Origin of the sequence: Hymenobacter setariae (assembly GCF_007713685.1) — a bacterium.
GTDB classification, from domain to species: domain Bacteria; phylum Bacteroidota; class Bacteroidia; order Cytophagales; family Hymenobacteraceae; genus Hymenobacter; species Hymenobacter setariae.
The window spans coordinates 115,344-170,311 of the sequence record NZ_VMRJ01000008.1 but is presented as its reverse complement, the minus strand read 5'-3'; the positions used below and the strand labels follow the sequence as shown (position 1 = coordinate 170,311).

Genomic DNA, 54,968 nt, shown 5'->3' with positions numbered 1-54,968 from the left:
TAAAAAGCGCACCGCCACCACGCCCGCAAACGTGGCCCCCAGCCCCAGCAGCACGCTGCCGGCCACGTAGAGCGCCCCGTAGGCGTATTCGCCGTCGGTGAGCAGGGCGATGGTTTCGTAGGAGAAGGTCGAAAACGTGGTGAAGCCCCCGCAAAAGCCCGTGGTGAGCAACAGTCGCAGCTCGGGCGAGCCGATGGTGCCCCGCTCGGCCGCCGCGTAGAAGAAGCCGATGAGCAGGCAGCCCAGCACGTTGACCAGTAGCGTGCCCAGCGGAAAAGGGTGCACGAAGTGCCGCGCCACCAGCAGCTGCAACAAATAGCGGCCCACGCTGCCCAGGGCCCCGCCCACGGCGATGATGGCTAGCAATCGAGACATAAGGTGCACGTGAGAAGTCAGCCCCGGCGGACTACTGGCGCCAGTAGCCCACCGAGGCGACCGCCGTCATTTATTGATTCTTAAAGGCCTTGATGCCCGCAAAGCGCCCCGCGCCGCCCAGCTCGCGCTCGATGCGCAGCAGCTGGTTGAACTTGGCGATGCGCTCGGAGCGCGAGCCGCTGCCGGTTTTGAGGTGGCCCGCGCCGGTGGCTACCGTCAGGTCGGCCACGAAGGTGTCCTCGGTTTCGCCCGAGCGGTGCGAGACGAACTGGTTGTAGCCGTTGGCCTGCGCCAGGCGCACGGTGGCGAGCGTTTCGGTGACGGTGCCGATTTGGTTGAGCTTGATGAGCACCGAGTTGGCGATGTGCTGGTCAATACCGGCTTGCAGGATGGCGGGGTTAGTGCAGAAAATATCGTCGCCCACCAGCTCGATTTTACTCCCTAGGGCCTGGGTGTGCAGCTGCCAGCCGGCCCAGTCGTCCTCGCCCATGCCGTCTTCGAGCAGGATGATGGGGTACTGGCTTACCCAGCTCACCCACAGGTCGTTGAACTGCGCGGAAGTGAAGGTTTGTTGGGTCGATTTGAACAAGCGGTACTGGCCCGGCTGGCCATCCTTGCCCTTCTCCCACAGCTCGCTCGACGCGGGGTCGAGGCAGAGCGAGATGTCGGTGCCCGGCCGGTAGCCAGCCTTCGTGATGGCTTCGAGCAGCAGCTCCACGGCCTCCTCGTTCGACTTCAGGTTGGGCGCGAAGCCGCCCTCGTCGCCTACCCCCGTGTAGTAGCCCTTCTGCTTAAGCAGGGCTTTGAGGGCGTGAAACGTCTCCACGCTCATGCGAATCGACTCGGCAAAGGTGGGGGCGTTGTGCGAGGCAATCATGAATTCCTGAAAATCCACGTTGTTGTCGGCGTGGCGGCCGCCGTTGAGCACGTTCAGGCAGGGCACGGGCAGCACGTAGCTGGCCTGGTCGGCCAGCTGGCGGTACAGCGGTTTGCCGTTGGCGGCGGCCAGGGCGCGGGCGTAGGCCATCGACACGGCCAGGAGGGCGTTGGCCCCGAGACGGCTTTTGTTGGGGGTGCCGTCGAGGGCGATGAGGCGGTGGTCGAGGTCGGCCTGGTCGGCCAGCTCCTGATTGAGAATAGCCTGGCTGATTTCGCCCTGCACGTTGGCCACGGCCTTTTGCACGCCCAGGCCGCCGTAGCGCTGGGGGTCGCGGTCACGCAGCTCCACGGCTTCTTTCTCGCCGGTGCTGGCCCCGGCGGGCACCAGGGCGCGGCCGGTGGCGCCGCCTTCGAGGGTAATGTCGGCTTCGACGGTGGGGTTGCCACGCGAGTCGAGCACTTCGAGGGCGGTTAGGGAGGTGATTTTCATGGGGGTTTGAAAAAATGAAGTGGGATAAAATGGCCGGCCAACCTGGTCAGGGGTGGGCAGGGGGCGAATCGGGGGCGTTGGCTTGCGCCAGCAGCTGGTTGGCTAACTCGGTGAGGCGCAGCACGCGGGCATCCCAGTCGGGGGCCAGGGCCGGGGGTAGGGCCCCGTAGCCGCTGAACTTGGCGGCCGGCGCGTCGCCCAGGATTTCCCAGAGCTGGGCGGCGCGGAAGGCTACCTCGTGGCGGGGCGAGCGGGTCTGCGTGTCGAGGCGGTAGGCGGCGTGCAGGGCGGCCAGCTCGGCGTGAAACGCCTCGGCCGTGGCGGCCAGGGCAGCGCGGTCGGCCTCGGGCAAGTCGGCGGCCCACTGCTGGGCGATGCCGGGCGCGTGTGGCCCTAGCACCGCCCGCAGGCTGGCCAGGCGGTCTTCGAGCAGCAGCACCAGCGAGCTGAGCACCCGCTGGTGGGTGGCCGAGAGCGGAAATCCGGCCGGCGAGGCGGGCAACGGGCTAGTCATCAGACAATTGTTGAGGTAGAAGTGGAGGAAAGCGGCACATAGCGCGCGATAATCCAGGTATAGAGCCAACTCACGCCGTAGGCCAGGGGCAGGCTCAGTAGCGCGGGCACCAGCACGTCGGAAGGGTAGTGCACACCCAGGTACACCCGGCTGTAGGCCACCAGCGCCGCCCAGGGGAATAGCACCCAGGCCAGCTCCGGCAGCCGGTGCCGGGCCGTGAAAAACAAGTAAAACGCCAGCGCAAATACATTGCCGGCGTGCGACGACACGAAGCCGTAGGGGCCGCCCCGGTAGCCGTGCAGCAGGTGCAGCTGCCCCACCAGACCGGGCTCGTGGCTGGGCCGCAGCCGGTGCGCCCAGGGCTTGAGCAGCCCGGATGCCAGCTGGTCGCTGGCCAGAATTAGCACCGCAATCAGCGGCACCAGCACCCAGGCCCGCCGGCCGAAGCTGCCCACCAGCACGGCCAGCAGCGCGGCGTAGAACGGCACCCAGGTAAACGTCTGGCTCGCCCACCACAGCAGGCCGTCCCAAAAGGGCGCGTGGTGGCCATTAACCAGCAGTAGCAGGCGCGTGTCTAGGGTTTGCAGCTGGTCGAGCATGGCGAGGAAAAGGAGGGTGGTGAAGAAAAAGGCCGCGGCCTGCCCTAGGGCCGCCGGTCGGCCGGCTGGTGCAGCGCCCCCAGGCGGCGGCCCCGGTGGCGGCCCAACAGCGGGTGCTTAGGCTGGCCCACCTGCTGAGAGGAGTAGATGCCGCTGTGGCCCGAAAACAGGTAGGCCACCACGCAGCTCAGCCCCAGGTAGATGCCCGCGTGGGTACCAAATAGCTCCAGGCCCATGAACAGGCAGGCCAGTGGCGTATTGGCCGCACCCGCAAACACGCCCACGAAACCCATCGCCGCCAGCAGCGCCACCGGCAGCGGCAGCACTACGGCCAGCGCCGAGCCCAGCGCCGCCCCGATGAAAAACAGCGGCGTGACCTCCCCGCCCTTGAAGCCCGCCCCCAGCGTGAGGGCCGTCAGGGCCAGCTTCCAGGCAAAATCCTGGGGCGGCAGCGGGTGCTGAAACGCCTCCACGATGACCGGCACGCCCAGGCCAGCGTAGCGCATGGTGCCCAGCGCCCACATGATGCCCGCTACCAGCACGCCGCCCACCACCGGCCGCAGCGGCGCGTAGGCGATGCGGGCAAACTGCTTACTTATCCAGTGGGTGAGGGTAGCGAAGCTGCGGGCCGTGAGGCCAAACAAGGCCCCCACCAGCAGGGTGCAGCCCAGTCCTGGGGCCGTGAGCGGCAGGGCCGCTAGCGCGGGGTAGGCGGTGTGGCCCACGCCCCAGGCCCGCGTGACGGCATCGGCCACCATAGCGGCCAAAAAGCTGGGCAAAATGGCCTCGTAGCGCATCGAGCCGAGCAGAAACACCTCCAGCCCGAACACGGCCCCGGCTAGCGGCGTGCCAAACACGGAGGCGAAGCCCGCGCTCATGCCCGCGATGAGTAGCAGCTGCCGCTCGCGCCGGGGCAGCCAGCGCGAAAGCTGGTCGGCCAGCGCCCCGCCCATCTGCACGGCCGTGCCCTCGCGGCCCGCCGAGCCGCCAAACAGGTGCGTGAGCAGCGTGCCGCCCAGCACCAGCGGCACCAGCCGCAGCGGAATTACTTCGCTCGGGGCGTGGATTTCGTCCAAAATCAAGTTGTTGCCCTTCACCACCCGGTTGCCAAAGCGGTGGTAGGCCAGCCCCACCAGCAGGCCGCCCACCGGCAGCAGCGCCAGGGCCCAGGGGTGGGTTTCGCGCCAGCGCGTCACCCATTCCAAACTCACTAAGAAGCCGGCCGAGGCAGTGCCGGCCAGCGCGCCGACCAAGCTGGAGAGCAGCAGCCAGCGCCCCACAAACCAAGCCGTGGGGGTAGGCGAGAGGGCCCGTAAACGGGCGGGTACTAAGCGGGAGTAAAGGGGGTGATAAGCCACGGGAGCGAACGCTAAGATGAACTACTCGGCGTAGCCACCAGGGCCAGCCGTCTCGTAGGAATCATCAGCGCAGCGCACCAGGCGCCGGCGGTTCGCGGTGGAAATCCATCACCGTACTGCGCCCTTATACGAGGCGACGACGGGCGGGTTGTGATAATTGGGCAGCCTGCCGGCTATTATTGCTAAAAACCTGTGGCGGGCCCGGCCGTTAAGGAGGCTTCTTTGCCTGCTGCCATGACCAGTTTCCCTTTCTTGTCTGCGGCCCGGCGGTGGCGTGCGGCGGCCGGGGCCGGCTTTGCCCTGCTGGCCTGGCTGAGCGGCTGCGTGGTAGCGCAGGTAGGCGCTTCGCGGGCGCTGGACGCGCCGGCGGCTGCCGTGGCGTGTGCCCCCGCCGAGCTGCCTTACGCGCTCCCCGGCCCGGTGCTGACGGCCCCGCAGCTAGCGGCCGATACCCTGCTGCGCCGCCACTTCACGGCCCCCACGCTGGCCGCTGCCAACCGCTACGGCCTGGCGCCGGCCCTGCATCAGCTGGTGGCGGCCCCACTTGGCTCGCTGGCCCGCCTGAGCGCCCGGCAGCGCGTGGGCGAGCAGCTGGCGGCCCTGGCCCTGCTGGTGGGCAGCACCACCGCCGAGCTGGACTGCGAGGAGGAGCGCGCCGACCAGGTGGCCGATTACCTGCTCGACCAGGCCGCTCGCCGCATCCGGCGCTACACGCTGCTGGCCATCGTGCTCGGGGCCCTGGGCACGGTCGTCACCGGCGGGCTGGCGCTGCTGGAAGTGCGCAAATCAATTTACCGCCCGGTTGGCATCGCGTTTGGCCTGGCCGGGGCGGCGCTGGGGTTGCTCAGTCTCTACGCCCCCGATGCGCGCATTTCCTACGCACACCGCCGCAACGCGCTGGCCAACATTGGCTTAGTGGACCTAGGGCCGGTGACTACGCAGCCGCGCACCCTGGCCGCGCCGGTGTGGGCCTACCTCACGGCCCCCGCTGGCGCGACGGGCGCGCTTTCGCGGCGCGAAGCCCTGCTGCACCGCTGGCAAACCACCGGCGAGCTAGGGGCTAGAAGTTCCGCTGACCGGCAGCGCCTGCTGCACCTGCTCTTCGGCCGCGGCGGCACCTACGCGGCCAGCGAGCTGCAAATGCGGGCCAACTTCTACGACCAGCTCGAATCCAGCGTGGCGCTGCTGAAGCAGGAGCTAACCCAGCTGGCCGCGCAGGTGGCGGCGCTGCCGTAGCCCTATTCCGTTAGCAAATAATGGTTTACCCGCTCCAGGTTGTCATTGAGCTGGTACACCATCGGCACGCCGGTTACGATGTCGAGCTGGGTCACCTGCTCGTCGGTGAGCTTGTCGATGTACTGCACTAGGGCCCGCAGGCTGTTACCGTGGGCGCAGACGATAACTTTTTGCCGCTGGCGCAGGGCGGGCATTACCGTCTCGGTCCAGAAGGGCAGGACGCGGGCCAGCGTTTCGCTCAGGTTCTCGGTCAGGGGCAGCTCGCGGTCGGTGAGGTGCTGGTAGCGCGGGTCGTGGCCGGGGTAGCGCGGGTCGGCGGGCGTGATGGCAGGCGGGTGCGCGTAGGGGTCGCGCCGCCACAGCAGTACCTGCCCGGCCCCGTACTGGGCTTCGGCGGCGGCCTTGTTCTGGCCCTGCAGCGCCCCGTAGAAGCGCTCATTGAGCCGCCAGGTCTTCTGCACCGGAATCCAGAGCAGGTCCAGCTCTTCCAGCACGATGTCCATCGTTTTGATGGTGCGCTTGAGGTAGGAAGTGTAGCCCACGTCGAAGCGGAAACCGTGCTTGTGCAGCAGCTGGCCGGCGCGGTGGGCCTCGGCCACGCCCTGGGGCGTGAGGTCCACGTCGGTCCAGCCGGTGAAGACGTTGGCCAAATTGGTGGTGCTCTCGCCGTGGCGAAGCAAAACGATGTCGGGCATGGGGTAGGGAAAAGTAGTAGGGTTGTTAGTGACTGATAGCCAGCAGCCCCAGCATACCCAGCGCATATAGCGCGAGCACTGCCAGCGAGTCGAGGCCCATGCGGGCCACCTGCCGCTGCGGCCGGAAAACCAGCCCATAGACGTACACGCAGGTGAGCAGCATGCCCAGGCCTGTGAGGTAGAGGTCAGCCTTGCCGGCGTGGGGCAGCGCGGCCTGGCCCGAGAGCGCGCTGGCCACCACAAACAGCACCGGCAAAAAGGCGTTGCCCCCAAAAATATCGCTGACGGCCAGCTCATACGCGCCCGCTTTCATCGAGGCCAGGCCAGTCGATACCTCGGGCAGCGAGGTAGCCGCCGCCAGCACCGTGGCCCCAAACAGCAGGCCGCTCAAACCCCAGTGGGTGGCCAAGGCGTCGCCGCTGCGCTCCAGCACCACGCCGGCCACCAGTGTCACCACGGCCGAAGCCAGGAATACGAGCCCCGTGCGCCCGGTGCTGGCCGGGGGCTGTGGTTGGGCCGGGGCCGGGGGCTTAGGCGGCGGGCTGCCAGTTGGGGCCGCGTCGTGCGCCTGCCAGGGCAAGCCTTTTTGCGCTTTCCCAATCAGCCACAGGCCCACCACCCAGAGCCCTAGGATGAGCAGGCCCGCCGGGGTCGCGCGGGCCACGATAACGGCGGCCGGCAGTTGGCTGCCCACCAGCACGGCCGCCAGCACGGCCAGCACCAGCACGCCTTCCAGCGCCAGCGCCAGCGAGGCGGCCCGGTAAGTGAGGGCCGCTTTTTTGCCCAGGCCAAATACGTCGAGCACCACCAGCACCAGCGTCTGCATCGCAATGCCGCCCAGGATGTTGCCGATGGCCAGCTCCAGGTGCTGGCTCAGGGCGGCGCTGACCGTGATGGCCAGCTCGGGCAGGTTGGTGACCACGGCTAGCAGCAGCAGGCCGCCCAGCGCCTGGCCCAGCCCGAAGCGCTTGGCCAGCACCGAGGTGGCATTGGCCAGGTAAATGCCGGCCACCCAGACGGCCGCCCCGGCCGCCGCAAAGGCCAGCAGCAACAGGGGAATAGATAAGTGTGCGAACATGCGGGAGCAGGTAAAGTAGGAGGCCCATACGGCCCGCCCGCCCTTTTTGCCGGAAAATCCGCGCTACGGCCCCGACCTTCGCGCCCATGTCCGATTTTCGCTTGCGCGTATTCGCCGCCGTGGCGCGGCACCTGAGCTTTACCAAGGCCGGCCAGGAGCTGTTCGTGAGTCAGCCAGCCGTCACCAAGCACATTCGGGAGCTGGAGGCCCAGTACGGCCAGCGCCTGCTGGAGCGGCGCGGCAACCGCGTAAGCCTCACCGAGGCCGGCCGCCTGCTGCACGCCCACGCCGAGGCCGTGGCCGCCTCGGCCCAACAGCTCGACGAGCAGCTGGCCGGCTTGCGCGACCCCGAAGAAGCCGCCGGCCGCCTGCGCCTGGGGGCCAGCACCACCCTGAGCCAGTACGTGCTGCCGGGCTGGCTACCGGCCTTTCAGGCCCGCTACCCGCAGGTGCAGCTTACCTTACTTAATGCTAATTCCGAGCGCATTGCCGACGCGCTACTGCGCGGCGAGCTGGATTTGGGCTTCGTGGAGGGCCGCACCAAAAGCCGCGACCTGCACTACGAGCTGCTGCTGCCCGACGAGCTGGTGGCCGTGCGCCGGGCCACGCCCGCTGGGCCGCCCGCCAAAGCCCTGCCCCTGGCCGAAGCCCTGGCGAGCCCGCTGGTGCTGCGCGAGCGCGGCTCGGGCACGCTGGAAGTGCTGGAAATGGCCCTGCGCGAGCGCAAAATCAAGCTCTCCGACCTGACAGTAGCTATTTACCTAGACAGTACGGAGGCCATCAAAAGCTACCTCGAAGCCGCCCCGGCGGCCCTGGGCTTCGTGTCGCGGCAGGCGCTGACGCGCGAGCTAGCGGCGGGCCTGCTCGAAGTGGTGCCCATTGCCGGGCTGGCGCTGCCCCGGCAGTTTGAGGCGGTATGGGTGCAGGGCCAGCCGCTGCCCCGCCCGGCCCAGCGGTTCTGGCTCTTTGCGCAGGCCCAGGGTAGCGTTTCCATAACCAAAGGGAATAAGCGATAACTAATCAACTGAACGCCGGGCGAACAACCGGCGTAGGTGGAAGGGTTACGTAGCAGCTACTTATCAGCGGCAAAGCCCGCTATTTCCCCTTTCACCATGCAAAACCACCCTGCCCCCGACGCCGAACAGCCCACGCCGGAAACCGCCCAGCCTGCCGCCGACAGTGCCCACGCCGGCACCCCGCACTACGGTACCTTTGGCGACCCGGCCACCGTGCCCGCTACCCCGGAGCACCACCCTAACCGCCAATACGTGGGCGGCTACATGGACCCCGAAGGCACCCACGGCGGCTGCGAAACCGGCCCCTACGACCCTGCCCAGCAGCGCGGCCACGCCGACCAGAACCGGGCTACCGACGCCGTGCTGGCCGCCCAGGGCAAGGACGAAGATGTGGAGCGCGCCGCCTTTGCCGAGGACGACCCGCGCTATGCGGGCGGCGACAAATTCGATTTAAAAGACGAGCAGACGGGCTTTTAGGACAAGCCTATGCTACGCCTAGACACTAGCCGTCCCCCGTTTCCCGTCTGCCTACGCGCAGAACCGGAGGCGGGTGACGACTGGTTTCTGGGCGCTGAGCTGTCAAGAGGCTGCTCAAAATGGTTATTCGCAATAACTATTTTGAATAACCTGACCACGTAGTTCGTCCGCTACTTTTGAGTTCGTCAGCCCCTGTCAGTGCCCGCTGGGCGATTCGGCGGCGCGGCTACAACGTGGCTACTCACTTCTTCCAATCACCTCTTTTTCTCTTTTCACGCATGAGCCAGCACCCCGAAAACCCCGCTACCCCCGCCGACGAAGCTCACGCCGGCACGCCCCACTATGGCGACTTCGGCCACCCCGCCGACCCCCACGCGCCCCGCACCTACCGCGAAACCAGCTACGACGGCTCCAACGATAACCCCGACGAGTTCAGCGCGTTTCGGGGCAAGCACGCGGCGGCTACCGAGCACTACTGCATGAGCGATGCCCAGGCCGACCCCGCCCAGCAGCGCGGCCACGTGGCGCAAAACCAGGCTACCGCCGCCATCATCGCCGCCCACGGGGCCGATGACGACATGGAGCGCGCCGCCTACGCCCTCGACGACCCCCGCTACGCCGGCGGCGACGTGTACGACCTGAAAAACGAGCAGACGAGCTTGTAGCGCCCGGCTGGCCGCGTGCCCTAGGCCCCTGCCCGGTTGCCGCTGGTTTGGCCAGCTGGCAGCCGGGCAGGCGGCATTTAGGGACTGGGAGCGAGCGGCTGGCATGCGCCTCTTCATAATTTCTGGTTATGCTGAATAAGCATTTGGAATACACAAGGTGCGGGGTAGCCAGGTAATTTTGACGCACAATCAGCGCCGGTCGCCTGGTACTAGCGGGCTAGTTGGCAGTTGATTGGCCGGGGCAGAACAGGCCGCCCGGCTACTTTTTACCACCCGCCCCGATGTCATCCGATTCCCTAGTGCTGCGCCTGGGCGCCAGCGCCACGCTGAGCGGCTACGTGCTGCCCGTTTTGCTGGCCAGCCTGCAACGGCATTTGCCCGGCCTGCAGGTGCAGCTGCGTCACCTGCCCACCGGCCAGGTGGCCGACTGCCTGCGCCGGGGCGAGCTGGATTTGGGCTTTGTGGAAGGCCTGGAGCGCTGCCCCCGCCTGCACTACGAGCACCTGCTGCACGACGAGCTGGTGGCCGTGCGCCAGGCTACCCCGGGCGGCCCCCCGCCGCGCCCGTTGCCGCTGGCCCAGGTGCTGGCCGGGCCGCTGGCGCTGCGCGAGCCGGGGTCGGGTACGCTGGCCTGCATCGAGCAGCACTTGCGGCAGGCGCACGGCGTGGAGCTGGCCGCGCTGCCGCAGGTGCGCTACCTGCCGCAGCTGGCGGCCATCAAGGAGCGCCTGTTGGCCGCGCCGGGTACCATCGGGCTGCTGCCGCGCCGGGCGGTGGCCCGCGAGCTGCTGGCCGGCGCACTGGAAGAAGTGTGGGTGCTGGGGCTGCGCCTGACGCGCCCGCTGGTGAGCGTGCGCCGCCCCGACCAGCCGCTGCCCCCGGCCGCCGCGCGGCTGCTTACCCTGTGCCGGGAACGCTACGGCTCCCTGTCATAACCAATGGTTATTACGCATAACATTTTAAGATAAACTAGCAAGGGGCAAGCGCCGTAAATTTGCTCCAGATAACAACCACTTCCCCATGAGCCACCTCACCACTCCCGCGCCCCCCACACCGCAGCCCGAGCACAGCGCCGAGCCGATGCTCTTCGCCTCGCCGGCCGAGCAGGACCACGCCGCCGCCGCCCTTGATGAAGGGGTAAATACCACCGGCATCTTCCGGCACCTGCACACGCCCCGCGTGGCTTTTGGGCAGGATTTTACCTTGCGGCAGGTGGTGTTCGGGCTGTTTCTGGTGTTTTGCCTCACGCCCTGGGCCTCGCCGCCCATCGCGCTGGCCCTAGGGCTGGTGCTGGCCCAAACGGTGGGCAACCCCTTCACCAGCCACACCAAAGCCTTTACGCACAAGCTGCTGCAATTCTCGGTGATTGGCCTGGGCTTTGGCATGAACGCCCACGCGGCGGTGCAGGCCGGCAAGGAAGGTATCCTGTTCACGGTCGTCTCCATCTTCGGCACGCTGTTTCTAGGCTACTTCGTCGGGAAGTGGCTGGGTCTGGGTAAGCACGTGGTGCACCTGATTTCGTGCGGCACTGCTATCTGCGGCGGCTCGGCCATCGCGGCCATCGGGCCGGTGCTGCGGGCCAAAGACGAGGAGATGTCGGTGGGTCTGGGCACGGTGTTCGTGCTCAATGCCATTGCGCTGTTCGCCTTCCCGCCCATCGGCCACGCCCTGCACATGAGCCAGAACCAGTTTGGCCTGTGGTGCGCCATCGCCATCCACGATACCAGCTCGGTGGTGGGCGCGGCGGCCGCTTACGGCAACCAGGCCCTGGAAGTAGCCACTACGGTGAAGCTGGCGCGAGCGCTCTGGATTATCCCGGTGGCCATCGGCACGGCCATGATTTTCAAGCAGAAGGGCGTTAAAATCAAGATTCCCTACTTCATTTTCGGCTTCATCCTGGCCATGCTGGTCAACACGTTCGTGCCCGCCGCCAAGCCCCTGGGGCCGGTGATGGTGAACCTGGCCAAAATCGGCCTCACGGTCACGCTGTTCTTCATCGGCGCGGGGCTGTCGGCTAAGGTCGTAAAGTCGGTAGGCATCAAGCCCTACGTGCTGGGCGTGCTGCTGTGGGTAGTGATTTCGACCGCCTCGCTCTACGTCATTCTGCACGCCGTCTAGGCTGGTGCGCCGGGCCGGTGGCAAATGCTGCCGGCTCGGCCAATACGGGTGCCAGCCCGCTGATAAACAGGCTCTTTTAGCAATCCTCTCCGCCATGGCCACGCCTCCTGACCCTACTCCCCGTCTGCAACCCGAAGACAAGCAGGTGTTTGTGAAAGTGGCCGGCCTGCTGACCTGGCTCACCGGCCTGCTGGTGCTGGTAGTGGCCGTGACGGCCTACCTGCTGGTGTTTCCGCCCCGGCCCGCCGCGCCGCTGGCCGCTACGACGGCCGCGCCGGTTGCGGGGGCTGGCTCGGCCCCGAAGCAGTCCGCCAATTTCTTCGCCCCGGCCCGGTTCCTGCTCGACAGCGTAAAACACAACCCCGAGGGCGAGCTGATTCGCTACGGCCACGAGCTGATTGCCCACACCCCGCAGTACCTGGGGCCCCAGGTAAAAGACCCGCTGCTGCGCCTGGCGGGCAGCAACCTGGCCTGCCAGAACTGCCACCTGCAAGCCGGCCAAAAGGCCTTTTCGGCCCCCTATGTGGGCATCTGGGGTATTTACCCCACCTACAAAGGCCGCGAGAATGCCATTAGCACCCTCGAAGACCGCATCAACGGCTGCATGACCCGCAGCCTCAACGGCCGCCCGCTGCCCCTCGACGGCAAGGAGATGAAGGCCCTGGTGACCTACATGAAGTGGCTGGGCCGCCAGGTGCCGGTAGGGGAAAAAGTGAAGGGCCAGAGCTTCGTAAAAGTCACGTTTCCGAACCGGGCGGCCGACCTGGGCCAGGGCAAAGTACTGTATGCCCAGCAGTGCGCCAGCTGCCACGGGGCGGGCGGTCAGGGCCAGCGCGCCAGCTCCGACGCGCAGTACCAGTACCCGCCCTTGTGGGGCCCCGACAGCTACAACGACGGGGCCGGCATGCACCGCCTGCAAACGGCGGCCCGCTTTATCAAGGCCAACATGCCCTTCGGGGCCACCGCCGAGCACACCATTCTCTCCGATGCCGATGCCTACGACATCGCGGCCTACATCAACTCGATGCCCCGGCCCCGCATGGCCCACCTCGAAAAGGACTACCCTGACCTAAGTAAGAAGCCCGTCGACTGCCCCTACCCCCCTTACGCCGACCAGTTTACCCAGCACCAGCACCAGTTCGGGCCCTACGCGGCTATGAGCCAGGGCAAAAAGGGTGCGGAGTAACCGCGTCGTAGCAAACATTTTAGCACAAATTCCTGCCCATGAAAACCCTGCTGCTGACCGCCGCGCTCGCCGCCGGCCTCGCCTTTTCCAGCCACGCCCAAACTCCCGCTGCCATGCACGACGCCGAAGCCTTTCAGAAAGGCACCTTCGCCGGGGCCACCGCCGACCTGGCGCACTATAACGCCATCTACCAGCTCGACAGCGACGACCCCAAGCTGATTCAGCAGACGCTGCGCAACATCAGCAACGCGCTGGCCGACACCCGCTTGAAGGGCAAGGTGACCATCGAGCTGATTGCCTTTGGCAACGGCACCACGCTCTACCGCAAGGACCAGCCCTACGAGGCGCAGCTCACGGCCCTCAAGCAGCAGGGCGTTATCCTGGCGCAATGCCTGAATACGCTCAAGGAGAAGAAGATAAGCAAGGACGAGCTGCTGTCGCTCATTGCCTACGTGCCCAGCGGCAACGGGGAGTTGATAATCCGGCAGGCCCAGGGCTGGTCGCTGGTGCACCCCTAAAGCGCTCATTCGCCCCTAGCCACGCCCATGAAACGCCTCCTTCACCTGCTCGCCCTGGCCGCGCTCGCGCTGGCCCCGGCCGCCGCGTTCGCCCAAGCCATGCCCATTCAAAAGCCTGCCCCGCCCGATGCCGCCCACCGCTTCGACCCGCCCTGGAACGCGCCGTTTCAGACCGGCGAAGCCTTCACGGTGCCCGGCATCGACAACGTGCCCGACCTCTACGGCGACGTGGTGGACCCGCAGCTGGTGGTGTTTTTCGGCGGCAACCAGTTTATGGTGCTCGATGACTTGCTGCGCGAATTTCGTAAGGCCTACCCCCAGTACCAGCGCATTTTCGTCGAAACCCTGCCCCCCGGCATCCTGGCCAAGCAGATTGCGCAGGGCGGGGCGCTGGTGGTGGGCAACCTGCGCATCGCCCTGAAGCCCGACGTGTACGCGGCCGGTAAAAGCCGGATGGACATGACCCCCGAGTGGTTTGCCCGCACCAGCAGCTACGCTCAAAACCGGCTGGCCATCCTGGTGCGCCAGGGCAACCCCAAAAAAGTACAGAGCCTGCGCGACCTGGGCCGCCCCGAGGTGCGGGTAAGCATGCCCAACCCCGAGTGGGAAGGCATCGGCAAGCGCATCGAGGAATCGTACGAGAAGGCCGGCGGTGCGGCGCTGAAAACGGCCGTGATGACCACCAAGGTAAAAGCCGGCAGCACGTTCCTGACCCAGATTCACCACCGGCAGTCGCCCATGCGCGTGCTCTATGACCAGTCGGATGCCGCCCCGGTGTGGTACACGGAGGCGTTTTACCAGAAAATGCTGGGCCACCCGGTGGAGAACATCGAGATTCCGGCTAAGGAAAACATCACGGCCAACTACGTGGCCGGGGTGATGAAAGCCGCGCCCCACGCTCAGGCCGCCGAGGACTTCGTGGCCTTCCTCACCAGCCCCGCCGGGCAGGCCGTGTACCGCAAGTACGGCTTCCTGCCCCCGGCCAACTAACCGCTTTTTTCGTCATGCAAACCCTGTTTCGCCCCCGGCTCGGCCGGGTAGCCCGCTGCCTTATGCTCACTACGTTATTAGCCGCGCCGGCCCTGGCCCAGTCGGCCCCGCCGCTTTCGGCTCCCCCGCTGCGCGTGTACGGCCCCGGCGGCCCGGCCACGGCCATGAAGGAGTGCGCCGCCGCTTTCACCAAGCAAACCGGCATCGCGGTGGAAGTAACCGCCGGCCCCGAGCCGCAGTGGCTACCCCAGGCCGCGCAGGATGCCGACCTGGTGTACGGCGGGGCCGAGTACATGCTCACCCAGACCGCGCTGGCCCACCCCGGCCTGGTGGACGAGGCCAGCCGCACCAGCCTCTACGCCCGCGAGTCGGCGGTGCTGGTGCGCACGGGCAACCCCCTGCACATCAAGCGCCTCGAAGACCTGACCAAGGAGGGCGTGCGCCTGCTCGACGTGAACGGGGCCGGCCAGATGGGCATGACCGAGGACATGGCCCGCACCCCGGCCCTCATCGCCAATCTCCAGCACAACACCCGCACCTCCGTCAAGACCAGCGCCGAGGCCGTGGCCCTCTGGCAGCAGCAGCCCCAGGGCTACGATGCCTGGATAACCTACGCCTCGTGGCAGCCGCGCCTGCCCGGCTCGGCCCTGGTGCGCCTGCCCCGCGCCCAGCGCGTGAGCCGGGGCACGCCCATCGCTCTCACCCAGCGCACCACCCAGGCGGCCACGGCCCGGCAGTTCGTGGCCTTTCTGAAGTCGGCCGAGGGCCACGCCATTTTTCGGCGCAATGGGTGGGAATAGGGGTGAGGACCTGGTCTGTGCGCCTCACCCCCTAGCCCCCTCTCCGAAAAGGAGAGGGGGAACTAGTTCTAGTTTTAGCTCTACTTCTAGTTATAAGAATCTGTTTTACAAAATTTTAAAGCTAAAAACTAAAGCTAGTCCCCCCTCTCCTTTTCGGAGAGGGGGCTAGGGGGTGAGGCGCACGCGCAAGGCGACACTACCCCTCAACAGCATATTTCTTTCTTCCCACTCACCCATTCACTCCTTTCCTAACATGACTATTCTCTCCACCTCTACCCGCGCCCCGCGCCGGCTGGCCCTGAGGCTGGCCACGGCCCTGCTGGGCGGCGCTACCCTGCTGGCTGGGTGCAAAAAAGACGATACCCAGGCCGCCGATACCTCGCCGCTGTTGCACATCGTGTCGCCCGTGGCAAGTGCCGTGGTAGCCCCCGGCGTGGGCCGCACCGGCGCGGGCAGCTTCGATGGGGCGGGTTTCCTAGTGAACCTGGAAATCGTGACTCAGGACACGGTGACCATCCCCACCAAGGAAGGCCTCAACATCCGCAACGCCGCCGCCGTGGGCAGCCCCAACGTGAACCTGCCCGGCTTGACGGTGAGCCTCGACGTGGACCTGACCAACCCGGCGGGCGTGGTCATCGCCAAGGGCACCAACCTGGCCTCGCTCTTTAACATCGCCGGCACCGACGACACGCCCGGCCCCGGCGTCACGACCTGGGTGAGCTGGCACGTGCTGGAGTCGCTGCCCGCCGGCACCACCAGCTTCAACCTCACGGCCGCCATCAAGGACCGCGCGGGGCGCGTCACCACGACCACCCAAAAAGTAAGCGTGGGCACCGGCCCCGGTGGGGTGGCCAGCGGCCAGGCCCTCACGCCGGCCCCCCTCACCACCGCCCTCACGCCCGGTGCCGACGACCCGGCTGGCCCCACCGTGACGCTGCTGGCCCCGCGCGCGGGCAGCAGCATCAGCCCCGGCATCCAGACGGCGGGCGTGCTGCCCACGCCGCCCAGCCAGGGGGCGCTGTTCTTCGTGCAGGTGTCGGCCCTCGACAAGTCGAAGAACGGCATCGGGGTGAACGAGAACGCCCTGGGCAAGGCCGATGCCGACCGCGGCACCATCGTGGACGGCACCCAGTCGTCGAAGGGGCCGAACCGCTACGCGCCGGGCCTAGTGGTGACCTTCGACGTGCCACTGCTGCAACCCAACGGCAACGTCATCGCGGCCGGCGGCAATCTGGCCCCGGTATTTAACACGGCCGGCAGCGAGGTGGACCCCAGCGGCTTCGTGCGCACCACCTTCGGCTGGACGGTGGGCGGCACCCTGCAGCTGCCAGCCGGCAAAACCAGCGTCACGGTAAAAGCCGCCGTGGTGGACAACGCGGGCAAGACCGGCAGCGCCACCCAGGTACTGCAAATCAGCCCCGTGGCCAACGGCCAGCTGCTGACGCCCGCCCCCTAGGGGGTAGGCCCTGGCGCGCTATTCCACTAACTCCCCTCCCCATGAACCCCACGACCCTTCCCTTTCTCGACTGGCGGGTGTGCCCCACTGGGCGGCCCGACGAGCCGCTGCGGATGCAGCGCCTCGAAGCCTTGGCGGCCCGGGCACCGGGCGTGGCCCACGCCCACCGCTTCTGGCTGCTGCTGCACGTGGCGCGGGGCGCGGGCGTGCTGCACCTGCCGGGGCAGGCGCTGGCGCTGCAACCGGGGCAGTTGGTGCTGCTGCCGCCGGGGCCGGTGCTGGGCTGGGCGCTGGCGGCGGGCTGCCGGGGCGAGGTGGTGTGCTTTCTGGCCGACTACTACCTGGCCAGCTTTCCCGCGCCGGGGCTGCCGGTCGGGCCGGGGCCGTGGGCGCAGGTATTGCCCCCAGCCGAGCGGGCCGAAGTGCCGGCCCTGCTGCGCGGCCTGGCCCGCACCCTGGCCGAGCCGGCCGCCGACCCCGCCCAGGCCCGCGCCTACCTGCACCTGCTGCTGGCGCTGGCTTTTCCGGCCGCGCCGGCCCCGCAGGGGGGTAGGGGGGCGGCGGTGGCCCGGCAGTTTGCGCAGCTGCTGGAAGCGCACTTTCGCACCCTACACGCGGTGCGCGACTACGCTGCCCGCCTGCACCTGAGCCCCGACCACCTCTGCGCCTGCTGCCGCCAACACCTGGGCCGCCCCGCCCGCCAGCTTATTGGGGCGCGGGTGTTGGCCGAGGCCCGGCACCTGCTGGGCACCACGGGCCTGTCGGTGGCCGAGGTGGGCTATGCCCTAGGCTTCGAGGATGCCTCGCACTTCGGGCGCTTCTTCCGCCAGCACGCGGGCTGCTCGCCCCGGGCCTACCGCCAAAACCCGGCTTTGTACCAGAAAAACCTGGAAAACGACCAGTTGCCTGGTAGACTGGGCGGGTAAGTTTGCCTTGGGCCAGTTGCTGTAGCGTGGGCTTGGTAGTCCGAGTGCTCGCGTAGCGAGCATCTGGCATCGGAAATCGTTCGCCCGCAACTGCCCGCAACTGCTCGCTGCGCGAGCGCTCGGACTACCAAGCCCACGCTACCCCTCCCTAGGGCGCCCTTTTCTTTCCACTCCCTGGCGCGGGCCGCTGGCCGGCCGGGGGCAATTTGCACTACGCTATGGCTACTGAGTTCACGGCCTCCTCGCAGGCGCAGGGGGGCATCGGCACGGCCGCCGCCCCGGCCACTACCCACGCCGACCACCTGGCCGGGCCCGACCACCACGAGGCGCAGCACTGGCTGTTCAAGTACGTGTTCAGCCAGGACCACAAGATGATTGCCCGGCAGTTTTTGCTCACGGGCATGTTTTGGGCGCTGGTGGGCGGGGTGCTCTCCACGCTTTTCCGGCTGCAATTGGGCTGGCCCGAGGCCACGCTGGAGTGGCTCAAGCCGCTGCTGGGCAAGTGGATAGAGGGCGGCAAGCTCAACCCCGAGTTTTACCTAGCCCTGGTGACGATGCACGGCACCATCATGCTGTTTTTCGTGCTCACGGCGGGCCTCAGCGGCACGTTTGCCAACCTGCTCATTCCCTTGCAGATTGGGGCCCGCGACATGGCGTCGGGCTTCATGAACATGCTCTCGTACTGGTTCTTTTTCCTGTCAGGGGTCGTCATGTTTACCTCGCTCTTTATCGAAACCGGCCCCGCCGCCTCGGGCTGGACGGTGTACCCGCCGCTCTCGGCCCTGCCGCAGGCCATCGACGGCTCGGGCCTGGGCATGACCCTGTGGCTGGTGAGCATGGTGCTGTTCGTGGTGAGCACGCTGCTGGGCGGCGTCAACTACGTGACCACCGTGCTCAACCTGCGCACCAGAGGCATGAGCATGACCAAGCTGCCGCTCACGGTGTGGGCGCTCTTTATCACGGCTATTCTGGGCATTCTCACGTTTCCGGTGCTGTTTGCGGGTCTGCTGCTGCTGGTGTTCGACCGCTCGTTTGGCACCTCGTTCTACCTCTCTGATATCTACATTGCCGGGCAGGCGCTGCACAACCAGGGCGGCTCGCCCGTGCTGTTTCAGCACTTGTTCTGGTTCTTGGGCCACCCCGAGGTCTACATCGTCATCATGCCGGGCATGGGCATCGTGTCCGAAATCCTGGCTACCAATGCCCGCAAGCCCATTTTCGGCTACCGGGCCATGATTGGCTCGCTCTTCGCCATCCTCATTTTGTCGTTCGCGGTGTGGGGCCACCACATGTTCGTGACGGGCATGAATCCCTTCCTGGGGTCGGTGTTCATGTTTCTGACCCTGATTATCGCCGTGCCCTCGGCCGTGAAAAGCTTCAACTGGATTGCGACGCTCTGGCGGGGCAACATCCGGTTTACGACGGCCATGCTCTTTAGCATCGGGTTCGTGTCGCTCTTCATCGCGGGCGGCCTCACGGGCATCGTGCTGGGCAACGCGGCGCTCGATATTCAGCTGCACAACACGTACTTCGTCATTGCCCACTTTCACCTGGTGATGGGCTCGGCAGCCTTCTTCGGAATGTTTGCCGGGGTGTACCACTGGTTTCCGAAGCTGTTTGGGCGGATGATGGACGAGAAGCTGGGCTACGTGCACTTCTGGCTCACCTTCGTGGGCGTCTACCTCATTTTCATGCCCATGCACTACCTGGGCATTGCCGGCTTCCCGCGCCGCTACTACTCCTGGACGGGCTTCGACGCTTTTTCGCAGTTTGCTGACCTCAACCGGATGATTTCGCTGGCGGCCATCGCCGTGTTCTTCGCGCAGTTTGTTTTCCTGTTCAATTTCTTTTACAGCATGTGGCGGGGCCGCCGCGCCACCCAAAACCCCTGGAATTCCAACACGCTGGAGTGGACCACGCCCATCGACGTGCCGCACGGCAACTGGCCCGGCGAGGTGCCCACCGTGTACCGCTGGCCCTACGACTACAGCAAGCCCGGTGCCGATGCCGACTTCATTCCCCAAACCGTGCCCTACTCCGCCACGCCCGAGTCGAACCTGCTTGGGGAGGAGGTGCAACAGGCCCAGGCCAGCGGCGAGTAGACGCGCCCCAACCCAGTGGCCCGCCCCTGCCGTACACGGCGGGGGCGGGCCCTTTTTTACGCTCTTTCTTACGCTTATGACTTTTTTTCGTCCCCTGGCTGCTGCGGTAGCCCTTGCCGCCCTTAGCCTGCCAGCCGCCGCCCAAAACACGCCCCGCGGCGTGCAGAAGCAGGAGCGGGCCGACCGCAAAATGGACCGCGCCCACACCATCCGGCACGGCGAAAGCCTCAGCAAAGAGCCGAAGCTGGTGCGCCGGGAAGACCGCCGTGACCACCGCCGGGCCAAGCCCCGCCGCTAGCCCGTGGCCCGGCTGCACACCCCGCCCGTGGCCTACACCACCGTGGCGGGCCAGAACCTGCGCCGCATCGAGTCGCTGAGCGACGGCGTGTTCTCCATCGCCATGACCCTGCTCGTGCTCAACCTGCGGGTGCCGGCCGCCGCCCTCGTGCGCACCGAGGCCGACGTGGGGCCGGCCCTGCTGGGGCTGCTGCCCAGCATCGGGGGCTACGTGCTGGGGTTTCTGTCGCTGGGCATCTTCTGGGTGTGCCAGAGCACGCAGTTCACGTACCTGGAGCACAGCGACCGGCGGCTGGCCTGGTGGCACATTGCCTTTCTGCTGGTGGTGGGCCTGCTGCCGTTTTCGACGGCCTTTCTGACCACGCATTTCCCGCTGCGCGGGGCGGTGCTGGTGTACTGGGCCAACCTGCTGCTGGTGGGCGCGGCCCTGCTGGGCAGCTACCGCTACGCCCAGCGCCACAGTCTGCTGCGGGCCGTGGATGCGGCCGTGAGCCAGGCGTTGGTACGGCGCATCGTGCTCATGCAGGTGCTCTACGCGGCGGCGGCGGGATTGTGCTTCGTAAGCGTGTACGCCGGGGCCATCCTGCTGCTGCTGGTGCAGCTCAACTACGCCCTGGGCCTGGTGGCCGACCGCTGGCTGGGCGACTGAACTTACTGGCATTACCCAGCATACCAGGCATTTTTATCCCTACCCCCATGCGCATTACCAAGTACATCCACTCCTGCCTGCTGTTTGAGCTAAACGGCCAGCAACTGCTGTTCGACCCCGGCAAGTTTTCCTTCAACGAGGGGCTGGTGCAGCCCGACGTGTTCAAGGACGTAGCCACGGTCATCATCACCCACGACCACCCCGACCACCTCGACGTGGATGCCCTCCAGCGCATCGTCGAGCTAAGTGGGGCCACCCTTATTTCCAATGGCGAAGTGGCCGCCAAGCTGAAAAAGCAGGGGCTGGCCGTGCAAATCCACGAGGAAGGTCCGCTCGACCTGGGCGCGTTTCAGCTGCAAGCCCTGCCGGTGCGGCACGAGGCCATTCTCGACAGCCCCTTGCCCCAAATGACGGCTTGGCTGGTCAACGGCCGGGTGCTGAACGTGGCCGACTCCTTCGCCGAGAACCTGCTCCAGTTTGCGGGGGTAGAGCTGCTGATACTGCCCGTCACTGCGCCTTTCCTCACGGAACTGGTAGTAGCCGACTTTGCCCTGAAGATGCGGCCCAGGCAGATTTTGCCGGTGCACGACGGGTATATCAAGCCTTTCTTTGTGCAGCAGCGCTACGACAACTACGGACCGTATTTTGAGAAACACGGCATCAAGTTTCTGCGCTTGGCCGAGCCGGGTGCGGCCGTGACGCTGGCGTAGCCACCACCCGCCGGCGAGGCTGTTAGGAGAGCTAACCGCTTGTAAATAGCCGCGCCGCCAGAAAAGCCGCCCCAGCGGCAGCGGCCCCGGTACCGGCCATTTTCAGGGCGCCCGCCACGGGTGGCTGACCGGTGAGGCGGCTGCGGAAGTAGCCAAACGCCAGCAGGCAGCCCAGCGTAATCAGGGCCGACCACAGCAGCCCGTGCTGCGGGGTCGCGGTGAAGAAGTAGGCGCTGAGCGGAATCAGCCCGCCCACGGCGTAGGCCCCGGCAATGGTGAGCGCACTCTTGGGGGCCTGGCGCGGGTCGGGCTCTTCCAGGCCCAGCTCGTACTTCATCATGAAGCGCACCCACTGGGCGGGGTCCTGCACCAGCTCGTCGGTGGCCTGGGCGGCGGTGGCCGCCGAGAGGCCCATACCCACCAGCAGCTCCTGCACCTCCTGGCGCTCGGTGGCGGGCACGGTGCGCACTTCGGCCTGCTCGCGGGCCTGCTCGGCGGCGTAGTGCTCCACCTCGGTGCGGCCGGCCAGGTAGCCGCCCAGGCCCATGGCAATGGAGCCGGCCACGATTTCGGACAGGCCCGCCGTAATAACCAGCCCCGACGACTGCACCGCCCCGCTCAGGCCGGCGGCCAGGGCAAAGGGCACGGTCAGCCCGTCGGAAAGGCCGATAACAATGTCTTGCAGCACGGCCGAGCTGGTCAGGTGCTGCTCGCGGTGAAGGGGGAGGGGCATGGCGGGTGGCAGGGTTAAACAGTGGCAAGCTCGCGCCCAAATTTGAGGGAATCCTGAGGAAATACCAGCGGCGGACACCCCACCTGCCGCCCAGCATAAGCCTGCTACTTTGACCTACTGCGGTTAGCCTCCGTTTCAAAGTCATTTTCTGCCTTCCTTATGCCCGCTTCCACCCCCAAGCCTGCCCTACCACTGTCCGACCGGCTGGCCCTGCAACGCACGCGCCTGGCCAACGAGCGCACCCTGTTTACCTACGTGCGCACCAGCCTAGCGCTGGTGGGCTTTGGCCTGGCGCTGTTGCAGCTGCACCCCGAGCGGGGCGGGCGGCTGGGCTACACGGCGCTGGCCGTAGCGGCCGTGGTGCTGGCGCTGGGCGGGTGGCGCTTTCGGGTGCACCGCCGCCAGCTATTAGCCAGCGAAGCGGCTGGCTAATAGCTGTCTGCTAGCTGCGTGGCGGCCAGGACGCGGACTTGGCAGCCGCAAAAAGGCCCCTGGCGCAGGGTGCGGCAGGGGCCTTCGGCAGGAGTGGCGGCGCGGGCTTTAGGATACGATTACCTCCACGGCCCCGATTTTATTGACCATGTAGGTGCGGCGGTCGGGGTCGTGCGCGGTGGGCTGGGTGTGGCCGGCGCGGTCGGTGGCGCGGGCCTGCAAAGTGTAGCGGCCCGGCGCGGCAGGCGGCGTCCAGCTGAACTCCCAGAAGCGCCAGGCGAAGGGCACGGCGGCTTCGAGGAGCTGGGCGGGCTGCCAGCTGCCGCCGTTGTCGGTGCTGACTTCCACGCGGGTGACCTCGCTCTCGCCGGTCCAGGCCGCGCCGTACACGCGGTAGGGCTGGCCGGCGGGCACTTCTTCGTGCAAGGCGGGGCGGGCTATTTCGGCTTTTACCAGCATTTCCGTCACGGGCGTGAGGGTGGGCAGGCCGCGCTCGCGCTTCCAGTAGGCGTATTCCAGGGTTTGCCAGTAGCCGTCGTAGGGCACGGCGCTGACCATGATTTTGCTGAGCCATTTCACCGAGGCCATGCCGTACCAGCCGGGTACCACCAGCCGCACCGGGAAGCCGTGCTCGGGGGGTAGGGGCTGGCCGTTCATGAGGTAGGCCACCAGCACCTCGGGCTGCCGGGCCTTGGCCAGCGGCAGGCTACGGGCAAAGTGGATGGCGCCCGGCGACTTGGGTTCTTCGGTGACTTCGCCCTGGTCGGTACCTTCGAAGATGATTTCCACGGCCCCCGGCTTCACCCCGGCCCGCTCCAGCAGCGCCGAGAGGGGTACGCCCGTCCAAGTGGCGTTGCCCACGCCGCCCTGCTCCCAAAGCAGGCCCTTGACCTTTGGGGCGAGCCGGGCACGGCCGTTGCCGGCGCATTCCAGGGTAGCCGTCACGGTTTTAGAGGGCATCTTGCGCAGCTCGTCGTAGCTGATTTTTAATAAATTGCGCACCTCGCCCTCGACGCTGAGCTGCCAGCTTGCCGCCGCTATCGTGGGAATGTGGAAGTGGCTGCGCACGTAGAAACGGTTATTGGACACCAGCCGGTCTTCCAGCGTGGGGAAGGGCAATTCCAGGTTCAGCGGCTCTTTCTCGCGGGTGATGAGGCCCGGGAACGTGCCGCGGCCCAGGGCGGCCGGGGGGCTGGCAACAGGCGCGGCGCTGGCCCAGGCCGACGAAGTACCGGCCACGGCCAGGGCCGGTACCAAGCCACTCAAAACGGCCCGGCGGCTCAGACCCTGGCCCGGGGTATGCGTAGTCTTTTCCATAAAGCAGTTCGTAAACAATCCGTAATAGCGCACCACGCGCATCCCGAACGGGAGGCATCGCCTACTAGTACTTCAACGGGGCACGGGCGTCAGCAGTTGGCCGCGGGGCTGATTGGCACCACTTGGGTAGCGCGGCCGGTTTTGCTTGCGTTGTCCACCACGGCAGCCTGGAGGATAAAAGTCCGCATTATGGCCTGAAAAACCCGTCTACTCGCTCACCAGCGCCGGTGGGCCGTCGGTTGCTTTCGGGGCCACCACCACTCGCGTAAATGCCTTGCCGGCCGGGTGCAAATCGCCGCTGGCGATGCGCTGCACGGGGCCGAGCGCCTGGCCCATGGCGCCGCCCTTGGCATCGGTGTGCACGGTGGTGAGGGGATAGTCGCGGGCGTAGGGGGCCTGGGCGGAGTTGGTGAGGAAGATGTCGTAATCGGTATTCGGGGCCAGGGCGCGCAGGTTGAAGGTGGCCAGGTCCACGAGGCCTTCCGAGCGCAGGTTCATGGTGCCGGCGGCAGGGCCGGGGGTAGGGGGGCGCAGGTTGCGGATGACGGTGGGCTGGTCGATGAGCTGCTGGCCGAGGTTGGCCGCGCTGGCCACGCCCGAGGGCACGGCATCGGGCACGTACATCAGGGCCATGGGGGCCTGGCCGACCTTGATTTTGCCCAGCACCCGGTTGGTGGCCGTGCTCACGGCCACGGCCGAATCGCCGTTTTCGAGGCCCACGTACACCCGGCTGCCATCGCCCGCGGGCCAGATGCCGTGCGGATTGGCCCCCACCGCAATGGTCGCCAGCTGCTTGAAGCCCGGCTCGCGGCTGTACACTTTCACCACGTCTTCGCCGCCCACCGTCACGTAGGCCAGCTTGCCGGTGGGCAGGTCCACGGTGGTCACGTGGTTGGTGATGGGGCCGGTAGTTAGTACCCCGCTGATGGTCAGTGTTTTGGTATCGAGCACCGACACCTTGCCCACGTCCTTGTGCGTAAACCAGATTTGCTGGCCGTCCTTGCTGGGGAAGATGTTGGGCGAGAACGGGCTGACGACGGGTATTTTCTTGATAACCTGGTAGGTAGCCACGTCAATCACCGCCAGCTCGGGCGAGAAGCTGGAGCACACGAAGGCCCGCTTGCCATCGGGGCTGAATGCGATTTGGCCCGGCCCGTTGGGCACCTGCACGCGGCGGGTTTCGCGCAGCGTGGCGGCATCAATCACGGAGAGGTAGTCCTCGCCGCGCACCGTCACCCACACTTCCTTGCCATCGGGCCGGAAGGTGGGCTCGTGCGGGGCGCGGCCCACGTACACGCTGCCCTTGATGGCGTTGGTGGCCGTTTCGATAAACGTGACGTTGTTGGAGCCCACCGACACCACGGCCAGCAGCCGATGGTCGGGCGAGGCGCCCAGGCCGTGCACCAGCGCCTGCCCCCGGTAGAGGGCCGACGTTAAATCGGGCTGCGGCTTGCCCAGTATCACCTGGCCCAGCAGCTTATTATCGGCCGGGTCAATGACGGACACCGTGTTGGAAATCTGGTCGGCGGTGTACACCCGGTCGCGGTGGCTCACGGCCTGGGCGCGGGCGGCGGTGCCGGCCAGCAGCAGGGCGGGCAGGAGAAGATATTTCATGGACAATAAGAATGTAGCGTGGACTCTGCAAGTCCGCGCGTAGGGTAATCGGGCAACGCGCGGACTCACAGCGTCCGCGCTACACTCCACCTAGGGCTTGGCCGGGTGCTGCTTGAGCCAGGCCTGCATCTGCTGAATCTCGACCTGCTGCTCGGCGATGATACTCTGGGCCAGGCGGCGCAGGGCCGGGTCCTTGCCGTAGAGTAGCTGCAGGCGGGCCATATCCACGGCCCCTTGGTGGTGCGGTACCATCATGGCCGCAAAGCTGGCGTCGATGTCGGCGGGGCTAGCCCCGTCCATGCGGCGCATGCCTTCGTCCATCACCACCATCACCGAGTCCATGCCGTGCTGGAAGGCGGCCACCGGGCTGCCGGGTTTGGCGGCGGGCATCGCCATGCCGGTCATGCCGGCGTGGCTCATGCCGGCCATGTGGTGCTGGGCCTGAACGGCGGAGGTAGCCCCGAGCAGGAGGCCGAAAAACAGGAGGATATTTTTCACGGGGGTTGGTAGCGTTTGCGTGGTCAAACCTACGGGCTACGTGGCGCGGGCGGTGGGGAGGCGGGGTGGGATGGCCTTATTGGAGGCCGAGTTGGCTTTTTTGGTCCCCGGTAGCTAAGCAAAACGCTTTAAGAACTGCTGAATAGCCGCGTTGTAGCTGCGTGAGGACGTGACGTGCAGCCCATTGGCCATTCGAAACACATACTCGCCGTGCGCCCACGGCTTAAACTCCACAATGTGCTCGGTGTGAATGATAACCGAGCGGTGGATGCGCAGGAAATGGGCCGGGTCGAGGCGCTCGGCCAGCTGGGCCAGGGTGGCCCGCAGGGGGTGGGCGGTCCCGGTCAGGTGCAGCAGCACGCCGCTGCTGGTGGCTTCGAGGTAGCACACGTCGGCGGCGGGCACGAAAAACTGCCGCTCCGGCTGCTTCACCAGGAAGCGGTCCTGGTAGGCGGGCGGCGGGGTAGGGGCGGCCGGGGGCCAGGCGCGGAGCAGGGCCGCCAGGTCGGCCCCGGCGGCGTGGCTGTCGCGCTGGGCTAGCTGCTGCTGCACCCGGCGCACGCAGTCGGCAAAGCGGTCGGGGTCGAGGGGCTTGAGCAGGTAATCGACCGCGTGCAGGCCGAAGGCGGCCACGGCGTACTGGTCGTAGGCGGTCACGAACACCACCAGCGGCAGGGGCTGGCCAGCGGCCCGCAGCTGTTGCAGCACCTGCACCCCGTCGAGGCCGGGCATCTGCACGTCCAGAAACACCACGTCGTAGCCACCGGCTTGTAGGGCAGCCAGGGCCTCGGGGCCGTTGGCACACTCGCCGGCCACGACCAGGGCGGGAAAGTCGGCCAGTAGCTCGCCCAACAAGTGGCGGGCCAGCGGCTCATCATCGACCAGCAGGGTGCGGATGCTCGGGCTCATGCAGGTACGCTAGGTTGGGCGGCCGGCGCGGCGGCCACGAAGGGCAGCGACAGCCGCAGGCAGTAGCCCTGTCCGGGGGCCGTGTCCACGGTCACGGCGTAGTCGGGGCCGTAGCGGGTGGCCAGGCGGCTTTCGAGGTTGCGCAGGCCCAGGCCGCGGGCGGCGGTGTCGGCGGTGCCCCGACCGTTGTCCCGCACCTGCACCAGCAGGCGGGTGCCGGCCCGCCGGGCACTGATGGCCAGCTCGCCCGCCCCCGCTTGCGGGGCCAGGCCGTGGCGCACGGCGTTTTCCACCACCGGCTGCAAGAGCAGGGCGGGCAGCAGCGCGCCCTCGGTGCCGGGGTCGATGTCGTACGCCACGGCCAAGCGGTCGGGGAAGCGGGTTTGCTCGATTGTGAGGTAGAGGCGCGTGAGGTGCAGCTCCTGGGCCAGGGTCACCTCGTGGGCATCGGCGCCGTCGAGCACCAGTCGCAGAAACTGGCTGAGCTGGGCCAGCATCCGGCGGGCCGCCTTCACGTCGGCGCTCATCAAAGCGGATACGGCGTTGAGCGAGTTGAACAGGAAATGGGGCTGAAGCTGCATTTTCAGCGCCTGCAGCTGGGCCTGCACCAGCTGGGTTTCAAGCTGGGCCGCTCGCAGCTGGCCCTCCCGAAACCGCTCGCGGTACTGCACCGCATAGGCAATGCAGAGCAGCATCCAGTAAATGGGCACCCAGTTATTAGCATTGGCCACCACGCTGGCCAGCGAAAAGCCGCCCGGCAGGGCTCCGGCTGCGTCCATCGCCCCGGCATACACGAGGCGATAGGTCAGGGTGAGCCCGTAGCTGGCCGCCGCGTGCGCCAGCAGCTTGGGCAGCCACCGCCGCCGCTCGGTGAGGTCGAAGCGGGCCGCCAGCGCAAACACCACCGGCGTGAGCAGTCCCCAAATCAGCCCGTGCAGCAAGCGCCCGCCCAGCGCCTCACCCCAGTTGGTAGGCGTGCCGGCCGAGAGGTTTTGTACGAAAATCAGCAGCACCATAAAGCCGCTGAACAGCAGCCAGGCCAGCGCAATCACCGGCCCCGCCACCAGGGGCCGGTCGGATTGGTTTGCTGAAAAAGGCCGCTCTGTGCGCATGGGCCAAAGGTAGGGCCAGGGCTAGGGCAACCGGAGAAAGGCCGACCGGAGAAGGATTTTTTGGTAGCCCAAACGGCCTTTTTCGCGTTTGCTACGCGAACAGCTAACTGGTTAAACAGGCTTGCTCAACGTAGTTGCCGGTGCGCCGCGCCAATTTCAGCCACCCGCCCTTCGGCTACGCCGGCAGCGGCGGCAAACGCCGGCCAGTGGGCTACCTGCGCCAGTATCTCATCCACCAGTTCATCTGCCCGGCGCACGTTCATCTCCTTGGCTACTTGGCGCAAATCCGCCCGCGTGAAGTGGTCGCGCTTGCCGTTGACCGATAGCTGGTGCTGCATCAGCCAGCGGTTGCCGGGCTTGTAAGAATACGCCACATCATACGCCGGAGCCAGCTGCCACTGGCCCGCCGCATCCATCAGGAACGAAATATTCTTGGTGTGGTCGTCCTGGTTGCGGGCCACAATGTTGAAGACCATTCGGCGAAACAGCTGCTCGGCGGCCGGGTAGGGCAGGCGCAGTTGGCGTAGCACCTGAAAGGCCTGCTCGTAAGAGTAGGTGGCGGGTTGGTTGTAGTCGAAGTGGCCAAGGGCGCACAGCGTCTGGGCGTGCAGCTTTTCGCCCGTCGCCGTGCGGTCAAAGCGGCGCGTCATGAAGTGTGCCCGCTCATTCTCCTCGTACAGGCGGCACTCCGTCATGTCGAGGCCGCTGGCGATGGCCATGTGGTAATAGGCGTATTCCACCCGCCCAAAATCTTGAGGGTCAGCTACTACCTGGTCACGCACCCCATCCAGCTTCAGCAGCCAGTAGCCGAAGTCTGCCGGGGCCGTCACCTGGCCCGAGCGCACTTCGCCCGTGGCGTCGTTATAGGCAATCAGCGCCTTGGGGCGGGCGCCGCCGGCCGATGTACCCACGGCCAGCAGGGCGGCCAGCGCCTCGGTCGACTCGTGGCGCAGGTTGACGTGCAGGCCTTCCCGCTGGTCAAGCACTTGCTGCGCCAGTTCAACGAGGGCCGCTATTTCGACCGCTTCCGAGCCGGTAGCCGCCCCGCTTTTCAGCGCCGGCTCAAATTCCAGCGCGCCCATGCCCCGGTTGGCCGTGTAGCACAGACGCTCCACCGGCGAAAAGCCTTCGGGGCTGCGGCCTTGCAGGGCCAGCCAGGCATCAATCAACTGGTTGCCAAAGCGGTCGGGTAGCGAATCGGCCAGCAGGCCCGGCAGGCCGTGGAACGTCTCGGGGTTGAGGCGCGGAAAGGCGTACACTGTATCGGCCCCGCGCGTCAGCGGCATTTGTAAAGGCGCCACCTCTAGCCGCGACCGAATGAAGGCGGGCTCGTAGGCGAACGTGGCGCGGGCTCGTAGGCGAACGTGGCGCGGGCCCGGTCGGCATCCCAGCTGACTACCCCTACCGGCTGCCCCCACAGGCGAATAGTGGCCAGCGTTACCATTCGGAAGGGGCGGGCGTAGCGGAGGACGAATCGGCTGGGCCGGAAGCGTGTCGGCGCTGCTTTTTCGCTAAGCGGGCCAGTACCACTGGGTTAAGCTCGGCCTTGGTCACGAGCCCTTCCAGCACATCCAGGTGCTCCAGCGTGCGCAATAGCTGCACAAACGTTAGCAGCGAAGTAGGCCGGCCGTGCTCAATCAGGCTGAGCGTGGCCCGGTCGATGCCCGCCGCCGTAGCCACGGCCTGCTGGGACTGGTTGCGATTGAGCCGAATCTGCCGCAGGCTGGTGCCGACTTCCCGCAGGATGGCCGTATCAGAAAGACTATACCAATTCATGTTGTGTAAACGCAATAAACCGGCCTAAAATCAGTCAGTATGTTGCGTTTACACAACATAAAAGGGGAAATTTTAAGTAAGCGCCGATTCTTGTTTACTGGCCATTATAGACAATTTCCTGCTTCTGGTTGCCTCTCCCAAGGGCCGTGCGGCCCGCGTTGCCATCGGCACCGCGCTGATTGGGGCCGGGCTGGTGCAGGCCCGCAAAAACTGGGGTCTGGCCGCCTTGGGGCTGTTGCCGCTGGCGATGGGTGGTGCCGACCTATGCCTGCTCGCCCCGCTGCAAGGCCTGCCTTTTGATGGTCCCAAGCTGCGTAAAACGCTGGGCCCGGTCCCATATCCGGGCCATGCGCTCATTGGCAAACTCCACCACGTGCGTGGGGCCTTGCAGCAGGGCCAGGGCCAGCGGGGCCTGCTCAAACACCGCCCGCCGCTCGCGCTGCCGGGCTTCGGCCTCGGCGCGAGCGGCCTGCTCGCGGGCCTGGGCCTGGCGCAGGGCCTCTTCCACCGCCGGGCGGGGCTGGTTGTTGGTATCGGTAAAGCTGACGACCAGCAGCGCCCCGCTGCGCCGCGCCGCCAGGTAGAAATAGGCGTCGAGCCCGTCGTGCGGGTAGTTGAGCTGGTGCAGCTGGCCCTCACGCGACCGGAACGCCTGGCAATAGAAGTCGAAGACGCCGGTGGGCGGGGCATCGGGGTAAAGGTCCAGAAACGACTGCTCGGGCCGCTCGGGCAGCTGGAGCATCTGCTGCGCGGCGGCGTTGAGCCGCACGTAGGTAAAGTCCACGATTTCAACTCCGTCGGCCGCGAACACGGGCTGGAAGAAGATAACACCCGTCATCGAGACGTTGAACAGCACTTCCAGCAGGTCGTCGGAAGCCGGCATAGCAGCCGGGTGCGCCGGAGTAAAAGCAGACATAAGGCGCGGAAAACGAGAAATAAGGCACTAAAATACGGCCCCTGAACAGGTGCCTGGCCCAAAAGCAAGCAGCTTGCTTAACAGGTCGATTGGTTAGGTGTTCAAATTTGGAAAGCGTGTCCGCTATTAGCTTGTTTTTGAGGGTACTGCTTTAAAATACGGTTTGCTTTTTATTTCGCCAGCGCCTGGTGAGCGCTCCCGGTAATAGGGAGCACTTCTAGGCGTTTTGGCTCCCATTCATTAGCGGAAGTGCTGTGCTTATTGGGCATTCCCGCGCTTGGCTTGCCCCACCTTTGCCCGACGTAGGGCTTCCCTGTAGACGCTGCTGATAGCCAGCGGCAGCGCGTGAGCCAGGATAGGGCCGGAATTGACTAGTGAAAGCAGAATTTTGTTTCGTTTATTTCGTTTGGCAGGTTTGCACCTGATTCTTTACGCTGCTATTATGAAAGCCATTCTTGAAACCCTATCCTTGCAGGACCAGCGCGTAGCCAGGGATTCTTTGTTTAGCTTCACCCGGGCCATTGCGGCCGAAGGAACGGACCGAGTTAAAATCCGGCTGCCAGGGCGTGACGAGGACATTACCATTCCGCGCAAGGCCCTAGAGCTACTCAGCTTCATTCTGTCGAGCATGGCCGAGGGGAAAGCTATTGCGCTTGTTCCTTCGGCTGCTGAGCTGAGCACGCAGCAGGCTGCCGACATGCTCCACGTTTCCCAGCCCCACTTGGTCAAAATGCTGGAGCAGGGCGTGCTGCCCTTTAAAAAGGTGGGTAGCCATCGGCGGGTGCTGCTGCAAGACCTGTTGCAGTACGAAGCCCAGCAGGCCGAGCAGCGTCGGCAGCAGCTCCGGTTTTTAGCGCAGCAGGCGCAGGAATTGAGTCTGGGCTACGAATGATTCCTTCCCCCGGCTCATTGCCTTGCTGGATGCGTGCGCCCTGTACCCAGCGCCCATCCGGGGCCTGCTCCTACAGCTGGCTTCCTTCGGCTTGTACACGCCCAAATGGACCGCCCGCATCCCGGATGAATGGACGCGCCACCTGCTTAAAAACCGTGCTGACCTCAACGCGGGGCAATTGCAAAAAACTGTCGCGGCACTGCGGGCGGCTTTTCCAGCTGCCGAGGTTAAGCAGGATGAGCCACTCCTTGCCGCGCTGGATTTACCTGACCCGGACGACCGACATATTCTGGCTGCCGCCATGCGGTGCCAGGCCACAATAATCGTCACGGCCAATCTCAAAGATTTTCCGGCGCACCAGCTGGCCCAGTTCGATATCGGGGCCCAGCATCCCGCTGTTATTACCACCAATCTAATCGACCTGAATCCAGAGCCGGCGCGGGTCGCTTTCCGGCAGCAAGTTTCTTTTCTAAAGAATCCGCCCCGAACGGTCACCCAGGTCTTGGACAACTTCCGGCAGGTTCAACTGAAGGCCAGTGCCGATAAACTGGCAGCCCTGCTATAGATGGCTTCGGGGCAAAAGAGCCCGGTCTATAGCAACCAAACCAGACGGCCGGGTCCACATCGGCGCACTCCTTATTATAAGGAGTAAAAAAAGCCCGCGAGGCATTTTCAGGCTGAGTCGGATTTTTCAGAGTTTAGGAACCATAAGACTTACCTCCTTTCCGTACCTTTGCCCCAATGCGCGTCCTGGCTCTACTCTTTGCTCTTTACTTTTCGGTGCTCGGCTGCCTGCCCTGCTCCGATGTGGAGCCGAGCGCCACGCTCGTGCAGGGGACTATCGTGCGGGCCGCGCACCACGACGGAGGCACCTCCCAGGGGGGCATCGATTGGTGCTCGCCTTTGTGCCAGTGCCACTGCTGCGCGGGCTTCGCCATGCCCGCCGTTCCGGCCCTGGCCTTCATCGCCCGGCCGGTAGCGCCCTACTCGGCGCAGCGCTTCAGCGTGCGGAACGTGCCTGCCGTGCAGACCCGCGCCCCGGTCACTCCGTGGCAGCCGCCCCAGGGGGCCTAACCATTTCTTGCTTTCCGGCTCTTGCGGCCGGCCCTGCCAAACGCGGGGCTGGCTGCCGTGCGTTCGCGTGCTATTCACTTGGTAGCCAAGGCTGAGCGCGCCGGAAAGTCTTTCCTATGGTCAGGCTTTTTACTCCCCAGCGGCTTCATGTTCGACCGGCTGATTCATTTCTCCATCCACAATAAACTACTTATCGGGCTGTTGACCCTGGCCCTGGTGGCCTGGGGCGGCTACTCGCTCACGCACCTGCCCATCGACGCGGTGCCCGACATCACCACGAATCAGGTGGTGGTCTACACGGTGGCTCCTTCGCTAGCAGCCGGCGACATCGAGCGGCTCGTGTCCTTTCCCATCGAGCAGAGCGTGGCCACCATTCCTGGCCGCCAGGAGGTGCGCTCGTTCTCGCGCTTCGGCCTCTCGGTCGTAACCATCGTTTTTGAAGATAAAACTGATATTTACTGGGCGCGCCAGCAAGTCAGCGAGCGGCTGTTGGAAGCCGAAAGCCAGATTCCGGCCGGCATCGGGCGGCCCGAGCTGTCGCCGGTTTCCACCGGCCTGGGCGAGGTCTACCAATACCTGGTGCGGGCCGAGCCGGGCTACGAAAAGCAGTACGACGCCCGCGAGCTGCGCACCATTCAGGACTGGATAGTGCGGCGGCAGCTGCTGGGTACGCCCGGCGTGGCCGACGTGAGCAGCTTTGGCGGGCTGCTCAAACAGTACGAAGTAGCCCTGGACCCCCAGCGCCTGCAAGCGGCCGGGGTGACCGTGGACCAGGTGTACCAGGCCGTCAGCCAGGGCAACCAGAACGCGGGCGGGGCCTACATCGACCGCAGTCCCACGGCCTACTATATCCGCACCGAGGGGCTGGCTCAAACCCCGGCCGACATCGGCAACATCGTGGTGCGCACCACCCAAAACGGCCTGCCCGTGCTGGTGCGCGACGTGGCCACCGTGCAGCTGGGCTCAGCCGTGCGCTATGGGGCCATGACCCGCAACCAGGAGGGGGAAGTAACCGGAGGCATCGTGCTCATGCTAAAAGGGGCCAACGCCAACGACGTGATTAGAGCCGTCAAGCAGCGCATGGCCACCATCCGCCAGACGTTGCCAAAGGGGGTAACAGTGGACGTATACCTGGACCGGTCGGAGCTGGTGGGCCGCGCCATTCACACGGTCCAAAAGAACCTGCTCGAAGGCGCGCTCATCGTCGTATTCGTGCTGGTGCTCTTCCTGGGCAACTGGCGGGCCGGGCTGGTGGTGGCCTCGGTCATCCCGTTGGCCATGCTCTTTGCCATCAGCCTGATGCGCCTGTTCGGCGTCTCGGGCAACCTGATGAGTCTCGGGGCCATTGACTTCGGGCTTATTGTGGACGGAGCCGTCATCATCGTCGAGGCCATTGTGCACCGCCTGCACGGCGGCGGGGCCGGGCTGACGGGCCGGCTCTCGGGCGAGCAGATGGACGAGGAAACCTACCAGGCCGCGAGCAAAATCCGCTCCTCGGCCGCCTTCGGGGAAATCATCATCCTTATCGTATACCTGCCCTTGCTGGCGCTGGCCGGCATTGAAGGGCGCATGTTCCGGCCGATGGCCCAGACCGTGGCCTTCGCCATTCTGGGGGCCTTTATCCTCTCGCTTACCTACGTGCCCATGATGTCGGCGCTGGCGCTGAGTCGCAACGCGGACCCGAAAGTCACCATCTCCGACCGGCTGCTGGGCTGGCTTACCCGACGCTACGACCCGCTGGTGGCGGGCGCGCTGCGTCACAAAACCATCGTCCTTGGCTCGGCCGTCGCCCTGTTAGTAGGGGCGTTTCTGCTATTCCGCACCCTGGGCGGGGAATTCATTCCTCAGCTGGCGGAGGGCGATTTCGCAGTGGAGCTGCGCACGTTGCCCGGCTCGTCGCTGGAATACACCGTCGAGAAAAGCCAGCAGGCGGCCGGCATTCTCAAGCGGCAGTTTCCCGATGAGGTCAAGGAAGTAGTGGCCAAAGTCGGCGCGGCCGAGATTCCCACCGACCCCATGCCGGTCGAAGCAGCCGACGTAATGGTTATTCTCCGGCCCCAGGCTAAGTGGAAAAAAGCCGACAACCAAGCCGACCTAGCCGAGCAGATGGCCGCCGCCGTGGGCATCATTCCCGGCGTCACCTTCGGCTTTCAGCAGCCCATCCAGATGCGCTTCAATGAGCTGATTTCGGGCGCTAAGCAGGACGTGGTACTCAAGATTTTCGGCGAAGACCTCACCCAGCTGGCCGACTACGCCCGCCAAGCCGGGGCCGTGGTGCGCCGGGTGCCGGGGGCCGAAGACGTGTACGTGGAGCAGGTCACCGGCCTGCCCCAAATCGTGGTGCGCCTCGACCGCGCCCGCCTGGCTCGCTTCGGGCTGAGCGTGGGCGAAGTAAACCGCACGGTGCAAACCGCCTTCGCTGGCCAGACGGCCGGGCAGGTATTTGAGCAGGAGCGGCGCTACGACTTGGTGCTGCGCCTGCGCAGTGACCTGCGGCGGGACATCAACAGCGTGCGCCAGCTCTTTATCGCAACCCCCACCGGCCAGCAGGTGCCATTGGAGCAGGTGGCCACCGTGGCCTTGGTCGAGGGGCCAAACCAGATTCAGCGCGACGACACCAAGCGCCGGGTATCGGTCGGCTTCAACGTGCGGGGCCGGGACGTGGAAACGGTGGTGCGGGAAGTGCAGCAGCGCTTAGGCCAGCAAGTCCGGTTTGCGCCGGGCTACTACACCACTTACGGCGGGCAGTTCGAGAACCTGCGCGAGGCCACCGACCGGCTCAGCATTGCCGTGCCGGTGGCGCTGGGGCTCATTTTCGTGCTGCTCTTCTTCACGTTCCACTCGGTCAAGCAGGCCCTGCTGATTTTCACGGCCATTCCCCTCTCGGCCATCGGCGGGGTTCTGGCCCTGTGGCTGCGGGGTATGCCGTTCAGCATCCCGGCCGGGGTGGGCTTCATTGCCCTGTTCGGGGTGGCGGTGCTCAACGGCATCGTGCTCATCGGCTACTTCAACCAGCTCAAGGTGGAAGGAGTAACCGACCTGTACGAGCGCATTCGCAAGGGCACGGAGGTGCGGTTGCGGCCGGTGCTGATGACGGCCACGGTCGCCTCCCTGGGTTTTTTACCGATGGCGCTGGCTACCTCGGCGGGGGCGGAAGTGCAGCGGCCCCTGGCCACGGTGGTTATCGGCGGCCTGGTCACGGCCACGCTGCTGACGCTACTGGTGCTGCCAGTGCTGTACGCCCTGAGTGAAAAAGGAGCGACCAAGCCGATGGCACCCCCGGCGAGCACGCCGCGCCCCACTATTGCGCAGACCGTATGCCTACTGCTGGTCATGGGGCTAGCAACCCTGCTGCCGGGCCGGGTGCAGGGTCAGGATGTGCAGCTGCCCCCGGCTGGCTCGCCCCTGAACTCGGCCCAGGCCGTGACGCAGGCCTTGGGCGCGGGGGGCACCGTACAGACCGCCCAGCGGGCCGTGCAGGCGCAACAAGCCTTGCGACGCGGGGCCGTGGATTTCAGTAAAACGACCCTTAACGGCTCGGTCGGCCAGTACAACACCTACCGGGTAGACAATCAGTTTTCCATTGTGCAGCCCTTGGCCCTGCCCGGCGTGTACCGCAACGCGGCGCGGGTAGCGGGGCAACTACTAACTGGGCGGGAATTGCAACTCGCCCAGGCACGGGTAGAACTACGCCGGCAGGTGCGCCTGGCCTACGAGCAGGCCGTGTACGCCCGCCATCGACTGCGCACCCTGCGCGGGCAGGACAGCCTGTACGCGGAGTTTCTGCGGGCGGCCAACCTGCGCTTCAAAACCGGCGAAGTGGCCCGGCTCGAACCCGCCACGGCCCTGGTGCAGCAGGGTGAAACCCGCGTCTTGGTGCGGCAGGCCCGCACGGACTACGCCGTGGCGCGTCGGCAATTGCAAGCCCTGCTCCAACAAGCCGGCCCCGTGACGGTGGCGGACAGTGTGTTGCGCCCCCTAGTGCCAACTGCTGCCGTAGCACTGGATACGGCTACGGCAGCGGCCCCGGCCCTGGCCGATACGGCGTTACTTCAAACCAATCCCCAGGCGCGGGTACTGGCCCAACAGATTCAGGAGCGCCGGGCGGAAACCCGCCTGGAACAAGCGCGGGGGCTACCCGACTTCACGGTGGGGTACTTCAACCAGTCCTTGAAGGGTCCCCAAACTGTCGGCGGTATCGGCGGCACTGAGCGCGATTACGGCCCTGGGGACCGCTTTCAGGGCGTGCAGGCCTCCGTGGGGATGCCCCTGTACCGCCGCCCCCAAAAGGCGCGGGTGCAGGCCGCCCGCTTGCAGGAGCAAACGGCTCAAATCAGCTACGCCCGCTACCGCGCCGAGCTGGCTGGCCGCCTGGATGAGTTGCTGGCCCAGCGCCGCGAGCAGATTGAGCGCCTGCGCTTCTACGAGCAGACGGGCCTGCCGCAAGCGGCCGTGCTTGTGCGCCTTAGCACGCGGGCATTCAAGGCCGGCGAAACCGGCTATGCGGAATATCTGCTCAACCTGGAGCGCGCCCTGCGCCTGCGCACCGACTACCTGAGCGCCCTGCTGGCCCATAACCAAACCGTCATCGAACTGGACGCGCTGCTGGCCGGCGACGCCCAATAATTCAACGCTTTATCACCTGATGCTTCCATCATTCAATCAAGTTACTCCCCTGCTGTTGTCACGACTCGGGCGGGTGGGACTTCCCTTGCTGACCGCGCTGCTGCTTACTGCCTGCGGGTCGGGCGGCAAAGAGAAAACGGCGGAAAAGGCCGAAGCGGCTACTGAAAAACCTGAGGCTGATGCGCCGGCCGATGTCGTGCGCCTGTCGGCCCCTGAGCAGCAGGCCGCGGGCCTGGCGCTGGGCCACCTCGAAGAACGCCCCCTGGGCACTGGCCTGGCCGTCAGCGGCACGCTGGACGTGCCCCCCGAAAGCGCGCTGGCCGTGGCTGCCCCCCTGGGCGGCTTCGTGGAAAGCACGAGTCTGCTGCAAGGCTCGCGGGTGCGCAAGGGGGAGGTACTGGCCATCATCCGCAATCCTGAGTTCGTGCAGCTGCAACAGGACTACCTCGAAGCCACTAGCCGCCTGCGCTACGCCAAAGCCGACCTGGACCGCCAGCGTGAACTCTACCAGCAGGAAGTAGCGCCCCAAAAGAATTTCCAGCGGGCGCAGGCCGAATACGATGCCTTGCGGGTGCAAACCCAGGCCCAGGCCGCCCGGCTGCGGCTGGCCGGCCTGCCGGTCGGGGGCCAGCTCGTGAGCACGGCCGCCGTGCGGGCCCCGCGCAGCGGGTTCGTGCGGGCGGTGAACGTGACGGTAGGCCAAAGCGTGACGGCCGCCGATGCGCTGTTTGAGCTGGTAGACCCCACCCACCTGCACGTCGAGCTATCGGTGTTTGAGAAGGACGTGCCGCGCATTCAGGCCGGCCAGCTCATCCGCTTCGCCCTGCCCAGCGACTCGGCCGCGGGCCGCGAGCGCACGGCCCGCGTCTACCTTATCAGCCGCGCCATCAACGGTCCCGACCGCACGGTGCGGGTGCACGGCCACCTCGACCAGGAGAACGACCCGGCCTTGCTGCCGGGCCTCTACGTGCGGGCTACCATTGAAACGGGCCGCAACACCGTTCCTACCCTGCCCGAGGCGGCCGTGGTACGCTACGCCGGTCAGACGTACGGCTTCATACCGGTTAGCCCGGCCGGCTCCTACCGGATGATAGCCCTGCCTACCGGCCGCAGCGAAGACGGCTATACGGAGGTAAAGCGCCCGGCGAATCTGCCGGCTACCACGACGTTCGTAGTCAAGGGTGCGTATTCGCTGCTGGCCAAGCTCAAGAATACGGCCGACGAAGACTAATCCATTCCGCGCCCGCTCATGCTCGAACTACTCACCGGCACCCTCCTGCTCAGTCTGCTTCACGCCGCTATCCCCAATCACTGGGCTCCGGTGCTGGCCGTGGCGCGGGCTGAACGCTGGCCCCTGCGCCTTCCTTATCTCCCCCAGCGGCTACTGAGTTCGGTAATTTTGCCTCTTTTTATAAATAGCGATAAGCAGGCACTATTAAGGACAGCGTGGCTGGGGCTAGCCAATCAGCACCGTCAAAGCAGTGAAGCGTAGGCCAGCTTCCGACAAAAAGGTCGTTATGATTTAAGTTGGTGTCGACTCAGTTTTCCCAGTTTAATAAGCGCCTTTTTCACGGCGTCGAAGTACCAGGCAGGACTAGTGCTCGAATGAAGAAGCAATAGCTTAAACTTTTTCCCTCACCCAGCTAAAGCAGGGGTAAGATAAGCCACTGCGACAGTACAGGTTATGTACTTCTTATCTGCCAGCTTGAGTGCGCCGACTCGGTGATTACCGCCGAAGTAGATATAGTACTTATCAGTACCGGCAATGTGAGCCAGAGTTATGTTAGAAGTTTTAGCATTCAGAAAGCCGGGCCAATTACGTAGCGCAAAATTGCTGCTTTTCTTCGTGCAGGTGAGCAGGTCTATCCAGCGCACTTTATTGCCATAGCTCGGATGGTCCGTCCCGACAATCTGCGTCACCAGAACGGTTTCCACCCGTTCTTCGCGCAGGATAAACTCATTAGGCACAAACAGCTCCATCTTTTCGAGCGCCCAGGCGGGAATTGCCTGCTGAGGAAACAGCAGGGCGTAATGAGCCTCCGGGGCGAGTTTAGGTGGGTTCGTCATCATAGCAGGAAAGCGCCATTATACCGCTCTGTCAGGTGGGTTTGGGTAAGACGCAGAAGAGAGGATAACCTAGAACATTCGCTCTTCTCCTTCCGTAAGGCCCACCGTATTACTGCGTGAAAATATGAATTATAAACCCCACTATTATAAGTATGTATCGTGCCAAAAATAAGAGAATTAAGATAGCAGAAACCGGTCGCAGCTATGAGTTGTTTTTAATTCCGGAGCACGCGGAGCATATTATCAAAAAGGCCGCGGATGCGTCGCATCAAGCTTCGCTCATGCAAGTTATTGCCTTAGCTTACAATGCGTACTATATTGAAGTAACGACGAAAGACAAACCCGAGCCTCATACCTTAGTCTACGGGCTGGTAATTTTTCGGGAGAAGTATTACCAGGTTGTGGGTTATGTTACCGAACTTTACGGAGGTCGCTTCGTTTTAGAAACGTGTCGGGTAGTGAGTGACAACTCGCTACGGGCACTCTGTTTAGAATTCTACGACCGTTTAACTACCGTTGAATTTTCTTCTGATGGCAAAATCATTCGCCACCGCACCAAAAGCAACCCGTGACCCGGTTTTGGCGGACCTGTTCAAGGATACCGGCCACTCCTACCAGGAGGGGGTGCAATTCCTTGTGTCTAAATTCCGCACTTCCTTTGAAAAGTCGGCGGCAATTAAGGTGGAGCGGACCCCTCGAACGATTACTCCTAAGCAACTGGTGGCAAGCGCCCGCCCCGTTTCGGCTGCTAAAGAGAAGAAGCGTACCTCTAAAAGCGCCCACAATTTGCGCAGTAAGTAAGTCTCTTTGCTGAAGAAATTCAGTAAATGCTTTTCTGAATTTGATGAGCCCTGGCTACTGGCCAGGGCTCTTTTTTTAGGACCTGGACGAGTACAGTTGTCAGGTCTGCATTGCCCCCCACGTCTCCTCCCTACGCGATGACCTGCCAGCATTTGCACTTGAATCTGTTTCAGCACTCCTCAGCCAACGAAAATCAGCAGGTACTAGAAAACAATCTGACGATACCACAAGCGCTGTAGGGCTTGGTTGATAGGCCGGCCAACTCCTGAGTAAAGCCTAGGCTAACACCTAAAGGCTTTCGCCGATTCACTCCGTTACCCTACCCTTCATGACACCTGTCCGCTTCAGAAATATCGTTCTCAACCTGTCGCTCAACGAAGGCCAGCTACAGAACGCCCGCGCGTTTTTCGAGCAGTACGATTTTCAGCAAGGCGTTGGCCCCACCGCCGAACTTACCTACTTAGGCGACCCTAGCCAGCGGACCTGTCGGTACTGCGGGCGGCGCGAGCCCGAGGTGACGTTCGAGTCGCTGGCCCACCTATTACCGGATTTTATGGGCAACCGCCATCTGGCTACCCATTTCGAGTGCGACAGCTGCAATAATTGGTTTTCCAAGTACGAGACTACTTTTGCCAACTATTTCGGAATCAGCCGGACTATCAGTCAGATTCTGGGCAAAAAAGGTACCGTGCCGGGCTACCAGGACGATAAGCTGGGATTCAACCTCAGCGTAGGAGAAAAAGCCATGCATCTTGCCTTCACTACGGGCAAGAAGCCCTTCACTATTGACAAGGAAAACAAGAAGCTGACTATTCACACAACCCGCCCCGGCTACACACCCTTGCATCTGGTGAAGCTGCTTTGGAAGGTTGGCCTGGCGTTGCTGCCCGAAGAGGAGGTAACGGACTTTGCGTGGGTACGCGAACTGCTGCTTTCCAACGCGCACGACCAAAAAGTGAAAGGTGATAAGCGCTTGCAGGTCTCTATTCAATTTATCCCCGGGCCACCTATGTACCGCGCTCCTTACGCCCAACTCTACACCCGGCGCACGCGGCACTCGGTACCCGTACTGGAAAAACAGGTAGTCCTTTACTACGCGAACTACGTCATCCAGGCGGCCATGCCCAGTCGGCTCGATTTTCCCCGGCTCTTTGGTGAACTGGTACACCTGCCCATTTTCCCGAACATCGCGCCACTGGAACACCAGGCAAAATATGGTACGGCGCAGCATGCGATTATCGACTGTTCGGATGCCTCCAAAGTAAAACGACAGCCTCACGACGTTTCTTTCGCCATCGGGCAGTTCACGAAGCTGCCGCTTACCAAACGCAGCACCGTCTGGGCACGGCGACGGCCAAAAGTCGGCGGCGAGGAGTAAGTGCTGAAGAATACTACTTAGATATGACTTTTTTGCTTAAAAATAATACTTATTCAATAAATATGTATTATTATAATTTATATTGTATTTTTTATTGATTACCCTTGATAACGCTTTGTTATCGAGGGTAATATTTTCGTACTTTTGGTCATCCCCACTTTCCCTAGGTTTGACCAGCGGCTAGGTCGGCCAGCCACCACCCAATGGAAGTACTACCCGTTTCTCCCGACCCCCGGTCCAATGCCGTCGGCGCCGCGCGGCACATTGATGACTACGCCGAGTCGGCGGCCCGCTACGTCAAGACCGGCCAGCAGGGCGCGGCCAACACGCAACGCGCGTACGCCGGCGACTGGCGGCGCTTCACCACCTGGTGCCACGACCACAACCGGGAGCCGCTGCCAGCCGACGTGCCCACGCTGGCGGCATTCGTCACGGCGCTGGCCGAGGCCGGCAAAAAGGTCGCGACCATCCAGCGCCACTGCGCCTCGGTGAGTAAGGCCCACCAACTGGCCGGCCTACCCACGCCGACCGACGACCGGCTCTTCAAAAACCTGCTCGAAGGCATCAGCCGCGAAAAAGGCGTACGCCAGAAACAGGCCCCGGCCTTTACGATGGCTTACTTCAAACGCATGGTACAGGGCATCGACACCGAGCGACCCGATGGGCTGCGCGACCGGGCGCTGCTGCTGCTGGGTTTCGCCGGCGCGTTCCGGCGCGACGAGCTGGCCAGCCTTGACCTCGCCCACCTGCGCTTCGATGACGACGGGCTGGTGGTGGAGCTGCCGAAAAGTAAAACCAACCAAAAAGGCGAAGCCGAGGAAAAGGCCATCTTCTTTGCCCCCGACCGGCGCAGCTGCCCGGTGCGCGCCGTTAAGGACTGGCTGGCGCTGCTGGAACAGCACGGGCGCACGAGCGGGCCCTTGTTTCTCTCCTTTCACAAAGGCCAGCGCCTGAGCCGCCGCCGGCTGAGTACGTTTAGCCTGAACGAAATCGTGCAGCTCCGGCTCGGCACCACATACACTGCCCACTCGCTACGCGCCTCGTTCGTTACCATCGCCAAGCTCAATGGCGCCGACGATGCCGAGGTCATGAACCAAACTAAGCATAAGACGACGGATATGATTCGGCGCTACACCCGCCTCGATAATATTCGCCAGCACAACGCTGCCCAGAAGCTGGGACTGTAGCCGCGGCCGGCCAGCGCCCATCTCCTGTACCAGTCAGCCGAAAATGGCGGGGCGCGCCCGTCTCAGTGGTGCGGGTTTTTGGGTGCATTTACTCCGTATATATATACGGAGTGGAAGCATACTCATTTCACCCAGCTTTTACCCCATAATTGCCCTGCCATACCGCATCACCGTGGTGTGCGCGCTGGCCGCCCTGGGCACTATTATCGTCAGTGCTCCCCTGCCAGTAAGCCTGGTGCTGGAACTGGCCGACTTCGCTGCAGTCGACCCGGAAGCCCCAGGCCAGGAGATGAAGCCTGTATGGTGGGCAGGCCTTATTTTTCCTGGGACCTCCTTAGTTTTATGCGCGGCTTAATTTCGTCGCTCCTCACCGATGAGCTTTAGAAGTATTCTGGACAGCCTTACGGGTAAAACGTATTCGTCGAGCGTCTCAATTATGGAGAAAACGCATTTTGACGGACGTGTTTTTCAGAAAGTGATTGACGTTAAAGAATCAGCCGAGGAAACCAGAAGAGCGAACAAAACCATTAATCTCCCCGGCCCGAGAGCTGAGTTTGGCTACAGGTTCTACTTTCAACTAGACCTAAATGCTGCTCCTAACAAGATGTCTTTGCGGGAATTAGCAAAAAACGCCTTTTATGATAATTATTATTCTGCCCACGTTCAAGTTGAGCGAGGTGGACTGGGAGTTACGCTAGCAGGTCCTGATGATGACGGTCGCCGAACCTGCTACATGGGCTATAAGCTTTGCGATTGGTTGAAAATTGAGCCTGCTGCCACCATTGATGGAGAAGTGAACGATTGGCAGGTTCGCCAGACCATCAAAGTGTTTCCCGTTACTTATCGTAGTATCCACGAGATACATGTAATTGGAAAGGAGAAACCTCGCAAAGTGGAGAGCATCAATCTATTTAATGATAATGTTACGGTGGCCGAACACGAAGTAAATAGCTACTTACGAACTATAGTAAGGTGGGAAGTTAATCGCTTTGTAAGTGAATGCATGTCCATAATGTCCCCTAGGCGTTAGCTATTCTCAATCCGGAAACGCCGCCCCTAAATTACTCATCCACAAGGCCTATGAAGCCCTTACTACCCTATTTATTCATTCTGTTCGCTTGCCTAAGCTGTTCCGAGCAAAGCCCCGCTACTGAGGTGCAGGCGCCCCCTGGGCCAACGGCAGCCGAACAAGCCAAGCAAGCTGAGCTGCGCAAGGAGAACGAGCGGATTAGCGTATTGCAACGAGGGCAGGCGGAAGATGTTAGCTACCAGGCTGAGATGCTGGGCAAGCTGAGCGCCGAAGGCTTAAAGTCGATTAAGGCCGGCCAGCAGGCCGTATATTTCACCGACCCTTCGGTTAACCGGTATTTCCTCGACTGCCTGAAAGCGCGCGCCGGCGAGTGGAAGAAGTTTCACGGCCAGCAGCTTAAAGAGCAGGCCACCAGTGCACGCCGAGAACGTGCTGACAATGCGGCCTACGAAGCGCGCCTGGCACGGGAAGGTCAGCAGGAGCGGGCCAGTTATGCGCAGATTATTCGCAATGATTTTCTGGATAACAGTCTCGACATAAAAGTGAGCACAAGCGGCCCCCACGCGAGCCAGCTCACGCTGACCTACCCACTGTTTAGTGCAGTGTGGACCCGCAGGCTTGAAACGGGAGGGGGGCTTGCCGGGCATACTACCAGCGAATGGCAGGAGAAGGGCTTTACCAAAGTTACCCTTACGGACGGCTACGATTACTCCGCTTCGTTCAACTTATGACGTTAGATGCCAGATTTAGTATAGCCCTGTTTCGAGTGAGTGGACAGCAGGGAGCTTTGCCCTGCTATGCAAAAACAATCACTTGACCAACAATAAGTTACATAACCATGCCGTCAACACGCTGGTGCAGCGATATGTAGACACAAGCTTCACGGCGCACTCCCGGCGAACGTCCTTCGTAACGGTAGCCAAGCTGGCCGGGGCCGACGACAGCAAGGTGGTGAATCAGACCAGGTAAAATGAGCGCCCTGATTCGGCGCTACACCCGTCTTAACGATAGCAAACAGCACAACGCCACCAAGAAATTAGGCTTCTAACCCATGCGCCCCACTCCCGCTAACCCAGCCCCGCTCGTGCTCAACGACCGGCAACGGCTGTACCTGTTGGCCGCCTACCAGCTTGACCAGCAAATCGAATTGCAGCGTAGGCGCAACTTTGCGCGGGGCCTGGTGGACGATGCCCGCACACCGGCGGCGGAGTGGCGGGCTATGCCCTACGGCCGCTGGCAACACAAGCTAGGGCAGCCGCCTACCCCCTTGCGTGAGGCGCTGGACCCCAAGTTGATAAGCCCCGGCACCGGCAGCACCTGGAAAGCGCTGGCCGAGCGCGGCTTGGTCGAGGTGGACGAGCGCACCATTCAGTTTCCGGGGATGCTGCTCCGCGAGCAGTACGAGCTGCCCCACGTCAGCCTGACCCGCGCCGGCCGCAAGCTGGCCCGCGAGCTGCTGGGCGAAGTCCGCGAATCGGCCAAGCCGGGCGTCCTGGCCCCCGATACCTGGCGGGCGCTGGTGCGGCTGTGGGAGTGGTCCCCCGCTCAGGAGCGCTACCTGCTGGCGGATGGCAATGGCGGCACAACGGCGGGCATTGCCTGGGAAGTCTGGCAGCGCCTGGAGCGCCTGCAGCCCCAGCGGGTGCTGGGCCGCCGCAACCAGGAAGGCCTGGTGGAGAACCAGTATATCCGACTCACGACCGTGGGCCGCATCTACTACTTGCTGCACTGGGCGGCCAACTGTCAGGCCCATCCCGCTATCGCGGCCCCCGACCCGCACCTCAGCCCGGAAGCGACCCAACGTATTCAGGACCTCGCGGAGGCGGCCGATGCGCAGCTAGACCAGCCCCCACCGGGCGCCTACGACCGGTGGCAAGCCAACCTGCATCATCCACGGTACGCTACCCGGCTGGAACCCCACGAGCGGCAGCGCGAACTAAGCCGGGGCCTGCCCGCAGCCCCGGCCGAGCTACTGGCGCGCCCCACGCTGCGCACGAGCTGGCGGCACTTTTTGCAGGAGTATCTGCTACGGCAACAGCTTACCCCGGCCGAATGGAGCAGCTACCAGCTCTGGAGCCACGTGCGCCTGGAAAAAGGCCGGCCCGGCTGGCTGGCTTCTACACCCGTGATAAGTGTCGAATACCGCGCCGCTGAACAGGTAGTTCGACTTTATTTTAATGACTACCCCAAAGCGTCGGAGCTGGCGGCGGCCCTCTCGCAGCTGCATCAGCTCGCGCACCAGCACGACTGCGGACGCTGGCTGCTAAGCTTTCGCGGCGTGTCGCAGCCGCTGCGCCCGCCCCTGCGGCAACGCCTGGTGGCAGGCCTGGCGCGCACCGGGCGACCCGCGGGGGCTATCACCCTGCGGCTAGCGCTGGTTGCCGCCCAGCCGCCCCTGGACGAATGGAAAGCTGACTTAGCGCAACAGCTTCCTGCCGAAGGCGTTGCGTGGGCCGAGTTTGCTGGGGAAACTACGGCGTATGCCTGGCTGGCGCTGCTTGACTAACTTGCTACCTGTAGTGCACTGCCTGGCCGCCTAGCCTCGCGGCGAGCGGGTAGGCGCCCCATCATCACCTCCTTACTTAGTATGCTTACTCCTGGCCACCAGCCCGCTCCCGCTACCGAGATGGACCAGTTGCCCGCGCTGCTGCACCGGGTCGTGGCGGAGCTGGCCGACCCGGCCATCACCTACCTACTCGGCGGCCACTACTACGACCGCACGGCGCACCCGCGCTACCGGCACTTCCCGGCCGTGTTTGCCCTGCGGCAGGGCGGGGTGTGGAACGTGGAAGTCGGGCCGGACTTTTTCGCTTTTGACACGGAGCTTATTGTCTATCCGGAACGGGGCGCGCCGCACTACCCCGGCCCCTGGGCCGACCGCTTCCGGGCCACCGTACCCTTCGCCCAGCTTTATCAACTCTGCCGCAAGGTGCTTACGCCGGACGAGCTGGCGGCCGAAACGGTTAGCTACGGGCCGGAAACTATCATTTACTATAATGTGGCTGTGTATCGCCAGTACCCCACCCCGGCCGACATCAACCAAGCGTACACCGCCGCGCCGCCTAGCACGGAGCATCCGTTAGTGGCCGTACTCACGGCCGTGGCGGCGGGGCTGGCTGACCCTGGTAATCAGTACGTAGTCAATACCACCTATTTTGACAGCCCTAGCGGCCCCGTGCTGCTGGGTATGCTGCATTTAAGCGCGCATACCGTGTGGGACTTACAAATTGAAAATGAGGCGTTCACTTGCTCGGTACTGTTGAACCCGCACGACCGGCAGGAGAAGTCGCCCGTGCGAGTAGGCTTTGTCCAGGTGTGGCAGGTGCTGCTCAGCAACTCGCCGCAGATGGAGTGGGAAGAAGCCGCCGAAAACAGCGGCCTTCTGTACGACGCGCCCGAGGTACTGAGTAGCTACGCCCGGCAGGGGCGGCCGGCTTAAGCGATGCGCGCCTCGTCCACTGCCTCACTGATGGAAGAACTCCTGAATCCTCGTCACCCTTTTGCCGCGCAGCACCAGGCGCAACTAGCTTTGCTGCGCAGCCTGCCCGAGCCGATGCGCGCCGACCAGGCCCGCTTGCTGCGGCTCGGCAACGCCGCTTTTCGCTACCAGCAACAGGCGCAAGGCACGATTACGGAGGACGACTTCACGGATTGGCTCGCCGGGCTGCCCGACAAGATGCGCCAGGCAATGGAACGCGAGGGCTTCGAGAAAAATAAAACCACGCTGGCGCTGCGCCGCCATGCCCTCGAACGGCGGGATATGGGCTATGACGAGTTTGTGAAAGCGCTGGTGTCAGCGGAAGATTGGGCGTATGAACAGTCTTTACGCCAGCCGCCTACTGGCAATACCTAGGTCAATAGCCGGGGCCAGGCAACGACACCTACAACGCTAGAAAAATCAACTCGTTGATTCGTAGCAAGTTCTAATGCCGGCATCACCCCCTGGTATGACAGCATTTAGGCCGATAATCGGGGTACTTCGTGGTTTTTGTAATAGCTTGCTTGGCCATGTCTAACACTGCCCTTCCCCAACGCCAGGCGCCCGACTGGGCCACGGAAACCAACCAGTACGACCTGCGCCTGCGCTGGCCGGATGGCCGCCGCGAGACGCGCATGCTAACGGGCCGCCCCCGGCTGGGCCCGGATGCCGAGCTGGAGTTTCGGGCCAACTGGGCGGGCCTAGCCGAAGATGCCCCGGCCACGGCCTACCCGGCGGTGCTGTCGATAACGGATGTGGCCCTGCAGGTAACCTACCTACCCACCGTACAGGGACCGCTGCTGGCGTACTTCCATAACAGCTACACCATTCCGGACCGCCGCGATAACTGCCGCTATTTCGACTGCCAGTTGGTCAGCACCATTCGCCCGGGCGAAGTGCGGGGCTACAGCTTCGAGGTGAGCGCCCAGGTGGCGGACCTCGACATTCCCCAGGAACTGCGCCGGGAGCACCGCCTGTTGAAGGGTCCGTGGCGGCTGGTGCCCCGCAGTTTGCGTGAAATCTTCCGCGAGCAGCACCATTACCTGACGTGGCAGCGCCGGCAGCAGCCCGACTACTACCTGCCCCTTGAAACCCAGGAAGCCCGGCAGCAGCACCTCACGGCCGCCCAGGCCCGGCTGGTCGTGCGCCTGGTCGTCGCCGGCTACGTACTGCGGGCCAACGACGGCCGCTGGGAAGTCGGGGCAGTGGCTGCCAATGGCACCTACCGATGCTGCACGCCGGCCTGTGCGACGCCGGTGCAGGCGTTGGGCCGGGCAGTGGAGTTGGGGCTGGTAACTGCTAGGTAGCAAGGGTTATACTACACTATCGAAGGGGCTATTACTCAAGCGTGGTTCTGTAACCTGTGTTGAGTGGCACCACGACCCGCCCTGATTCAGGCTGCTATTTACTATGTATGCATGTAGCGTATTATGCGTGTGGCGTAAGCAAAAAATACAAAGTGTGGTACACCTCGGTTGATGACTTATATACTGCTGGCTGAAACAGAATCACGGGCACTTGCCTACAATACTCAACTCAATGGCACTGAGTATGCTATTCCTGAGACTGCCTTTATAGTTGCGGATAGTTACCGCAAGATGAAGGGTGAACTACTCGAATTCATCAGGGCGGGAGGCCAGCCGCACTACGCCTGCTTTTGCGGCCTGCCCACAACCTACAAAAGCTGCCATGGAAGCCAACTGCGGGAGAATATCAATAGTATCACGAGCAAGCTTCAACGCCTGTCAGGTAATCCGGGCTAATCGCCTTGTAGTCGCCTTCGCACAACATCAAAGGTCAAATGCCTTCCGTGGCCTCAGCGGGTAGTTTCACGCGTTTGGCTGCGCTGTCACAGCCGAACGATGCCCGCCACTGACGAGGATTTTTTAGTTTGTGAACTGAAATTTTCAGCTGCAAAATTCGCCTATACGCCCCGCTGCAACAAGTCTAGTATACAGCGCCGCGCAGTAACCATGCTTGCCAGGACTACCTTCGGCCTGTCTGCCACCGGTTGCCACGGGGCTGCTTTCCTTACACTTCGCTCGTATTTTGCCCTTGGAACAATTCATCGTTGTTGAGCCCACGCAGGCCCGGCTGCTGGCCACTATCGATGGCCACGCTATTCCGGCCGCCACCTACCCCCGGCAGCTGCTCGCGCTGCACTACGGCGACGAAGACCTCACACCCTATGCCGTTAGCTTGACTTTTGAGGGCACCAGCGCAGTGATTGCCTGCGAGCTGCCGCTGAGCTACGCCACCCAAAACAACCGGGACCGGGGTGCCCCGCTGCTGCATTTGTGGAGCCAGCCGCTGCGTGGCCGCACCGAGTTGGGCGAGGCCTTCGAGGCGCGGGCGGCCTACAGCGTCGGCATGACGGCCGTGTCCGGCCCAGGCCTGGAGGGCAGCGGCACCCGCGTGACCGTTCGGGCCGACGACTGGCACCTGGCCCGGGCGCAGCCCTGCCTATGGGCCGGCAGCCTGGTCGGCGATTTGCCCGAGGGGCCGGGCAACCTGCAACTGCGCATCGGTACCCCTTACACGGGCGGGTCGATGTCGCGTGGGCATTTTGGTCTGGTGGGAAGCCGGTGGACGTATTTTCTGCTGAGGAAGGGTAAGCGCCGCCCCCACCACACGCTGGTGGTGGACACGGCCGGCCAGGCGCTGGACCCCGTGCTGCTGGGCAGCGAGCTGCGGGTGCTGAGCTACTGCCTGGGCCAGCCCCTGCACTGCGGTTTTTTGGTGGGGCTGGATGCCCACGGCGAAACCGTGGCTTACGCTGGTGGAGCGTACGGCTTCCTCCGCCTCCGGCCCAACCACGAGTTTCCCCCGGTGCCTCAAGAGTATTTTCGCCCGTGGTTTACGCTCCTTTTTCAGCACCTGACCCAGCACCTGGAAGTGCCACAGTTGCGGGCGCGCAACGAGGTGCTCTACGAAGCCATCACGCTCTACGTCGAGTCGGCGGCGGAAATAAACAACACCAGCCGGGAAGTGAAAGCCCTGTTGGCCTGCCTGGCCGTGGCGCACTGGTTTGTGGGACCGGCCCCCGGGCTGGTGGCGGCCCCTGCCAAGTGGGCGCGGTGGGCACGCACCAGCCCCATTGTGCGCGCCCACGCGCAGGAGGGACGGGCGGAGCTGCTACGCACCCGCTTGGAAGTCGCTACGCAGCCCGGCCCCGTGGAGCTGCTACACCTGGCTTTGGCCGAAGCCGGCCTGGCCTTTCCGCAGGAGTTGCGCGATGCGGTGCAAATGAGCAGCCGGCTGGCCGCCGGGCAGGTGGTGGGGGCTATCGCTTACGCCGACAGCCAGCCGCGGTGCCTGCACCTACGCACCCTATGCGCGGGCCTGCTGGCCATGGCCGTGGGCTACCGGGGGCCGGTGGCCGAATGGGACGCGCCCCGGTCGCGCCGGCCAACGGGCGAGACGCGCTCCAATGGCTGGTTTCCGACCGACCCCGCGGTGCGGCCGCCGCAGTTTGATGCCGAAGCCACGGAGCACTTGGCCGCCACGCCGCTGGTGGAGCTGTGGCCCACGTTTGAGCGGCCGGTGGTGCCGGCTGGCTCGCTGGTGCAGCTACTGGAAAACTTTGCGCGCAGCCTGGCCTCGCGGGCCGGCGAGCTAGTGCGCGCCCGGGTAGTGCCCCTGCCGGTGCTGGACCCGGAAGCGCCCCGTCTCTATGATTTTGTGTTGGAGTCGGTGCCGGTGCCACTGGCCAGCACGGTCCTGTTTACGGTGCAGCAGGCCGGGCCGGGCGCGCCGCTCGCTGTGCTAAGCTGGGACGAGGAAGGGCCGGTTATCGCCGACGAAAAGGCCCTGGCGCAGTTTCTGGGGCAAGTGGCGCGTGCCCCCCGCACCCGGCACGCCGTCGAGCGGCTCCTATTGCTAGCTCCTGATGCCCGCTAGTATGCTGCCGCTCAAAATACTGCAGTGGAACATGGCCGCGGCTCCTCACGCCCGCAAACCCAAGCCTCACCCCAACCCGGCCAAAAGTGCCGCCGCTCTTACGGCCCTGCTGCACGACCATGCGCCGACCATCGTGGCCCTGCAGGAAACCGACCCCGCCATTCTGGCCCAGGTCAAGCTGACGGCTTATGACCTACAACGCGGCCCAATGGGCCTCACCACGCTCGTACTACGCCAAGCCTACCGGCCGGTGCGCAATAGCGACATTCGCCAGCGGGTGCAGGTAGTGGAGTTGGATGCGGCCACGCCCGGCGGGGCAGGCCTGTTGGTATTTAACCTGCACCTGCCGGTGCTCTACAAGACCGAGCTTGAGCGCCGGGAATTTGCCCGGGTGTTTCTGCTACCAGAAATGACCCGCCTGCGCGTGCTGGGACAGCCCCGGCTGGAAATTATTGCCGGTGATTTCAACCTGCCGCCCTATGATGAAATTATCGTGGGCGAGTCGGGGCTGTTTGCCAACCGCGACCTGGCGCACACCAACAAGCGCCGCAGCACGGTGGGCCGGCCCATCTACAACACGAGCTGGGCCATTTTCGGGGGCGCTTGCGGGGCGCTCGGCTCTTACCACGGACCCAGTCTGGCGCATGGCCCCTGGCAGGTTCCCGACCAGCTGCTGCTAGACCCGCGCCTGGCCGAGAACCGCCGCGTCAGGGTACAGGTGCTCACCAAAACCTCGGGGCAGGACCTGCACACGCCCCTGCCGTTTGGCTACCCGAACAAAACCACGGCCTCCGACCATTTTCCCGTGCTGGTGACGCTCGACCCGTTGCCGGCCGCCGGGGCTGCGGGCGGGGTACAAACCTAGACCACTTTAGAAGAGCCGCGCCCATTGTTTGTGGTAACTACCCGCCTTAACCGACAGCCGCCCGCCCCGGCAAGGCTCTCGGCCCATCAAAGAAAGCCCGCCTGAGCTAGGCCAGGCAAAAGTAGCCCCCCCGTCGCTTGGCTAGCCATTACGCCACTGAAAGCAGTTGAGTTAGTAGACCAGGAAATAAAACGGCAGGCGTCCTTCACAGCTCAACTAGCCACTGGAAAAGCTGGCGCAGTAATGCGAGACAGAATAATGGATTAGACTTAGCTGTCCAAGCTATTGGTAAGCAGCAGGTGCGGGCACGCCACTTGCAACGCGGCCAGCACGGCCGCCTGCGGAATGCGCTCCTGCTCCAGCCGCAGGTGGTTGTCGGCCAAGTGGTCGATAAGGCCTGTTCCGCAGGAGTCAGGTGCTGCAGCACGGCCGCGGCTACCGGGGTAGCCCGCACCTGAAACTGCTGATACTGCGCCAGGGTAGCGGCATCCATCAGCAGCGGGCGAGCAGCGGGGCAATAGCGGCGCAGGCGGTTGAGTATCTGCAACCCCGCGGCGTCCAGGTCGCCCCAATAGAAGACCTGCCGGGCTTGCAGCCAGGCGGCGTGCTCGACCAAGCCAACGGCGAACCCCTGGCCCCATACTGCTACGGCGCCGGCCAGCGCGGGCAGCGTCAGAAATGTTATCTTGTTCTCGGTAATCAGCACGGTGTGGCCCGGCGGCTGCAAGTCCTGAAATTTACTGAGCGGCACCATAAACTCGCTCAGGCCAAACGACAAGCCCGCGCTGAGTTGTGGGTCCAGGACGCGCACGTAGACCAGCGGCTCGGGCTCGCGCAGCCGCAGCCGGGCCGCGAAGGTGCGGCTCGCCTCGTTCAGGTAAGTTGGTATCAGCTGGCGCAGCAGCGCCGTGAGCACGGCCTCGTGCTCCTCCACAAACTTGGTGTGCACGGGTAGCGGCAGCTCGCGCACGTAGCAAGGCTCGGCCCCCGGCGTAACTGCTAGATAGAAAAAATACCACGCTACCAGTACCAAAGCCTGCTTGCTGGGTGGCGGCTTCGTACTGGGCCTTCAACTCCTGAATTGGGTTGCTGCTCGTGCGCAGGCGCTGCTCCTGCGCACGAATATGGCTGAGGGCCAGCGCAGTGCCAGCTACATCCAGGTCATTGTAGGCCCGCACCCGGCCCGTGCGCTCAATCTGCGCTATTTGGGCCTCAATCCGCTCCCGGTCTTTGCGCAACTCGTGCAGGCGTTGGGTGGGGTCGGCGTGGCTGCCTTCTACCAGGGAGGTAAGCTGGTCGAAGAGCTGGCGCAGGCGAGAGCCCGTGCCGACAAACTCCCGGTGTTCCAGGCTACTTAGCCACTGGAGGGCTTTCTCGCTGGCCGCCGTCAGGTCGTACCACTGCTGGCCATTCTCGTCGGGGACGAGCGACAGGTACCCGTCATCGGCCCACCGGCTCAGGTAGCGCCGAGCCAGGGCGGCCGGGTCGTTAGGCTTCGCAAACCAGCTCGTTTCGGCCGCGGCATCGGGCAGTTCATCCACCTCGGGCACGTAGCCCAGCTCGCGTAAATAGTCGCTCAGCTGCGCCGTCAGCTGCGGGGCCAGCACGGCCCGCGTAGCCAGGCCAGCCGTTTTGAATTCCTGGTATAGAAATTTGAGCAGCAAGGCGGTATGGGCACCCCGCAAACGCAGTAGTTTAGCGGCTGGGGTGGGCGTCAGCAGGTGTAGGCATTTGTGGTACTCCATGGCAGGACAAGTCTCGGTTAGCTAAGCTACTTCTGATTATTAAGCGCCAGGTAGAGACCAGTTGTCGGGCGAATGGTCAGTAACGGTAGTAATCTCCTATTCCACTACACACTACACCAGCCCTAGCTGCGCAAACCGATTATCCAACAGCGTGTGAAACTGCTCCTGAAGCACTTCAGGCAGAAAGCTGCGCCCAATAAATTCGTGCCAGGCGGGCTTGGCCTTGCTAAAGCGGGCGAGAATGCCCGTCATCACTTTATCGTCAACACCCGCCCGCTGGGCAGCCTGCCGAAAATCGGTTTGCCGCAGCCGCTTCTTACTGCCGTTGAGCATCAGGGCCAGGTCTTCGGTATCGGCAGGATTAACCAAGGCCGTGGCTACCAGGTCGTAGGCCGGGGCCAGGCCGTAGCCCAGGCCGGGCGTGTGCAGCAGCGAGAAGTTCTTGAGGTGCATGTCCGCGTTGCCGGTCAAAAAGCAAAAGAGCACCAACTCGTAGTAGTTCACCACATCCAGGCCGGGGTTGGCCGAATACTTCAGAATGGCCTTGGCCACTTGCTCGTGCGAGCCGTGGTACTTGTTTTCCGTCAGCCGCTCGGTCAGCTGGCACATGTCTTCCATGGCCAGCTTGCGGCCCTTTTGCCGGTCAATACGGCGCGTGACGTAAGCCAGAGCTCCGCCTTCGAGGCGCAGCAGCCCGTGGGGTACCGTGGGCAGGCGGGCCAGGGCCGCCAGGTGCATGGTCAGGTCCTCCACCTCGGGCAGGTGCGGGTAGCGCGCCGTAGGCGGCTTGAGGATATACTCGCCATCCAGCGCGCCTACGATGGTGAAGCGGCTGGGCTGCCCGGCCGCCCCCGCCGGGGCTAGCGTCAGCGAGAGCTTAGGCTGCACGCCGGTCACGGTGATGTGCTGGCGCACGACGGCCTCGGCTAACGCCAGCATTTCGGCTTCGGTATAAGGGAACGCTGGTGGCACCGCCTTCCCAAACAACTTGCGGCTGCAAGCCGGATGATAGGAAGGCCCGCCGCCGTCGGGCAGGGGCTGGTAGCAGTAGAGGCAGCGGTTCATGCGTCGTCTTCGGTTTCCAGCGGGTAAATGCTCACGGCCCCGATGCAGTCGCGGCAGCAAGCCAGCAGCAGGCCCATGCGGTCGCGCTCGCGGAGCTTCCAGTTCCGCTCGGCTACTTCCAGCAGCCAACCCTCGGGAATCAGCCCATCAAAAAATGGCAGCATCGTCCGCTCCACATAGGGCGCGGCGCGTAGCGGCAGCGTGAGGCTCACCGACTCGGCGGCGACAATAAGGAGATAGTCAGGGGTGTAAGCGAACGTGTATCCCTGTTCGTCCTGGGTGAGGTGCCCGGCCAGTTGCCCGTGCAGATGTACTTCGGCTTTTCTCATGACGGCTCGGCGAGGTGAGTGCGGTCTATAGGTGTGGGAGCCAGCTCATGGCCAAACAGGCGTAGTACCAGGTTCACTTTATCCAGTTGC

At 64.2% G+C, this 54,968-nt stretch carries 55 protein-coding genes, 1 pseudogene and 1 riboswitch (2 of these 57 cut by a window edge); of the genes and pseudogenes, 34 read left to right on the top strand and 22 right to left on the bottom strand.

All coding sequences use genetic code 11. The features are described from left to right. From crcB to FNT36_RS24460, 5 genes are all read right to left on the bottom strand, one after another. Window positions 1-375, bottom strand: the 5' portion of a protein-coding gene (gene crcB / locus FNT36_RS24480) for a fluoride efflux transporter CrcB (protein ID WP_144853228.1). It extends 3 nt beyond the left edge of the window; 375 of the gene's 378 nt are visible here — the first part of the coding sequence; its start codon is at window positions 373-375; the stop codon falls past the left edge of the window. Between the two features lie 70 nt (window positions 376-445). Continuing rightward, window positions 446-1,744 (bottom strand): phosphopyruvate hydratase, encoded by a 1,299-nt coding sequence (gene eno, locus FNT36_RS24475; RefSeq protein ID WP_144853226.1) that lies wholly within the window; start codon window positions 1,742-1,744, stop codon window positions 446-448. A gap of 46 nt (window positions 1,745-1,790) precedes the next feature. Next, window positions 1,791-2,258, bottom strand: a complete 468-nt coding sequence (locus FNT36_RS24470) for a hypothetical protein (protein ID WP_144853224.1) — start codon at window positions 2,256-2,258, stop codon at window positions 1,791-1,793. Beyond that, the gene (locus FNT36_RS24465; RefSeq protein WP_144853222.1) at window positions 2,258-2,857 is read right to left on the bottom strand and encodes a phosphatase PAP2 family protein; all 600 of its coding nucleotides are present in this window, start codon (window positions 2,855-2,857) and stop codon (window positions 2,258-2,260) included. The genes FNT36_RS24470 and FNT36_RS24465 overlap by 1 nt, the downstream gene beginning before the upstream one ends. A 44-nt stretch (window positions 2,858-2,901) precedes the next feature. After that, window positions 2,902-4,215: a voltage-gated chloride channel family protein gene (locus FNT36_RS24460; protein WP_233636204.1), complete on the bottom strand. Its 1,314-nt coding sequence runs from the start codon at window positions 4,213-4,215 to the stop codon at window positions 2,902-2,904. A gap of 48 nt (window positions 4,216-4,263) precedes the next feature. Continuing rightward, a riboswitch (Fluoride riboswitch) is annotated at window positions 4,264-4,337 on the bottom strand. 112 nt (window positions 4,338-4,449) lie between these two features. Between FNT36_RS24460 and FNT36_RS24455 the strand changes: the two genes are divergently transcribed. Beyond that, window positions 4,450-5,451 (top strand): hypothetical protein, encoded by a 1,002-nt coding sequence (locus FNT36_RS24455; protein ID WP_144853220.1) that lies wholly within the window; start codon window positions 4,450-4,452, stop codon window positions 5,449-5,451. A 2-nt stretch (window positions 5,452-5,453) separates the two neighbouring features. Here FNT36_RS24455 and gpmA read toward each other — a convergent pair whose 3' ends face one another. Together gpmA and FNT36_RS24445 are read right to left on the bottom strand one after the other, a co-directional pair. Further along, the gene (gpmA, locus tag FNT36_RS24450; protein WP_144853218.1) at window positions 5,454-6,146 is read right to left on the bottom strand and encodes a 2,3-diphosphoglycerate-dependent phosphoglycerate mutase; all 693 of its coding nucleotides are present in this window, start codon (window positions 6,144-6,146) and stop codon (window positions 5,454-5,456) included. 25 nt (window positions 6,147-6,171) lie between these two features. Further along, window positions 6,172-7,224, bottom strand: coding sequence for a sodium:calcium antiporter (locus FNT36_RS24445; RefSeq protein WP_144853216.1), 1,053 nt, complete (start codon window positions 7,222-7,224; stop codon window positions 6,172-6,174). An 86-nt stretch (window positions 7,225-7,310) separates the two neighbouring features. Between FNT36_RS24445 and FNT36_RS24440 the strand changes: the two genes are divergently transcribed. The 15 genes from FNT36_RS24440 (at window position 7,311) to FNT36_RS24365 (ending at window position 21,134) form a co-directional block, all read left to right on the top strand. Further along, window positions 7,311-8,240, top strand: coding sequence for a LysR substrate-binding domain-containing protein (locus tag FNT36_RS24440; protein ID WP_144853214.1), 930 nt, complete (start codon window positions 7,311-7,313; stop codon window positions 8,238-8,240). 96 nt (window positions 8,241-8,336) lie between these two features. Further along, a complete protein-coding gene (locus tag FNT36_RS24435; RefSeq protein ID WP_144853211.1) occupies window positions 8,337-8,717 on the top strand; it encodes a hypothetical protein in 381 nt (126 codons plus the stop codon). 176 nt (window positions 8,718-8,893) lie between these two features. After that, a complete protein-coding gene (locus FNT36_RS24430; RefSeq protein ID WP_144853209.1) occupies window positions 8,894-9,382 on the top strand; it encodes a hypothetical protein in 489 nt (162 codons plus the stop codon). Window positions 9,383-9,663: 281 nt separating this feature from the next. Beyond that, a complete protein-coding gene (locus FNT36_RS24420; RefSeq protein WP_144853205.1) occupies window positions 9,664-10,317 on the top strand; it encodes a LysR substrate-binding domain-containing protein in 654 nt (217 codons plus the stop codon). A gap of 85 nt (window positions 10,318-10,402) precedes the next feature. Beyond that, entirely contained in the window at window positions 10,403-11,500 is a 1,098-nt protein-coding gene (locus FNT36_RS24415) for a YeiH family protein (protein ID WP_233636203.1), read from the top strand. A gap of 94 nt (window positions 11,501-11,594) precedes the next feature. Further along, window positions 11,595-12,686, top strand: a complete 1,092-nt coding sequence (locus FNT36_RS24410; RefSeq protein WP_144853203.1) for a c-type cytochrome — start codon at window positions 11,595-11,597, stop codon at window positions 12,684-12,686. A 38-nt stretch (window positions 12,687-12,724) separates the two neighbouring features. Then, window positions 12,725-13,204, top strand: a complete 480-nt coding sequence (locus FNT36_RS24405; protein WP_144853201.1) for a DsrE family protein — start codon at window positions 12,725-12,727, stop codon at window positions 13,202-13,204. Window positions 13,205-13,231: 27 nt separating this feature from the next. Next, the gene (locus tag FNT36_RS24400) at window positions 13,232-14,194 is read left to right on the top strand and encodes a molybdate ABC transporter substrate-binding protein (RefSeq protein ID WP_144853199.1); all 963 of its coding nucleotides are present in this window, start codon (window positions 13,232-13,234) and stop codon (window positions 14,192-14,194) included. Window positions 14,195-14,208: 14 nt separating this feature from the next. Then, a complete protein-coding gene (locus FNT36_RS24395) occupies window positions 14,209-14,994 on the top strand; it encodes a substrate-binding domain-containing protein (RefSeq protein WP_233636202.1) in 786 nt (261 codons plus the stop codon). A 253-nt stretch (window positions 14,995-15,247) separates the two neighbouring features. After that, window positions 15,248-16,450, top strand: a complete 1,203-nt coding sequence (locus FNT36_RS24390) for a hypothetical protein (RefSeq protein WP_198173000.1) — start codon at window positions 15,248-15,250, stop codon at window positions 16,448-16,450. Between the two features lie 41 nt (window positions 16,451-16,491). Continuing rightward, window positions 16,492-17,376, top strand: a complete 885-nt coding sequence (locus FNT36_RS24385; RefSeq protein ID WP_144853197.1) for an AraC family transcriptional regulator — start codon at window positions 16,492-16,494, stop codon at window positions 17,374-17,376. Window positions 17,377-17,594: 218 nt separating this feature from the next. Then, a complete protein-coding gene (locus tag FNT36_RS24380) occupies window positions 17,595-19,478 on the top strand; it encodes a cytochrome c oxidase subunit I (RefSeq protein WP_144853195.1) in 1,884 nt (627 codons plus the stop codon). A gap of 76 nt (window positions 19,479-19,554) precedes the next feature. After that, the gene (locus FNT36_RS24375; protein WP_144853193.1) at window positions 19,555-19,776 is read left to right on the top strand and encodes a hypothetical protein; all 222 of its coding nucleotides are present in this window, start codon (window positions 19,555-19,557) and stop codon (window positions 19,774-19,776) included. A gap of 3 nt (window positions 19,777-19,779) precedes the next feature. Beyond that, window positions 19,780-20,424, top strand: coding sequence for a TMEM175 family protein (locus FNT36_RS24370; protein WP_144853191.1), 645 nt, complete (start codon window positions 19,780-19,782; stop codon window positions 20,422-20,424). Between the two features lie 47 nt (window positions 20,425-20,471). Beyond that, complete coding sequence (locus tag FNT36_RS24365; protein WP_144853189.1) at window positions 20,472-21,134, top strand: MBL fold metallo-hydrolase; 663 nt, start codon at window positions 20,472-20,474, stop codon at window positions 21,132-21,134. Window positions 21,135-21,165: 31 nt separating this feature from the next. On the opposite strand, the gene FNT36_RS24360 is transcribed toward FNT36_RS24365, so the two are convergent. Beyond that, window positions 21,166-21,867 (bottom strand): VIT1/CCC1 transporter family protein, encoded by a 702-nt coding sequence (locus tag FNT36_RS24360; RefSeq protein WP_144853187.1) that lies wholly within the window; start codon window positions 21,865-21,867, stop codon window positions 21,166-21,168. Window positions 21,868-22,026: 159 nt separating this feature from the next. Between FNT36_RS24360 and FNT36_RS24355 the strand changes: the two genes are divergently transcribed. After that, complete coding sequence (locus tag FNT36_RS24355) at window positions 22,027-22,299, top strand: DUF202 domain-containing protein (protein ID WP_144853185.1); 273 nt, start codon at window positions 22,027-22,029, stop codon at window positions 22,297-22,299. A gap of 108 nt (window positions 22,300-22,407) precedes the next feature. On the opposite strand, the gene FNT36_RS24350 is transcribed toward FNT36_RS24355, so the two are convergent. The 8 genes from FNT36_RS24350 to FNT36_RS24315 form a co-directional block, all read right to left on the bottom strand. After that, entirely contained in the window at window positions 22,408-23,616 is a 1,209-nt protein-coding gene (locus tag FNT36_RS24350; RefSeq protein WP_144853183.1) for a sulfite oxidase, read from the bottom strand. Between the two features lie 207 nt (window positions 23,617-23,823). Then, entirely contained in the window at window positions 23,824-25,230 is a 1,407-nt protein-coding gene (locus FNT36_RS24345) for a YncE family protein (RefSeq protein ID WP_144853181.1), read from the bottom strand. A 90-nt stretch (window positions 25,231-25,320) separates the two neighbouring features. Continuing rightward, on the bottom strand, window positions 25,321-25,728 hold the full coding sequence (gene copM, locus FNT36_RS24340; protein WP_198173003.1) for a CopM family metallochaperone: 408 nt from the start codon (window positions 25,726-25,728) through the stop codon (window positions 25,321-25,323). Window positions 25,729-25,842: 114 nt separating this feature from the next. Beyond that, window positions 25,843-26,637 (bottom strand): LytR/AlgR family response regulator transcription factor, encoded by a 795-nt coding sequence (locus FNT36_RS24335; RefSeq protein ID WP_144853179.1) that lies wholly within the window; start codon window positions 26,635-26,637, stop codon window positions 25,843-25,845. After that, entirely contained in the window at window positions 26,634-27,749 is a 1,116-nt protein-coding gene (locus tag FNT36_RS24330; RefSeq protein WP_144853177.1) for a sensor histidine kinase, read from the bottom strand. The genes FNT36_RS24335 and FNT36_RS24330 overlap by 4 nt, the downstream gene beginning before the upstream one ends. Window positions 27,750-27,874: 125 nt before the next feature. Continuing rightward, window positions 27,875-29,050 (bottom strand): type II toxin-antitoxin system HipA family toxin, encoded by a 1,176-nt coding sequence (locus tag FNT36_RS24325; RefSeq protein WP_233636201.1) that lies wholly within the window; start codon window positions 29,048-29,050, stop codon window positions 27,875-27,877. A 136-nt stretch (window positions 29,051-29,186) separates the two neighbouring features. Beyond that, a complete protein-coding gene (locus tag FNT36_RS24320) occupies window positions 29,187-29,525 on the bottom strand; it encodes a helix-turn-helix transcriptional regulator (RefSeq protein ID WP_144853175.1) in 339 nt (112 codons plus the stop codon). A gap of 262 nt (window positions 29,526-29,787) precedes the next feature. Beyond that, window positions 29,788-30,441 carry a PAS domain-containing protein gene (locus FNT36_RS24315; protein WP_144853173.1) on the bottom strand — a complete coding sequence of 218 codons (654 nt, stop codon included), beginning with the start codon at window positions 30,439-30,441 and terminating at the stop codon, window positions 29,788-29,790. A 442-nt stretch (window positions 30,442-30,883) separates the two neighbouring features. On the opposite strand from FNT36_RS24315, the gene FNT36_RS24310 reads away from it, so the two are divergent. From FNT36_RS24310 to FNT36_RS24290, 5 genes are all read left to right on the top strand, one after another. Next, the gene (locus FNT36_RS24310) at window positions 30,884-31,333 is read left to right on the top strand and encodes a helix-turn-helix domain-containing protein (RefSeq protein ID WP_144853171.1); all 450 of its coding nucleotides are present in this window, start codon (window positions 30,884-30,886) and stop codon (window positions 31,331-31,333) included. A 22-nt stretch (window positions 31,334-31,355) separates the two neighbouring features. Next, window positions 31,356-31,898 carry a PIN domain-containing protein gene (locus FNT36_RS24305; RefSeq protein WP_157569774.1) on the top strand — a complete coding sequence of 181 codons (543 nt, stop codon included), beginning with the start codon at window positions 31,356-31,358 and terminating at the stop codon, window positions 31,896-31,898. A 176-nt stretch (window positions 31,899-32,074) separates the two neighbouring features. Further along, entirely contained in the window at window positions 32,075-32,407 is a 333-nt protein-coding gene (locus tag FNT36_RS24300) for a DUF6660 family protein (protein WP_144853167.1), read from the top strand. A gap of 147 nt (window positions 32,408-32,554) precedes the next feature. Continuing rightward, window positions 32,555-37,033 (top strand): CusA/CzcA family heavy metal efflux RND transporter, encoded by a 4,479-nt coding sequence (locus tag FNT36_RS24295; protein WP_144853165.1) that lies wholly within the window; start codon window positions 32,555-32,557, stop codon window positions 37,031-37,033. Between the two features lie 19 nt (window positions 37,034-37,052). Beyond that, complete coding sequence (locus FNT36_RS24290) at window positions 37,053-38,264, top strand: efflux RND transporter periplasmic adaptor subunit (protein ID WP_144853163.1); 1,212 nt, start codon at window positions 37,053-37,055, stop codon at window positions 38,262-38,264. 404 nt (window positions 38,265-38,668) lie between these two features. Here the strand turns inward: FNT36_RS24290 and FNT36_RS24285 are convergent, their stop codons facing one another. Continuing rightward, the gene (locus FNT36_RS24285) at window positions 38,669-39,103 is read right to left on the bottom strand and encodes a hypothetical protein (RefSeq protein ID WP_144853161.1); all 435 of its coding nucleotides are present in this window, start codon (window positions 39,101-39,103) and stop codon (window positions 38,669-38,671) included. A 149-nt stretch (window positions 39,104-39,252) separates the two neighbouring features. On the opposite strand from FNT36_RS24285, the gene FNT36_RS24280 reads away from it, so the two are divergent. From FNT36_RS24280 to FNT36_RS24225, 12 genes are all read left to right on the top strand, one after another. After that, window positions 39,253-39,672 (top strand): hypothetical protein, encoded by a 420-nt coding sequence (locus tag FNT36_RS24280; protein WP_144853159.1) that lies wholly within the window; start codon window positions 39,253-39,255, stop codon window positions 39,670-39,672. Between the two features lie 557 nt (window positions 39,673-40,229). Then, entirely contained in the window at window positions 40,230-41,279 is a 1,050-nt protein-coding gene (locus tag FNT36_RS24270) for an HNH endonuclease (protein ID WP_144853155.1), read from the top strand. A gap of 203 nt (window positions 41,280-41,482) precedes the next feature. After that, window positions 41,483-42,466: a site-specific integrase gene (locus FNT36_RS24265; RefSeq protein WP_144853153.1), complete on the top strand. Its 984-nt coding sequence runs from the start codon at window positions 41,483-41,485 to the stop codon at window positions 42,464-42,466. A 436-nt stretch (window positions 42,467-42,902) separates the two neighbouring features. Then, on the top strand, window positions 42,903-43,496 hold the full coding sequence (locus FNT36_RS24260) for a hypothetical protein (RefSeq protein WP_144853151.1): 594 nt from the start codon (window positions 42,903-42,905) through the stop codon (window positions 43,494-43,496). 50 nt (window positions 43,497-43,546) lie between these two features. Next, complete coding sequence (locus tag FNT36_RS24255) at window positions 43,547-44,227, top strand: hypothetical protein (RefSeq protein WP_144853149.1); 681 nt, start codon at window positions 43,547-43,549, stop codon at window positions 44,225-44,227. 82 nt (window positions 44,228-44,309) lie between these two features. Further along, window positions 44,310-44,465 (top strand): site-specific integrase, encoded by a 156-nt coding sequence (locus FNT36_RS25770; RefSeq protein WP_233636200.1) that lies wholly within the window; start codon window positions 44,310-44,312, stop codon window positions 44,463-44,465. Between the two features lie 82 nt (window positions 44,466-44,547). Then, window positions 44,548-46,002, top strand: a complete 1,455-nt coding sequence (locus FNT36_RS24250) for a hypothetical protein (protein ID WP_144853147.1) — start codon at window positions 44,548-44,550, stop codon at window positions 46,000-46,002. Between the two features lie 81 nt (window positions 46,003-46,083). Next, window positions 46,084-46,935 carry a hypothetical protein gene (locus tag FNT36_RS24245; protein ID WP_144853145.1) on the top strand — a complete coding sequence of 284 codons (852 nt, stop codon included), beginning with the start codon at window positions 46,084-46,086 and terminating at the stop codon, window positions 46,933-46,935. A 30-nt stretch (window positions 46,936-46,965) separates the two neighbouring features. After that, a complete protein-coding gene (locus FNT36_RS24240; RefSeq protein ID WP_144853143.1) occupies window positions 46,966-47,349 on the top strand; it encodes a hypothetical protein in 384 nt (127 codons plus the stop codon). A gap of 155 nt (window positions 47,350-47,504) precedes the next feature. Continuing rightward, the gene (locus FNT36_RS24235) at window positions 47,505-48,281 is read left to right on the top strand and encodes a hypothetical protein (protein WP_144853141.1); all 777 of its coding nucleotides are present in this window, start codon (window positions 47,505-47,507) and stop codon (window positions 48,279-48,281) included. A gap of 748 nt (window positions 48,282-49,029) precedes the next feature. Further along, entirely contained in the window at window positions 49,030-50,874 is a 1,845-nt protein-coding gene (locus tag FNT36_RS24230) for a hypothetical protein (RefSeq protein WP_144853139.1), read from the top strand. Then, window positions 50,864-51,739, top strand: a complete 876-nt coding sequence (locus FNT36_RS24225; RefSeq protein WP_144853138.1) for an endonuclease/exonuclease/phosphatase family protein — start codon at window positions 50,864-50,866, stop codon at window positions 51,737-51,739. Before FNT36_RS24230 ends, FNT36_RS24225 begins: the two co-directional genes overlap by 11 nt. Before the next feature lie 205 nt (window positions 51,740-51,944). Here FNT36_RS24225 and FNT36_RS24220 read toward each other — a convergent pair whose 3' ends face one another. The 5 genes and pseudogenes from FNT36_RS24220 to FNT36_RS24200 all read right to left on the bottom strand — a co-directional run. After that, the gene (locus FNT36_RS24220; RefSeq protein ID WP_233636199.1) at window positions 51,945-52,517 is read right to left on the bottom strand and encodes a DUF2220 domain-containing protein; all 573 of its coding nucleotides are present in this window, start codon (window positions 52,515-52,517) and stop codon (window positions 51,945-51,947) included. A gap of 367 nt (window positions 52,518-52,884) precedes the next feature. After that, a pseudogene (locus FNT36_RS26070) lies at window positions 52,885-53,484 on the bottom strand (DUF3375 family protein); the annotation flags it as partial. Window positions 53,485-53,595: 111 nt separating this feature from the next. Then, window positions 53,596-54,549 carry a HipA domain-containing protein gene (locus tag FNT36_RS24210; RefSeq protein WP_144853132.1) on the bottom strand — a complete coding sequence of 318 codons (954 nt, stop codon included), beginning with the start codon at window positions 54,547-54,549 and terminating at the stop codon, window positions 53,596-53,598. After that, window positions 54,546-54,878, bottom strand: coding sequence for a HipA N-terminal domain-containing protein (locus FNT36_RS24205; protein WP_144853130.1), 333 nt, complete (start codon window positions 54,876-54,878; stop codon window positions 54,546-54,548). Before FNT36_RS24205 ends, FNT36_RS24210 begins: the two co-directional genes overlap by 4 nt. Next, window positions 54,875-54,968, bottom strand: the 3' portion of a protein-coding gene (locus FNT36_RS24200) for a helix-turn-helix transcriptional regulator (RefSeq protein WP_144853128.1). 131 nt of this gene lie beyond the right edge of the window; 94 of the gene's 225 nt are visible here — the last part of the coding sequence; its start codon lies off the right edge, out of view; the stop codon is at window positions 54,875-54,877. The genes FNT36_RS24205 and FNT36_RS24200 overlap by 4 nt, the downstream gene beginning before the upstream one ends.

What these genes read in the sequence shown, in the direction of transcription:
- FNT36_RS24255 (WP_144853149.1), top strand. Translation starts at nt 43,547, where the DNA reads ATGAAGCCCTTACTACCCTATTTATTCATTCTGTTCGCTTGCCTAAGC.
- FNT36_RS24390 (WP_198173000.1), top strand. Translation starts at nt 15,248, where the DNA reads ATGACTATTCTCTCCACCTCTACCCGCGCCCCGCGCCGGCTGGCCCTG.
- FNT36_RS24250 (WP_144853147.1), top strand. Translation starts at nt 44,548, where the DNA reads ATGCGCCCCACTCCCGCTAACCCAGCCCCGCTCGTGCTCAACGACCGG.
- FNT36_RS24225 (WP_144853138.1), top strand. Translation starts at nt 50,864, where the DNA reads ATGCCCGCTAGTATGCTGCCGCTCAAAATACTGCAGTGGAACATGGCC.
- FNT36_RS24210 (WP_144853132.1), bottom strand. Translation starts at nt 54,549, where the DNA reads ATGAACCGCTGCCTCTACTGCTACCAGCCCCTGCCCGACGGCGGCGGG.
- FNT36_RS24395 (WP_233636202.1), top strand. Translation starts at nt 14,209, where the DNA reads ATGCAAACCCTGTTTCGCCCCCGGCTCGGCCGGGTAGCCCGCTGCCTT.
- FNT36_RS24415 (WP_233636203.1), top strand. Translation starts at nt 10,403, where the DNA reads ATGAGCCACCTCACCACTCCCGCGCCCCCCACACCGCAGCCCGAGCAC.
- FNT36_RS24360 (WP_144853187.1), bottom strand. Translation starts at nt 21,867, where the DNA reads ATGCCCCTCCCCCTTCACCGCGAGCAGCACCTGACCAGCTCGGCCGTG.
- FNT36_RS24300 (WP_144853167.1), top strand. Translation starts at nt 32,075, where the DNA reads ATGCGCGTCCTGGCTCTACTCTTTGCTCTTTACTTTTCGGTGCTCGGC.
- FNT36_RS24375 (WP_144853193.1), top strand. Translation starts at nt 19,555, where the DNA reads ATGACTTTTTTTCGTCCCCTGGCTGCTGCGGTAGCCCTTGCCGCCCTT.
- FNT36_RS24455 (WP_144853220.1), top strand. Translation starts at nt 4,450, where the DNA reads ATGACCAGTTTCCCTTTCTTGTCTGCGGCCCGGCGGTGGCGTGCGGCG.
- FNT36_RS24380 (WP_144853195.1), top strand. Translation starts at nt 17,595, where the DNA reads ATGGCTACTGAGTTCACGGCCTCCTCGCAGGCGCAGGGGGGCATCGGC.
- FNT36_RS24420 (WP_144853205.1), top strand. Translation starts at nt 9,664, where the DNA reads ATGTCATCCGATTCCCTAGTGCTGCGCCTGGGCGCCAGCGCCACGCTG.
- FNT36_RS24240 (WP_144853143.1), top strand. Translation starts at nt 46,966, where the DNA reads ATGGAAGAACTCCTGAATCCTCGTCACCCTTTTGCCGCGCAGCACCAG.
- FNT36_RS24410 (WP_144853203.1), top strand. Translation starts at nt 11,595, where the DNA reads ATGGCCACGCCTCCTGACCCTACTCCCCGTCTGCAACCCGAAGACAAG.
- FNT36_RS24385 (WP_144853197.1), top strand. Translation starts at nt 16,492, where the DNA reads ATGAACCCCACGACCCTTCCCTTTCTCGACTGGCGGGTGTGCCCCACT.
- FNT36_RS24260 (WP_144853151.1), top strand. Translation starts at nt 42,903, where the DNA reads ATGGAGAAAACGCATTTTGACGGACGTGTTTTTCAGAAAGTGATTGAC.
- FNT36_RS24350 (WP_144853183.1), bottom strand. Translation starts at nt 23,616, where the DNA reads ATGGAAAAGACTACGCATACCCCGGGCCAGGGTCTGAGCCGCCGGGCC.
- FNT36_RS24435 (WP_144853211.1), top strand. Translation starts at nt 8,337, where the DNA reads ATGCAAAACCACCCTGCCCCCGACGCCGAACAGCCCACGCCGGAAACC.
- FNT36_RS24470 (WP_144853224.1), bottom strand. Translation starts at nt 2,258, where the DNA reads ATGACTAGCCCGTTGCCCGCCTCGCCGGCCGGATTTCCGCTCTCGGCC.
- FNT36_RS24235 (WP_144853141.1), top strand. Translation starts at nt 47,505, where the DNA reads ATGTCTAACACTGCCCTTCCCCAACGCCAGGCGCCCGACTGGGCCACG.
- FNT36_RS24265 (WP_144853153.1), top strand. Translation starts at nt 41,483, where the DNA reads ATGGAAGTACTACCCGTTTCTCCCGACCCCCGGTCCAATGCCGTCGGC.
- FNT36_RS24345 (WP_144853181.1), bottom strand. Translation starts at nt 25,230, where the DNA reads ATGAAATATCTTCTCCTGCCCGCCCTGCTGCTGGCCGGCACCGCCGCC.
- FNT36_RS24465 (WP_144853222.1), bottom strand. Translation starts at nt 2,857, where the DNA reads ATGCTCGACCAGCTGCAAACCCTAGACACGCGCCTGCTACTGCTGGTT.
- eno (WP_144853226.1), bottom strand. Translation starts at nt 1,744, where the DNA reads ATGAAAATCACCTCCCTAACCGCCCTCGAAGTGCTCGACTCGCGTGGC.
- FNT36_RS24405 (WP_144853201.1), top strand. Translation starts at nt 12,725, where the DNA reads ATGAAAACCCTGCTGCTGACCGCCGCGCTCGCCGCCGGCCTCGCCTTT.
- FNT36_RS24270 (WP_144853155.1), top strand. Translation starts at nt 40,230, where the DNA reads ATGACACCTGTCCGCTTCAGAAATATCGTTCTCAACCTGTCGCTCAAC.
- FNT36_RS24315 (WP_144853173.1), bottom strand. Translation starts at nt 30,441, where the DNA reads ATGTCTGCTTTTACTCCGGCGCACCCGGCTGCTATGCCGGCTTCCGAC.
- FNT36_RS24365 (WP_144853189.1), top strand. Translation starts at nt 20,472, where the DNA reads ATGCGCATTACCAAGTACATCCACTCCTGCCTGCTGTTTGAGCTAAAC.
- FNT36_RS24280 (WP_144853159.1), top strand. Translation starts at nt 39,253, where the DNA reads ATGTATCGTGCCAAAAATAAGAGAATTAAGATAGCAGAAACCGGTCGC.
- FNT36_RS24295 (WP_144853165.1), top strand. Translation starts at nt 32,555, where the DNA reads ATGTTCGACCGGCTGATTCATTTCTCCATCCACAATAAACTACTTATC.
- gpmA (WP_144853218.1), bottom strand. Translation starts at nt 6,146, where the DNA reads ATGCCCGACATCGTTTTGCTTCGCCACGGCGAGAGCACCACCAATTTG.
- FNT36_RS24320 (WP_144853175.1), bottom strand. Translation starts at nt 29,525, where the DNA reads ATGAATTGGTATAGTCTTTCTGATACGGCCATCCTGCGGGAAGTCGGC.
- FNT36_RS24355 (WP_144853185.1), top strand. Translation starts at nt 22,027, where the DNA reads ATGCCCGCTTCCACCCCCAAGCCTGCCCTACCACTGTCCGACCGGCTG.
- FNT36_RS24335 (WP_144853179.1), bottom strand. Translation starts at nt 26,637, where the DNA reads ATGAGCCCGAGCATCCGCACCCTGCTGGTCGATGATGAGCCGCTGGCC.
- FNT36_RS24440 (WP_144853214.1), top strand. Translation starts at nt 7,311, where the DNA reads ATGTCCGATTTTCGCTTGCGCGTATTCGCCGCCGTGGCGCGGCACCTG.
- FNT36_RS24285 (WP_144853161.1), bottom strand. Translation starts at nt 39,103, where the DNA reads ATGATGACGAACCCACCTAAACTCGCCCCGGAGGCTCATTACGCCCTG.
- FNT36_RS24445 (WP_144853216.1), bottom strand. Translation starts at nt 7,224, where the DNA reads ATGTTCGCACACTTATCTATTCCCCTGTTGCTGCTGGCCTTTGCGGCG.
- FNT36_RS24205 (WP_144853130.1), bottom strand. Translation starts at nt 54,878, where the DNA reads ATGAGAAAAGCCGAAGTACATCTGCACGGGCAACTGGCCGGGCACCTC.
- FNT36_RS24400 (WP_144853199.1), top strand. Translation starts at nt 13,232, where the DNA reads ATGAAACGCCTCCTTCACCTGCTCGCCCTGGCCGCGCTCGCGCTGGCC.
- FNT36_RS24330 (WP_144853177.1), bottom strand. Translation starts at nt 27,749, where the DNA reads ATGCGCACAGAGCGGCCTTTTTCAGCAAACCAATCCGACCGGCCCCTG.
- FNT36_RS24290 (WP_144853163.1), top strand. Translation starts at nt 37,053, where the DNA reads ATGCTTCCATCATTCAATCAAGTTACTCCCCTGCTGTTGTCACGACTC.
- FNT36_RS24310 (WP_144853171.1), top strand. Translation starts at nt 30,884, where the DNA reads ATGAAAGCCATTCTTGAAACCCTATCCTTGCAGGACCAGCGCGTAGCC.
- FNT36_RS24245 (WP_144853145.1), top strand. Translation starts at nt 46,084, where the DNA reads ATGCTTACTCCTGGCCACCAGCCCGCTCCCGCTACCGAGATGGACCAG.